This is a genomic window from Mesorhizobium sp. P2_A8, assembly GCF_056404935.1.
In genome coordinates, this window is the sequence record NZ_JBFUDB010000004.1 from 172,524 (window position 1) to 229,265 (window position 56,742).

The following is a 56,742-nucleotide window of genomic DNA, read 5'->3' on the forward strand; positions in this document are numbered from 1 at the left end:
GCGGATCTGCTCCTCCGGCATTCTTCGCGCCGGAGAGCGCAGCGGGAAGGCGAGATTGTCGAACACCGAAAGGTGCGGATAGAGCGAATACTGCTGGAACACGAAGGCCGTGTCGCGCTCGGCCGGCGACAGTGACGTGGCATTGTGGCCGCCGATTTCTATTGTGCCGGCATCCGGGCGTTCCAGCCCGGCGATCAGCCGCAGCGTCGTCGTCTTGCCGGCACCGGTCGGCCCGAGCAGCACGACGAACTCGCCATCGGCGATCGAGAGGTCAAGACCGTTGACGGCGACATGGTCGCCAAAACTCTTGCTCACGTTCTTGATGCGCACGTCAGCCATGCTGCACTCTCCGCTCCGAGGCTGCATCGTGGATCGCGGTTCTCACCGCACGGCCCGACCCTTTCTCGAATAGCGACAGCCGCGCGCTGCTCAGCGTCAGGCCGACATGGTCTCCGGTGGAGAGCCGGATCTCGGCCGGCACCCGCGCCTTGATGATGCCGTCCGCCGTTTCCACCGCGACGATCTGCGTGGTGCCGAGATATTCGGTGCCGTAGATGGCGCCGCGCAGCTTGGAGGCATCGTCGAAGCGGATGTGTTCCGGCCGGATGCCAAGCGCCATGTCGGCCGGTGCGATATCCTCGCGCACCTCCGGCACCGCGACCTTGGCGCCCTGGACGACGATTTCTTTCGCGCCCTTTGCCAGTCCGCCGCCGAAGGCCAAAAAATTCATCGGCGGCGAGCCGATGAAGTCAGCGACGAACATGGTCGCCGGCCGGTCGTAGATTTCACGCGGCGTGCCGAACTGTTCGATGACGCCATGGTTCATCACCGCGATCTTGTCGGCCATCGACATCGCTTCCATCTGGTCGTGCGTGACATAGACGGTGGTGGCGTGGATGCGGTTGTGCAGTTCGCGCAGCTCATGGACCATCAAATCGCGGAATTCAGTATCAAGGGTCCCCAGAGGCTCGTCCATCAGGAAGCACTTTGGCCGTCGCACGATGGCGCGGCCGAGCGCCACGCGCTGGCGGTCGCCGCCGGCCAGGCCGGAGACGGACTTGTTGAGCAGATGGTCGATCCGCAGAAGCTTCGCCGTCTCTTCGACGCGCTCGCGAATCTCGGCCGATGGCATGCCTTGCGCCAGCAGCGGGAAGCCGATGTTCTTGCGCACATTCATGTGCGGATAGAGCGCAAACAGCTGGAAGACGAAAGCGATGTCGCGCTCGCGTGCCCGCAGCATGGTGACGTCGTCGCCGCCGAGCAGGATCTGGCCGCCGGTCGGCAGTTCGAGCCCGGCGATCATGCGCAAGGTCGTCGTCTTGCCGCAGCCCGACGGTCCGAGCATGACGAAGAACTCGCCATCCTCGACGACGAAGTTGGAATCCTGCACGGCGACGAAATCGCCGAAGGCTTTTCTGAGGTGCTGAACACGAATTGCGGCCATGGCTATTCCGGGAACTTCGAGACGATGATGAACATCACGGTGCCGGCGAGCATGGTGATGAAGGAATAGGTGTAAAGCGGCAGCGCGAAGGGCTGGAACAGCATCAGGAAGCCGATGGCGATCAGCACCGTGGCGATGTTTTCCATCAGCCCGCGCCTGGCCCAGACCGGCCAGCGCGATTTGCGTTTCTGAGGGCTGGTCAGGCTCATTTGCGCACCGCGCCGAAGGTGATGCCGCGCAGCAATTGCTTGCGGAGCAGGATGGTGAAAACCAAGATCGGCACAAGGAAGATCGTCGTGCCGGCCGCCACCGCCGGCCAGTCCTGGCCGCCTTCGCCGATAATGGTCGGGATGAAGGGCGGCGCGGTCTGCGCCGTGCCGGAAGTCAGCAAAGCCGCGAACGCATATTCGTTCCAGGCGAAGATCAGGCAGAAGATGGCGGTCGCGGCGATGCCGGTGGTCGCCTGCGGCAGCACGGTGCGCCAGAAGGCCTGGAGCCGCGTGTAGCCGTCGATCATCGCGGCTTCCTCATATTCGCGCGGGATCTCGTCGATGAAGCCCTTCAGGAGCCAGACAGCCAGTGAGACATTGACCGCCGTATAGAGCAGGATCATGCCGAGCGCGGTGTCGGACAGGCCAAGCTCGCGGTACATCAGGTAGATGGGAATGGCGACAGCAATCGGCGGCATCATGCGCGTCGACAGGATGAAGAACAGGAGGTCGTCGGCCAGCGGCACCTTGAAGCGCGAGAAACCATAGGCCGACAGCGTGCCGAGAAACACCGCGCAGAAGGTCGAGCCGAAGGCGATGATCAGCGAGTTGACGAAGCGCGGCAGGAAGTTGGACGGGCCGGCGATCACCATGTTGCGCTTGCGCGTGGTCTCGTCGCAGAAGCCCGTCGCCGGGCCCAGCGAGTTGATGTATTCCGGCGTCTGCCGGGTGCGCGTCGTGAACAGGTTGCAGTAGCCCTCGAGGCTCGGCTGGAACAGCAGCTTTGGCGGATAGGCGATCGAGTCCGGCGGCGTCTTGAAGCTGGTGGCGAAGATCCACAGCAACGGCACGATCGAGATCAGCGCGTAGAGCACGATGATCGTTCCGGCGATGCGCTTCGAGTTTGCCGAGGGTGCGACGACCGAATGGGCAGTGGTCAGGCTCATCTCTGCTTCACCTTGTTGAGCGCCTTGACGTAGATGTTGGCGAGACCAAACACCGCGACGAACAGGATGATGGCGAATGCCGAGGAATAGCCGGTCCGCCAGCTTTCGAAGGCCTGGCGCTTGAGCGTGATCGAGGCGACCTCGGTGGTCGAGCCCGGCCCGCCGCCAGTCAGCAGATTGACCATGTCGAACATCTTGAAGTTCTCGATGCCGCGAAACAGCACCGCCAGCATGATGAAGGGCAGCGCCATCGGCAGAGTGATCGACCAGAACTGCCGCCAGTTGGAGGCGCGGTCGACCTCGGCCGCCTCATAGATGTATTCGGGGATCGAGCGCAGCCCGGCGAGACAGATCAGCATCACGTAGGGCGTCCACATCCAGGTGTCGACGATAATGATCGACCATGGCGCCAGCGACACGTTGGAGAGCATCTGGATGTTCGTCGGCGGGATACCGGTGACGAAGGAGATGGCATAGGCGAACAGGCCGATCTGCGGCTCGTAGAGGAAGCGCCAGAAATTGCCGACCACCGCCGGCGACAGCATCATGGGGACGAGTATGAGCGTCGTCCAGAACGCATGGCCGCGGAACTTCCTGTCGATCAGCCAGGCCAGCGTGAAGCCGATCAGCGTCTGCAGCAGGATGGTCCAGAACACGAAATGCGCCGTCGTCTGCATGGCGATCCAGATATCCTTGTCGCCGAGGATGCGCTGGTAGTTGGCAAAGCCGAGATTCTTCACCACCTCGTTGGGCCGGTTGGCGCGGTAGTTGGTGAACGACAGATAGATCGCCCAGAACAGCGGGAAGATGTTGATGGCGAGCAGCAACAGGATCGTCGGCGAGATGAACAGCCAGGCGAGGCCCTTGTCGCTGATGCCCCGGACCTTGCGGGCCAACGGTTCCGGGGTCGCCCGGGCAACGTTCTCCGCGGTCCGATTGAGCATGGTCAGTCCTGCTTCGGTCACTTGGGTCGTCTCTGTCATGGAATTTATCTGAACTGCGTCCCGTGCCAAGGGTGGCACGGGACGCTTGGGCCTAGCTCGGGAGGAGCAGGTTACATTTTGCCATCGTCCTGGAAGACCTGCGTCCAGTCCTTGACCAGGCCGTCGAGCGCATCCTTGGCCGAACCCTGGCCGGCGACGACATAGTCGTGGAAGCGCTTCTGCGACGCCTGCAGCAGCGGTGCGTAGCTGGGCTCGGCCCAGAAGTCCTTCACGATGGCCATCGAGTCGAGGAAGGTCTGCGCGTAGGGCTGGCTGGCCGGGAATGCCGGATCCTTCACCACTGCGTTCAGGCAGGAATAGCCGCCGAGCGACCACCACTTGGCCTGCACGTCCTTGTTGGCGAACCACTTGATGTATTTCAGCGCCGCTTCCTGCTTGTCGGAATAGGACACCACGGAGATGCCCTGGCCGCCGAGCTGGGCGAACTGGTCGCCGTCAGGCCCCTTGGGGTTGACGAAGTAACCGATCTTGTCGCCGCCGACATTCTCGTCCTTCTGCAGGCCCGGCCATGTGAAGGCGAAGTTCATGTGCATCGCCACCTGGCCGGATTTGAAGGCATCGACGCCTTCACCCATGTAGCTGTTCGAGGCGCCCGGAGGGGTGCAGCAATCATACAGCGCCTTGTAGAACTCCAGCCCCTTCACCGACTTGTCGGAATTGACGAAGCCTTCCATTTCGTAGGGCTTCTTCGGGTTCTCGTACTGGAAGCCGTAGCTGTAGAGCACATCCATGGCGCCCATGGTGATGCCTTCCGAGCCGCGCTCGGTATAGATCGAGGCGCCATAGACCGTCTTGCCGTCGATCTGCCGCTTCTGGAAGAATTCGGCGACCTGCTTCAGCTGGTCGAACGTGGTCGGCGGGCCGAGATCCCAGCCGTATTTCTCCTTGAATTCCTTCTGCAGTTCCGGCTTGGAGAACCAGTCCTTGCGATAGGTCCAGCCGACGACGTCGCCCATGGCCGGCAGCGCCCAGTAGTTCGGCGTGTTCTTCGGCCATTCCGAATAGCCGACGACGGTTGCCGGCACGAAATCGTCCATGCTGATCTTCTCCTTGTCGAAGAAGTCGTTCAGCTTGACGTAGTGGCCGTTCTCGGCGGCGCCGCCGATCCACTGGCTGTCGCCGATGATCAGGTCGCACAGCTTGCCGTGCGAGTTCAGCTCGTTGAGGAAACGGTCGGCATAGTTGGTCCACGGCACGAACTCGAATTTCATGCCGATGCCGGTTTCCTTGGTAAAATCCTTGGACAGTTCGACAAGTGCGTTGGCCGGGTCCCAGGCGGCCCAGCACAGCGTCAGGTCTTCAGCGTGCGCGACGGTCGAGGCGGCTGTCGACGCGGATATCGCCGAGGCCAGTCCCAACGCCAGTTTCAAGCTCGATTTCATGCCTTCCTCCCATTTGCGAAACGCGCCCGAATGACGGTTTCAAGAGCCCTAAACCCCTCTCCTCAGGGGCCCAAACATGGCGGCGCGGCAGCGCTGCAGATGTTTAGTAATTTGTTTAGTGATGCAATTTTTACTAAACAACGCAAGCGAATTCGTTGCTGCGCCGCAGCATGCCGGCGACGGTGTCTGAAAACGTTGGGAAAAGCGTGGATCGCCGGTCGGACTGTCGAAGCCGCGCAAGCAGAGTCCGACCAGACCTGAAGGCCGTCTCGTCTCCTAGTCGACCGTTTTGGTGCTCACCATCACCGGCCGGATCGCCGGTGCCGGCGGCAGCAGCGCGCGGATGTCGGCGAAAGGAAACATAGGTTCGAAGCGGAAGGCCTCAGCCAACGAACCCTGCGCACCATTGCACTGGCCCGAACGAAAAAGGTTCTGCGTTCGCGCGGCATCGACGAAGCGATCGGGATCCTGCGACTGATGCGTGCGGATCGCCTTGGCCTTGATGTCGGCATGGCCGGAAATATCGACATAGTGCGTCGGGGAAAACCCGGTGCCGCCGAGCGTGTCGGCATGCAGAACCGGAACGGAAAACGAAGCCGCGATGCGCACACCGTCCGACAGCGCGCGATGGTCGCCGTGATAGTCGTTCGGCGCATGCGTGATCGCCAGGTCCGGGCCGATCTCGCCGATCAGCGCTTTCAGCGCTGCGATCAGCGTGGCATCGGCCACCAGCGCGCCATCCGGGAAGTCGAGAAAGCGTGGCGTGGCCCCAAGCAGGCCTGCCGCCCGGGTTGCCTCGTCACGGCGCGCCCGGGCAAGTACGCCGGGATCCCCCTTGCCGCCCCTGGCCCCATCGGTGGCTATGGCAAAAGTGAGTTCTGCGCCTTGCGCGGCATAGGCGGCCATCGTACCGAACATGAAGATCTCGATGTCGTCCGGATGCGCACCGAGCGCCAGTATTTTCAAGTCTCTCTCCCGGAAATGGAAAAACGTGACGAACGGAATTCTGCTCGCCCTGATCGCCTATGCAAGCTATTCGGGCAGCGATGCCGTTGTCAAAAGCCTGGGTGGGCAGCTCACGATCTTTGAGATCGGCTTTTTCATAACCTTGTTTGCCGGCTTCTTCCTCTTCTTCACGCGGCCGGCGGGCGAGCGCTGGCGTGATTTCTGGCGCGCCAGGCGGCCCTGGGCGGTGCAGGCGCGTGCCTGGGCGGGCATCGTGTCCGGCGTACTCAGCGTCTACGCTTTCACCACCATTCCGCTGGCGGAGGTCTATGCGCTGGTCTTTCTGGCGCCGCTCTGCGTCACCATCCTGTCGATGGTCATCCTCAAGGAGAAGGTCGGTCCATGGCGATGGCTGGCGGTGGTCGCCGGCTTTGCCGGCGTCATGCTGGTGGTGCGGCCGGGGTTTCGCGAGCTCAATCTCGGCCACCTCGCCGCCTTCGGCGTTGCCTTCCTCGCCGCCGCCAGCGTCGTTCTGATGCGCTCGCTGGCACAGCAGGAAAAGCGCACGACCATGCTGGGCGTGCTTGTCGGCTACGGCCTGGTGTTCAACGGCGTCGGTGCCGCCGCCACGTCATTCACCGTGCCCGACGGCAAGCAGCTGCTGTGGCTGGCGATGGCGGGTGGCTTCACCGCGTGCGGGCAATTTCTGCAGCTGCTGGCAGTCAAGTATGCGCCCGCCAACCGGATCGCGCCGACGCATTATTCGCAGATCGTCTGGGCGGTGATCCTCGGCGCGATGTTCTTCCAGGAATACCCTGACTGGCTGACGCTGGTCGGCCTCGCCGTGGTCGGCGGCTCCGGCCTGCTGACCATGGTGCGCGAGGAAGCGCGGTTGGGCACGGTGCGCTGGAACCCGTTTTCGCGCACCCGGCTTTGAACCGGTCCGGCCCCACAAGTTGCGTGGCCACCGCGACCGCTGATATGCGGACGCAGCGGGCCTGCCGCGATCGGACGAACGCATCCCTGGAACGATGACCACGAAACCCTTGCCGGAGCTTCCCGTATCCGCCGTGCTGCTGGCGCTGAGTGAAACGCTCGGGCGTGGCAACAGCGCCGTGCTGGTGGCGCCGCCCGGCGCCGGCAAGACGACGCTGGTGCCGCTGGTGCTGCTCGATGCGCCCTGGCTCGGTGCCGGCAAGATCGTGCTGCTCGAACCGCGCCGGCTTGCCGCGCGCGCCGCCGCCCGCCGCATGGCAGAATTGCTCGGCGAGGAGGCCGGCGCCACCGTCGGTTTTGCCATGCGCATGGAGAACCGCACCTCGGCAAAGACCCGGATATTGGTTGTCACCGAAGGTGTGCTGGCGCGCATGATCCTCGACAACCCCGAACTGCCCGGAATCTCGGCGGTGATCTTCGATGAATTCCACGAGCGTTCGCTCGATGGCGATTTCGGTCTTGCGCTGGCGCTCGACGTGCAAGGGGCGCTGCGGCCGGATCTGCGGGTGCTGGTGATGTCGGCGACGCTCGACGGCGCACGCGTCGCCAAACTGCTGTCGGGCGCACCGGTGATCGAGAGCGAGGGCCGCGCCTTCCCTGTCGATGTCCGCTACGACGAACGTCCGGCCGGCACCACCATCGAGGACGCCATGGCCAAGGCGATTCGATCTGCTCTCGCTGAAGAAAGCGGCAGCGTGCTCGCTTTCCTGCCCGGCCAGCGCGAGATCGAGCGCACCGCCGAGCGGCTGGCAGGCAAGGTCGGCGCAGACGTTGACCTCGTGCCGCTCTACGGCATGCTCGACGGCAAGGCGCAGGACGCGGCGATCAAGCCGGCGCCTGCAGGCCGCCGCAAGGTGGTGTTGGCGACCTCAATCGCCGAAACCTCGATCACCATCGACGGCGTGCGCGTCGTCATCGATTCCGGCCTGTCGCGGCTGCCGCGCTACGAGCCGGCCAGCGGCCTCACCCGGCTGGAAACCGTGCGCGTCAGCAAGGCTTCTGCCGACCAGCGCGCCGGCCGTGCCGGGCGTACGCAGCCGGGCGTCGCCATGCGGCTTTGGCGCGCCGAACAGACGGCCGCGCTCCCCGCCTTCACGCTACCGGAAATCCTCGAAGCCGACCTGTCCGGCCTGTTGCTCGATTGCGCCGCCTTTGGTGTCGCCGACCCGACGAGCCTCGCCTTTCTCGATCCGCCGCCCGCGCCGGCGCTCAACGAGGCGAGGGTGCTGCTGCGCGCGCTCGATGCCATTGACGAGGCCGGGCGCCTGACGGCGCAAGGCGCTGCGATGCGCAAGCTCGCTCTGCCGGTGCGGCTGGCGCATATGGTCGCCGAGGCAGCCCGGAGCCGTCATGGCGACGAGGCAGCCATGCTTGCCGTGCTGCTCACCGAGCGTGGTCTCGGCGGCGACGGCGCCGATCTGGAACGGCGGCTGATGCGCTTTCGCTCTGAACGATCGCCGCGCGCGACCGCGGCGCGCCAGCTTGCCGAACGGCTGGCGAGAGAGGCCGGCGGCGCGAGGAGCGGCGAAGTCGTTTCCGCCGGCCTCCTCCTCGTCCACGCCTGGCCGGACCGGGTCGCCAAGGCGCGTGGCGAGCGCGGCCGTTTCGTGCTGGCCAACGGTTCCGGCGCCATGCTCGACGCTGCCGACCCGCTGGCGGGTGAGCCGTTTCTGGTCGTCGCCGACCTGCAGGGCAAGGCGCAGAATGCGCGCATAACGGCTGCGGCGGCAATCGGCGAGGACGATGTCCGCACCGCCCTTGCCGACAGGATCGAAACACGCCGGCAAACGAGCTTCGACCGCGACCGCCGCGCCGTGCGTGTGCGCGAGACGGTACGCCTCGGCGCCATCACGCTCGCCGAGCGCATGCTGCCGCCGCCAACCGGCGCCGATGCCGATCGCGCCATCCTCGATGCGGTACGCGAGCATGGGCTGTCGCTGCTGACCTGGGGCAAGGAGGCGCAAACGCTGCGCCAGCGGCTGTCCTGGCTGCATCGCGGCCTGGGAGCGCCGTGGCCTGACATGGCCGATGCCGCCCTCATCGAGCGCCTCGGCGACTGGCTGCTGCCGTTCCTGTCCGGCGCAGCATCCTTTGCCGCCATAGATCCGGGCGTTGTTTCGGCTGGGCTCGCCACACTCGTGCCGCACGACTTGCAGCGCCGGATCGACACGCTGGCGCCAACCCATTTCGACGCCCCGTTGGGCAGCCACGTGCCGATCCGCTATGACGGCGAATGGCCGGTGCTGGCGGTTCGCGTGCAGGAGCTGTTTGGCCTCGACCGCCATCCGGCCATCGCCGGCGGCACGGTGCCGCTGACCCTCGAACTGCTGTCGCCGGCGCACCGGCCGATCCAGACGACGCGCGACCTGCCTGGCTTCTGGCGCGGTTCCTGGGCCGATGTGCGCGCCGACATGCGCGGCCGCTATCCCAAGCATGTCTGGCCGGAAAATCCGCTGCTCGCCGCCGCCACCGCCCGCGCCAAGCCGCGCGGGACATAGCCCCTCGACGCAGCACTTTTGATGAAGCGCGTGCGGCCGCGGACTGCATGCCCTGGCGATTGGCGCAAACGCCCATCGCTTTGTCATCATCGGGTCTCCGCGTCCACTTCGCTCCTGGATGACGACGTTGGGAAGCTTCGGCCAACCCCGAGTTTTTGGTCCACCGAAGCGAACGATGAAATTCGGTCGACAAGAGGCTTCCAACCCGTCAGATCGCCGGTGCAGCGCTACTAGCGTTCGCCGTTCAGCGGCTGTAATCCATCACCATGATCAACGTTTTGCGTTCGCCCGATTTCCAGCAGAGCCAGAGACTGCGCCTCAACACGCTGATCCGGCTGCGCTGGCTGGCCATCGTCGGCCAGAGCGTGACGGTTCTCGTCGTCGCCTACGGCTTGAAATTCCCGCTGCCTGTCAGTCTCTGCTTCGCGCTGATCGCCTGTTCGGCCTGGATGAACCTGTTTCTCGCCTTTCACTTTCCGGCGGCGCACCGGCTCACCCCGCTCGCGGCCTTCGGCATCCTCATCTTCGACAGCCTGCAGCTTGCCGGCTTGCTTTACATGACCGGTGGTCTCACCAACCCGTTCTCGCTGCTGATGACCGTGCCCGTCGTCATTTCGGCGACATCGCTGCCCCTGCGCTTGACCGCGATTCTCGGTGGATTGGTGATGGCGGCGGCGACTCTGCTGGTCTTTGTTCATCTGCCGTTGCCCTGGCATGAAGGCGCGCCGTTGGCGATGCCGTTCATCTATGTCGCCGGTATCTGGATGGCGGTGCTGTCCTCGATCGCCTTCACCGCAATTTACGCCTTCCGGGTGGCCGCCGAGGCGCGGCTTCTGGCCAATGCGCTTGCCGCCACCGAACTGGTGCTGCAGCGCGAGCAGCACCTTTCGGCGCTCGACGGGCTGGCGGCGGCCGCCGCGCACGAGCTTGGCACGCCGCTCGCCACCATCACGCTTGTCGCCAAGGAGATGGAAAAGGCGCTCGGCAATGATGCGAAATACGGCGAAGACGTCAGGCTGCTGCGTTCGCAGAGCGAGCGCTGCCGCGAGATCCTCAAGCGCCTGACCAGCCTGTCGTCCGAGGGCGAGGCGCATCTTTCCCGGCTGCCGCTGACCTCGCTGGTCGAGGAGGTCACCGCCCCGCATCGCGACTTCGGCATCTCGATCAAGCTTCGGCCTGGCGAGCGCATCGGGCCCGAACCCGTCGGACGCCGCAATCCGGGCGTCATCTACGGCCTCGGCAACCTGGTCGAGAACGCCGTCGATTTTGCCCGCAAGAGCGTCACCGTGCGCTGGAGCTGGGACGACACCACTGTGGCCTTCTCGATCATCGATGACGGGCCAGGCTTTCCGGCTGAGATCATCGACCGTATCGGCGAGCCCTATATGTCGACGCGCCAGGGCACGGAAGCCGGCGGCGGCCTGGGGTTGGGGCTGTTTATCGCCAAGACGCTGCTCGAACGCTCGGGCGCGACGCTCGATTTCCGCAATTCGAGCGGCCTGGGCGAGGGCGCCGTGGTACAGATATCGTGGCCGCGTGGTGTGTTCCTCAATCCGGAAATCACCTCGGCCAGTATGTTCGACACCGCCTGAGAGCCTTGCAAGGGCTCGAAGAATTGGACAATCGGGCTCAGGAACTATATCTGCGTAAAATTAAGGCAGCAGGAATTTTGCGACTATGACAGGCGACGAAAATATTGGCGCAATGGTTGAAGGCGAGGACACCTCGCTGCTCATCGTCGATGACGACAAGCCGTTCCTCACGCGTCTGGCCCGCGCCATGGAAACCAGGGGCTTCGTGGTCGAGACGGCCGAGAGCGTCGAGGAGGCGGTCGCCAAGGCGCGCGCCAATCCGCCCGCCTATGCCGTGGTCGACATGCGGCTCGGCGACGGCAACGGCCTCGACGTGGTCGCGGCGATCCGCGAGAAGCGCGACGATTCCCGCACCATCATCCTGACCGGCTACGGCAACATCGCCACCGCGGTGACCGCGGTGAAGCTCGGCGCCATCGATTATCTCTCCAAGCCCGCCGATGCCGACGACATCTTCGCCGCGCTCACCCGCACGGCAGGCGAGCGCGCAGCGCCTCCGGAAAACCCGATGTCGGCCGACCGCGTCCGCTGGGAACATATCCAGCGCGTCTATGAAATGTGCGAGCGCAATGTCTCCGAGACGGCGCGCCGGCTCAACATGCATCGCCGCACCTTGCAGCGGATACTGGCCAAGCGCGCGCCGCGCTGAGAGACTGTTTGGAAATCCGCTCTGGCGGCCTCTGGGGGTGTTTTCTGCGCTTCCGTTGCTCACGGACCGATGTCCGCTGCGCTACGGTTCTCGAAACCACCACCATATGCTCGCCATAACGAATTTCGAAACAGTCTCTGAGACGCCGAAACACGGTCTGGTACTTGCCCGGCTGACGGGGCATCATCGCGAATGACGCCGGCCAACAGGCGGCATGACGGAGGCGACATGCGGGACTTGAAGCAGCAGCCGGTTTCCGTCTTCCGCGAATTTCTCGATGGCGAGGCGGCCGGCGGCATCATCCTGATGGTGGCGGCGGCTCTGGCCCTGATCGTCGCCAACTCGCCGCTCTCCGAAACCTACTTCTCCGCGCTCCACGCCTATCTCGGCCCGCTCAGCGTCTCGCACTGGGTCAATGACGGGCTGATGGCGGTGTTCTTCCTGCTCGTCGGGCTGGAGATCAAGCGCGAGGTGCTGGACGGCCAGCTTTCGACCTGGCCGCGCCGCGTGCTGCCTGGCATCGCCGCCGCCGGCGGCATGGTGGTTCCGGCGCTCGTCTATGTCGCGATCAACCGCGACAATGCGGCGGCACTGTCCGGCTGGGCGATCCCGACCGCCACCGACATCGCCTTCGCGCTCGGCGTGCTGTCGCTACTCGGCAGCCGTGTGCCGGCGTCGCTGAAAGTGTTCCTCACCGCGCTGGCCATCATCGATGATCTCGGCGCCGTCATCATCATCGCCATCTTCTACACCAGCGGCCTGTCATCAGCCTATCTCGGTGCTGCTTTCGCCGTCATTGCCGTGCTCGTCGTGCTCAACCGCATGCGGGTGATGACGCTGCTGCCCTATCTCGTGCTCGGTGCCGTCCTGTGGGTGCTGGTGCTGAAATCGGGCGTCCATGCCACACTTGCCGGCGTAGCGCTGGCGTTGACCATTCCGCTCGAACGCTCCGCCGGGATCAGCCACGATCTCGACCATTCGCCGCTGCACCGGCTCGAGCACGGCCTGCACAAGATCGTTCCCTTCGTCGTCATCCCGATCTTCGGCTTTGCCAATGCCGGCGTTTCGCTCGCCGGCCTGAGCGTCGGCGCGCTTATCGAGCCGTTGACGCTGGGTGTCGCCGCCGGCCTCGTCGTCGGCAAGCTGGTTGGCGTGTTCGGCTCCTCGGCACTTGCCATCCGGTTCGGCCTTGCCGACCTGCCGGCCAATGCCGGTTGGTCGCACTTGGTCGGCATCTCGCTGCTGTGCGGCATTGGCTTCACCATGAGCCTGTTCATCGGCCTGCTCGCCTTCGCCAGCGACGCGGCACTCCAGGACGCGGTCAAGGTCGGCATCCTCGCCGGCTCCTTCATCGCCGCCATCCTCGGCGGCGCCGTGCTTTTGATGGCGCCGGCTGCGGATGGGGTGGAGGAGAGCGAAGAGTAGGCTGGCCGGCAAGCTCCGGGTTCTGTGAACTACTCGCTCTCACCCTCCAGCGCCGGCACCGACACGCCGGCAAGCTCGGCCGCCAGCAGCCGCGAGGCACCGGCCCGCGCGATCCGCAGCATCAGCGCCTTGCGCGTTGCTGCCGCCATGCGGTGCTCCGGCGCGTCGCGCAGGATTTCGGCGCCGTAGCCGTCGGAGAGGATGAAGCCGCACTCCTCCGGAAAGATCTCCGAAGGCACGCCGGGATGCGTGGCGAAGAAGAAGCGGTCGGAGTGCAACCGGTAATCCGGCCATTTGCGGTCGACCCGGAAATCCTCGATCGACGATTTGATCTCGATGATCCAGATGTCGCCCTGGCGCGTCAACGCGACGAGGTCGGCGCGGCGGCCGGTGGCCAGCGACAGTTCGGGCAGCACATGCGCGCCCATCTCCATCAAAAGCCGCTGTACGCCGCGCCGCACCAGCATGGCACGCTCCGACTGACGACCGTCGATGAGGGGGTTGATTGGGATAGGGGAGATGATAGGCATGGCGGCACCATGCCAGATTCTGTTCACGGTTTGAACCCGCCTTATTGGGGCGATTATGTACTTTGCAAACACGGGCCATAAATGGTAGTTTCCCTCGCGCTAGAAAGCGGGAGAGGTTCATGACCACTGGTCTATTCGACAAGGCTGATATCAGCATTCCTTGCCCTAGCTGCGGCAAGGTGAACAAGAAGGCCATCGGATGGCTGAAGACGCACAAGCAGATCAAATGTGCCAAGTGCGGTGACACTTTCGACTTGGACACGTCCCAATTCAACCGGGAGCTCCGTAAGGTCGATCAGGCCACCGCCAAGTTCAAGAAGACCTTCAAGATCAAATAGCGCTTGAGTCAGCGCTCTACCGTCCGCCAGCAACCTCACGGTCTGCATCGCTTCCTTCTCCGTTACGATTTTCGGGCTAGAACGCGGGCTTGCTGTTTTGTCCAGCACGTTCGTTCATTGGTAGTGGGTCAGTTTGAAATTCAGGAGTTCAGATCGGTAACAGGATTCGCGTAAACGACGATTCCAAAACCTTGTTGCAGCGCAGTCTCCGCAGCATTTCGCAAGGCTTCATCGCCGATCGAAGAAATTTCAATTGCAAGTTTTTTTGCGTCTCTCAGCTCGATCTGCTCCCAACCGCATGTGGTAAGAAACCGTGGCGTCGATGAAAGCGCGGCCTCCAAATCGTCGGCATTCGCAAAAACCAAGAGCGCGTGGCGTTCCCCATCGGGATATTCATGATGCCTCTCCGCACAAGCTACAATTTTTAATATATGAACGCTCACTTAGCCTCTCGTACTTTCTTGTAGGGTCCGCGAACCAACGGCTTTTCGGCTTCCTTCGCTTCGATCAGCGCAACGATATCGCCGATCTCCCAAAGCTTGTCAGTCACGCCAGCGGCCATCGCCGGGGTCATGCGCAAGGTCGCATGGATGCGAACAAAATTGTAGTACATGAAGTGGAGCGCGACCGCGTTCGCATGGGCTTCAACTGGCCCACTACCCGTTCATTTGTTATCTTTTGCTATCCCTTTCGGCTTCGGCTTCGGCTTCGGCTTCGGAGCGGGCGGCATGTGCGCCAGCTTGCCCATTAGAGCGTCGGCAGAGGATTTCTTTTCATCGGCCCCAACTTCGCGAGCGGTTTCGATGAACAATCGGCTTTGATCGTCGTTATGCTTTTGCGGTTTCATCGGGAAACAAGGTTCCTTGTGCGGCATCAGATCGACGCTTAGCGCGCTCTTTACGGACGGTTTCTCTAGCAGCCAATTGCCGTTCAATTTTGACGAGCTTCAGATCCTCACTAGGGATTTGCCTTAGCTTTGCTTTTCCCTCGTCCGGCCATGCGTTTGGCACTACGAAGAACCCTGCCTTCGGCGTTTTGGCTCGCTTCACGATGACAGGCCACCAATGCAAAAGCAGCGCTGACTTATGGCAAAATTTCCAACTAGACCAAATGCCCGGAAAGAAGATGACTGTCATACCCTCTTGCACCAAAGCCAATCTTTCGTGCGGCACAATTTGCATCTTCGTGTTGCCGGAGATGATTACCCTTCCGCCTTCGGCTGCAAAGCGGCGCACCCACGGAGCGTCGTTCTTCGGCGAATAATCTTCGTCGGTCGGTTGTGGGTAAAACTCCTGTGCCTTGTGGAGCGTCACCCCAGATACCAAATCCCTTAGCGCTTTCTCCGTGTGGAAAAGCTCGAAGACCCGCACCATTGCGGCTGGCATGTTTTCATCGAAGGCAATCTTCAAGCCGCGAGGCGCAGGTTCTCTTGAAAGCGAACCGCTTCCCGAACCTGGCCTTCCGGAACTTCGAACAAGTGAGCAACCGTCCGTACGCTACCTTCCGCCTTGACTGCATCGGCTAGCGTTTCAGTGGGGATATGGCTCTGCCGCAGAACTGGTCGACCGAAGGAGAAATGCGGGTGCACGATGACGTTCGGCGCAATCTCCTTTCGAGGAAACCACGCGACCATGTTGCCCTTGGGATCGAACAGCACGTCCTCTTTCAGGGAGGGCATGACAATCGTTGGCATTTCGTAGTTGTGGGACTTCAGATCGTAAACCAATTCGACGCCGTGCTTTTTAGCCAGCTCAGCTACGATCCGCTTTCCATCTGTTCGGAAAATAACCCGCGCCGCAAATGGGTGCGGGTGTTCTAGCAAGTCCCTCGCCTCGTCCATAATGCTCCGTATCTCGCGCAGCTTGACCCCGGCTTTTGCAAACCGTGCAACAAAACGAAGCTCCATCAGGTTGGTGAAGCTGACAGCCACCTTCCCGTTCACAAAGCCAAGTTGATTGTCGATGACTGGCTGTTGGCGTCCCTTTTTGCCGGCAACCCAAATGCGTACGGAAGCCGGTTTGGCGCCAACAAGCTCAGCCGTCTCCGGTACAGTGAAAATCCCACCGCCGAGTAGATCGGGGATATGCGGGCGAACGTTCACAGGACGCCTGCGAATGAGTCCCGATATTTCAGCCGCTTTCCAACGATGCCAGCCATAGCCTTAACCGTCCGGTTGTTATCATCGACGCCAAGCGCGATGCGATTGCTGTAGCGAAAGTCAAATTCGGCGAGGTAGCGGTGCAGGTGCTGCTCGCCGCAATGCTGATAGACGCCCTTCATGCCGCGCTTAAAGATACTGTAGTAGCCTTCGACCGTGTTCGTATGAACGTCGCCGCGAACATATTCGTCCTTGGAGTGCGTGACGAAATCGTGAGAGGCGAAGTCCTGACCGGCGCGGCGATAGATGCCGCTCTCGTCGGTCATGAGCGCGCTTTCCTTGGCGATGTTGGCGCGGACTATAGGCATGATGTTGCCCATGCGAGCGGTATCGACATGGAAAGAACGGGCGATGCCGCCGCGCTCGACAAGCGTAACAACTGTGTTCTTGTGAGCGCCGCCGCCGGGCTTCACCGTGGTGCCTTTCAGGCGACCGATATAGGTTTCATCAACTTCGACGTGCTTGCCTTCGCCGCCCATCGGGGAGAAGTCAGTAGAGCGCATTGCCTCACGCAAGCGATGGAACATGAACCACGCGGTCTTGTACTGGACCTGCAAAGTCCGGTGCAGTTGGTGAGCGCTGATACCCTTCTTGCTGGACGCCAGAAGGTGCGCTGCTTGCCACCACTTATGCAGCGGAACGTGGCTGGACTCGAACACGGTTCCGACCTTCACAGTGAACTGCTTCTTGCACTCCAAGCAGCGGCGAAGGCCCGTGCGAGCGGTCGCGCCAGTGACGCGGGTAATGCGCGTCTGTTCGCAGTTGCCGCACTTCGGACAAACCGGACCTTCCGGCCAAACAATCGCTTCCAGCCGCTCAAAAGCAGCTTCTTCGTTGTGGAAATGGGGTTCGGAAAGGATGCTCATTGCCGTGCCTCTAGTGTGGTTTCACACTAGCACCGACACGCCGTGTTTGTAAAGTACATAATCGCCCCAATAAGGGCGATTATATCGTTGACAAACCCAAAGTGAAATATGGAGGTCTGAGTGGGAATTGAACCCACTACGTCGGTTTTGCAGACCGATGCGTCACCGTCCCGCCCTCAGACCTTCGTGCCTCTATGCCCAATCCATGAGCGCTTAGTCAACCTGTCGGCAGGCGCTACCCAGCCGTAGGGGAATGGCTACGGGACCTGTAAAAACAAAGGCGATTATCCGGTTGACAAACCCGGACCGCAAAATGGCCGACGCGTGCTGTCGGATAATGCTCGCGCCGGCCACTCTCGCGGCGGACTTTAGGGAGCGCCGTCGCTAAAATTGGCGCTCCAAAAAGGGGTGGACAACGCACCATGGCGGCTTGCGTTTGCGCTCGACTGGAGCAACCCTCACCCAGGGGAAGTGAGGAAGCATGAGCAGCTTAGGCTTGTGGGTCGTATTCGTGACGGCGACCATGGCGATCCTATACCTGTTGTCGTATGTCTCGATCAGGATGTAGGGGCAGCAGCGCTTGGCGCGTGACTTAACTGCGCGGCGCCACCCAGCCGTAGGGGGATGGCCACCCGCCCTACGATCAGGTCATATTGCTCGGCACCACCCCGTTCTCATTTGGCTGGGAGCGCTAGTCGCCCGGATGCACCCAAAAGAAGTCAGGCATTGGTCCTTGAAGGCCTGACTTGCAGGGCATACCGTCGCTTCAATGGGGATGGGCGACGCGACATTGAACGACAATAAAGGCGAGCAGCTTTGGGCCTTTGACCTTGACGCTCTGCGCAAGGCATTCGGAAAGTCCGTTCAGGAACACAAAATCACGGCAGCCGATTGGGGGGAACACGCCAAGCGGTTCCTCGAAAAACAGAGAGATCGTCAGCGCGAATTGACGCCCAGCCGTACGGGCTCAAAGTAAGCTGCTATCGATCGAATCCAGCTTTTGATCGAATCCTGTTGATGGCCTCCCCGATGACGTCTGCTGTCGTCATATCGAGGGCGACGTCCGAGCAATTGCAGGAAAAGTGTGAAGCGGGTGCCCTTCTTCACGCTCATTCACTCCTCGTTTCACGTTCGCGGACCCGACAGTCGCGCAACCAGGCAGCGATTTCAGCGGACCAGCCGTTTCCCGGCTGCAAAAGAATGGCCGGTGCAGGGATGCTTGGGTTGAAAGCGCGCCACACCGGCCATCGCGGGATTAAGCTTTTGGGATAGTCCCCGCAATGCCCAGATTATAATCATATTAGCGGTGGCTCAACTAAGACTGAAGTCCCTCCCGGCACCCATCGGCAGGAAATGAAATGACCGGGGGCGGCTGGGGCTACCTTGGGGATGCGAAGGCGCACTGGTCATTGCAGGAAGGTTTTGACCTCCTCCGCGCTGCTGGAACTATGAGCATATTATCAATCGCGCAATTAAGCCTATGGCGGTGCCCAGCCGCAGGGGACCACGCTATCGGCCAATTCGAAAAAGCAGGCCTCAATCATCCAGCCAATATGCTCGAAAACAACCGAACTGGGGCGCGATCCCCAGCCGCCGTTTGGCGTCAAATTCCATCTCGGACAGTGCCCAGGGTGAGTTGTTCTCGGTCTCGTCGGGTACAATGGTATACCCTTCGGCGACCAACTGCAGTCGCATTTCCTCGTAGTGCCTTTTGAAGCCATTCTTGATTTTGTTCTGCGGATACCGCCGCCCGTGCATGCATTCCTGGCTCAGGATGTCGGAATACCGCAGGGCGCTGGCCATTCTCACTGCATCTTCGAAGATCGGCTTGTAGGGTAGCTTGTCCTTGGACCAGCATCGTTCTGCCGACGCCACCAGCGTCGCGGCCAACAGGCCTGCCAGGAACTTCCCCACTTTGGTCCCTTCCGACCAGGGAGACGTGAATTAGCCACAGTTAATATTACGGTAAATCCTCCTAGTTTCCAAATGATGCTCCCGCCAGACGCTTGGCGCCTATGCGCCCGACGAAGCATCCCTGCCGCTGAGCGACACCGCGCCCGCCATGTCATCCAGGATCGGGCAGTCCGGCCTTTCGTCACCATGGCAGGCGTGGATCAGCGTCTGCAGGGTCGAGCGCATCGACTGCAGTTCGCGCACCTTTTCCTCGATCGCCCTGACATGGGCGGCGGCGATCTCGCGCACGTCATGGCTGGCGCGGCTCCGATCCTTGTAGAGCGCCATCAACTGGCGGCAATCGTCGATGGAAAAGCCGAGATTGCGTGCACGCCGCAGAAAGGCCAGCCGGTGGATGTCGTCGCTGGAATAGTCGCGGTAGCCGTTGGCGGCGCGCGCAGGGGCGATCAGGCCGATCTCTTCATAGTAGCGGATGGTCTTGGCCGGCAGGCCTGAATGGTGGGCGGCGTCACCGACATTCATGACGATTGTCCTCGATTTTTAATAGGCTTGCGGACGGGGCCATTGAATTTACTTCACAATCCTGCGAGGCCTGTTGCCGAAATGCCATAGTGGTGCGCTTACCAGCACGCAAGCCACAGCATATAGGCATCGCGTGCTTGGCAAGCAAAGCAAATGCCAGCATGAATGCTGGTGAGAAGGCGGCCGACTCGTGCCGCCGAAGTTGGGGCACCGGATCACCTGATGCGCATGAAGTCGCTTGCAATCGTCGCCGCACTGGCGCTTTCCACTGCTATCGCCGGTTGCAGCAGCATCGGCATGCAGATGTTCTCCAACGACTACGGCGCGGTCACCGACGCCGGTTACCAGCTGCCGCGCATTCCGATCGAGAAGGTGCCGATGAGATATCATCGGCAAGAGGTGAATTACGACACCAAGGAAAAGCCGGGCACCATCATCGTCGATACGCAGAACAAGTTCCTCTACTTCGTCGAGGGTGACGGCCGGGCAATTCGCTACGGCATCGGCGTCGGCCGTGAGGGCTTCGAGTGGCACGGCACCGCCCATATCGCGCTGAAGCGCGAATGGCCGACCTGGACGCCACCTTCGCAGATGATCCACCGCCAGCCGGAACTGGCCAAGTTTGCCGGCGGCATGGAGCCGGGCCTGAAGAACCCGCTCGGTGCGCGCGCCATGTACCTGTTCAACAGGGGCGGTGATTCGGGCTATCGCCTGCATGGCAGCCCGGAATGGAATTCGATTGGCAAGGCGATGTCATCAGGCTGTATCCGCTTGATGAATCAGGACATTATCGACCTCTATGACCGCACCTCGGTTGGTGCCAAGGTCATTGTTCTTTAGACCATGATGCCGAAAACCGGTATCGGTTTTCGGCAGATAGAGGCACCTTTCATACGCGGACCGTCTAGGCAACAACGGACGTCCCAAACAGAAAACCGGGCAATTTGGCCCGGTTTTTTGTTTCTGCGTTTGAATCTGTTTGCCGGCAAAGCGGCCAGCAGAACGAGCGATCAGGAGACCTGCTCGACCTGCTGCACTTCCGGCACGAAGTGGCGCAGGAGGTTCTGGATGCCGTGCTTCAGTGTCGCCGTCGATGACGGACAGCCGGCGCAGGCGCCCTTCATGTGCAGAAACACGGTGCCGTTCTCGAAGCCGCGGAAGGTGATATCGCCACCGTCCTGAGCGACCGCAGGGCGCACCCGCGTGTCGAGCAGTTCCTTGATAGTGATGACGAGTTCCTCGTCGGCCTTGTCGTAGAACTCACCCGTCAGGCTGGTCTCGGCGGCGGGGCCGGCCTTGACCATGACAGGCGCGCCGGACATGAAATGCTCCATGATGGCGCCGAGGATCGCCGGCTTCAAATGCTGCCAGTCGGGACCGTCCTTGGTCACGGTGATGAAGTCATAGCCGAAGAAAACACCGGTAACGCCGGGAATCTCGAACAGCCGGCCAGCCAGCGGGGACGCGGTGGCGGCACTGTCGGCATCGCGGAAATCGGCGGTGCCTTCCACAAGCACTTCCTTGCCGGGCAGGAATTTCAGCGTCGCCGGGTTTGGCGTCGATTCGGTCTGGATGAACATGGCCGTCTCCGTGCCCGTTTCGGGCAACCAGTTTGGAATAATTCTAAATAGGCTCTATTGGCTGGACATTCAAGCGAAACGCATCGCCGGAACGGCCGGCTGGCGGAATGTTTTTGCGACCAGTACCACACTTTGAGATGTGTTGAGATTCACGTCAGGCCGAGTCGAAAATGGTTGATACCGAGAACCGGAGCGGAGCGTACTTTTCGTACGTGAGCACCGGAAGCGCAGGTATCAGCCATTTGCAGGCCAGCATCACCTGAATACCAGCACACCTCAGGCGAGGCTGTCGATCTCCTCGTCTGACAGGTTCTGCGGCACCACGGTCACCGGGATCGGGAAGGCGGCGCCCTTGCCGGCCACGGCGCCGACCAGCGGTCCTGGCCCTTCCTTGCCGGCGCCGGCGGCCAGCACCAGGATAGCGATGTCCTGGTCTTCCTCGATCAGCTTGTGGATCTCTTCCGTCGGCTTGCCTTCGCGCACCACCATCTCCGGCTCGATTCCAAGCTTCTGGCGCACCTTGTTGGCATAACCGTCGAGCGCCGCGCGCGCCGTGGCGTTTGCCTCCTCGCGCATGATCTTCTCGACCCCCAGCCAGTGTTGGAAATCGTCCGGCTCGATGACATAGAGCAGCACCAGCATGCCGCTGGTGCTCTGTGCCCGCTTCGAGGCGTAGGCGACGGCGCGCTCACATTCCGGCGTGTCGTCGATGATCGCCAGGAACTTGCGGCGATGGCCGGCTTCACGGCTGAGGCGTTTGGAGACCATGTCTACCTACTCGGTGTCATTGCGGCCGCAATCTGCCACCGCCGCAGACCGGCGGCAAGCCGCCGGCCTTATGCCAGTGTGGTGCAGTGCACCCGAGTTGGGATCAATCCTGCAGCAGCCCGATGATGTCGCGCACCGTCTTCATCGTTGCTTCGGCCAGCACGCCGGCGCGCTCGCCGCCGTCCCTCAGCACCGCGTCGACATAGGGGCGATCGTCGGAAATGCGGCGCATCTCGCTGGCGACCGGCGCCAGCTTTTCCACCGCAAGGTCGGCCAGCGCCGGCTTGAACACCGAAAACTGCTGGCCGGCGAACTCTTTCAGCACGTCTGCCTTCGACATATCGGCGAGACCCGCATAGATGCCGACCAGGTTTTCCGCCTCAGGCCGGCTGGCCAGACCGTCCAGTTCGCTCGGCAACGCTTCCGGGTCGGTCTTGGCCTTGCGGATCTTCTTCGAGATGGCGTCGGCATCGTCGGTCAGGTTGATGCGTGACAGGTCCGACGGATCCGATTTCGACATCTTCTTCGAGCCGTCGCGCAGCGACATGATGCGCGCCGCCGGCCCGCCGATCACCGGCTCGGTCAGCGGGAAATAGCCGTTCACGGTCTCTTCGCCGACCTGCATCTCGACGCCGACGCCAAGGGCGGCGATTCGGTCCGAAAAATCGTTGTTGAATTTTTGCGCGATGTCGCGGGTCAGCTCCAGGTGCTGCTTCTGGTCCTCACCCACCGGGACATGGGTGGCGCGATAGAGGAGAATGTCGGCAGCCATCAGGCTCGGATAGGCAAGCAGGCCGAGCGAAGCATTCTCACGGTCCTTGCCGGCCTTGTCCTTGAACTGCGTCATGCGGTTCATCCAGCCGATGCGCGCCACGCAATTGAAGATCCAGGCGAGCTCTGCATGCTGCATGACCCGCGACTGGTTGAAGACGATGTGCTTCTTCGGGTCGATGCCGGAGGCCAGGAACGCCGCGGTGATCGATCGCGTCTGGTCGGCGAGGTCGTCATAGACGAGCTGTGCCGTCAGCGAATGCAGGTCGACGACGCAGTAGATGCAATCGGAGGTGTCCTGCAGGGCGACGAATTTCTTGATGGCGCCGAGATAGTTGCCGAGATGCAGATTGCCGGTCGGCTGGACGCCGGAAAAGACGAGTGGCTTGAAGGCGGTCATGCTTGTTCCCTTGGCTTGTGGAGGGCCGTTTCGCGCGCGGCGAAAGTCTTGCGACGGCGCGCTTATGAACGAACACGACGATACGATCAAGACCGGTTTTGCCGTCATCTTGTCCGGTCTATTCGTCCGGGTTGGCCTTCGCCACCGGCGGCGCCGCTTTCCCCGTTCCGCGCTTGACGTTGCGCCGGATCATGCCGAAATCGGCGCCGCCGGTGGCGAAGGCGGTGATGAAGTAGAGCAGCGCCCCGCCGGCGACGAGCGCCAGAAGCGTCGTCGCCTTGACAACCAGTGGCGCACCCCGGCCGAGCCTGACGGCGAACCAGTGCTCGGCAAAATAGAGCGCTGCCCCCATCACGATCGCCGACAGCACCAGCCGTGGAATGCGTTTCATCAGCGGCACGTCACGGCCCCAATGGCCACGCCTGATCAGCACGCCGAGCAGCATCAGGGCGTTGACCCAGCCGGCGACGGCGGAGGCGACGGCGATGCCGGGCGCGCCCATTTCCGGAAACAGCGTCAGCGCCGTGGTGACATTCACCGCCACCGAGATGGCGGCGAACATCATCGGTGTGCGCGTGTCCTCGCGCGCGAAATAGCCTGGGGTGAACGCCTTGATCAGCACGAAGGCCGGCAGACCGAGGCCGAAGATTGCCAGGATCGCCGCCACCGTCGGCGTCGAGCCGTTGGCGGCAAACGCGCCGCGCTCGTAGACCAGCCGCACGATCGGCTCCGACATCACCCAGAGCGCGGCGGCTGCCGGCAAGGTGAGGAACAGCGTGAACTCGACCGAGCGGTTCTGCAGATTGGCCGCCTCGATCAGGTTGCCCGACTTCAGCGCTCGCGACAGTTCGGGCAGCAGCACGATCGCGACCGCGACGCCGACCACGCCGAGCGGCAGCTGGTAGATGCGGTCGGCATAGGCGAGCGAGGACACCGCGCTGTTCTGCGCCGAGGCGATCGCCGTGCCGATCAGCTGGTTGATCTGGGTGATGCCGCCGGTGATCGCCGCCGGCAGCGCCAGGATCAGCAGCCGCTTGACCGCGGGCGTCATTTTCGGGCGACGGAAGCCGATCGAGATGCCGGCATGGCGCACCGCCACCCAGACGATCGCCAGTTGCACCAGTCCGGCGGCCAGCACGCCCCAGGACAGCCCGTAACCGACTGTGAGGGCGTCGGAGCCCTTGTACCAGGCATAGGCGAGCACGCCGATCAGGATGATGTTGAGAAACACCGGCGCCACCGCCGCCGCGAAATAGCGGCGCAGTGAATTCAGCATGCCCGCCATCATGGCGCCCAGCGACATGCAGATCAGGTAGGGGAACATGATCGTCGCCAGCGTCACCGTGGTGTCGAATTTCCCCGGCGTGCCGGCAAAGCCCGGCGCCACCAGGTAGCGCACGATCAGCGGCATCGACAGTTCCATGACGATGGTCAGTGCCAGCAGCGCCGTGAACAAGACGCCGAACACCTCCTCGGAGAAGCGCTTGGCGCCATCGGTGCCGTGCGTCTCGATCTCCTTGGCGAACAGCGGCACGAAGGCGGCGTTGAAGGCGCCCTCGGCAAACAGCCTGCGAAAGGTGTTGGGAAACTGGAAGGCGGCGTTGAAGGCGTCGGCGACCGGTCCGGTGCCGAGCGCCGCCGCCATCAGCATCTCGCGGCCGAAGCCGAGCGCGCGGCTCATCAGCGTGCCGGAAGCGACCGTTGCGAATTTCTTGACGAGGCTCATGCTTTTGGGAACTGCCTGCGGAATTGGGACAAAGTGATGGTGGCGATCACTCGGCCGCCGCCTTGGCCTTGCCGCCGCGTTCGGGCACGACGCCTTCAAGCGCCGCCATCAGCCGGTTGCGGATGGTGGCGATGCGGGCCGGGCTGTCGATTTTCTGGCCGGTGAGGTCGGTGACGTAGAAAGTGTCGATGACCTTTTCGCCGAAGGTGGTGATGTGGGCCGATGCGATGTCAAGCGACAGGTCGGAAAGCGTTCCGGTGATCTCCGACAGCAGTCCTGGCCGATCCAGCCCCTCGACCTCGATGACCGAAAAACGGTTCGACAGCGCGTTGCGGATTTCGGCCCGCGGCGGGATTTTGAAAACCTTGGCTCCGCGCCGCGGCTTGGTCCGCTTCTCGATCATCTCCGGCAGCCAGCTCTTGCCCGACAGTACATCCTCGATCAGCCGGCCGACGCGCTCGGCGCGCCGGCGCTCATCCTCGTCGCGGTCGAATTCCCTTGAAATCAGGATCGTGTCCAGGGCGCGGCCGTCGGCTGTGGTGAAAATCTGCGCGTCGACGATGTTGCCGCCGGCTCCGGCGCAGGCCCCGGCGATGACCGAGAGCAGGCGGGGATGGTCCTGCGCCAGCACGGTGATTTCGGTCACTGCCTCGAACTGGTGGGTCTTGACCATGGTGGCGAGCTTGTTGCCCGAAGCGTCCGCCTCGCGGATGAATTCGGCATGGCGCAGCTGATCGGCAAGATCGACGGTCAGCAGGTAATTCTCATAATGCAGGGCGACATAGCGCTTGCGGGCCTTGTCCGGCCAGGAGGCAAGCGCCTCGGCCAGACGCTCGCGCGCCGCCGCCGTGCGCTGCGCGCGCGACACTTCCGAAAAGCCGCCGGTCAAAAGCAGCTCGGTCTCATAGTAGAGCGTGCGCAGCAGCTGGCCCTTCCAGCCATTCCAGACGCCGGGGCCGACGCCCCTGATGTCGCAGACGGTGAGGATCAAAAGCAGCTTCAGCCGCTCGACCGATTGCACGATCGCGGCGAAATCCTCGATGGTCTTGCGGTCGTTGAGGTCGCGGGTCTGCGCCGTCATCGACATCACGAGGTGGTTCTCGACCAGCCAGGCGACGGTTTCCGTATCTGCCGGCGAAAGCCCCATATGCGGGCAGATGCGCCGCGCGATCCTGGCTCCGGCCTCGGAATGATCCTCCGGCCTGCCCTTGGCGATGTCATGCAGAAGCACGGCGACATAGAGCGCCTCGCGGCTCTTCTTCAGGCCTGGCATCAGCGTGTGGGAGAGGGGATGGACCTTCTCGCCGTCGCCGCGCTCGATCTCGGCCAGCACGCCGATGCAGCGGATCAGGTGCTCGTCCACCGTGTAGTGGTGGTACATCGAGAACTGCATCATGGCGACGATCTTGCCGAAATCCGGGATCAGTCGGCCGAGCAGCCCGGCCTCGTTCATGCGCCGCAGATTGAGTTCGGCATTGCGGTCGGAGGTCAGGATGTCGAGGAACAGCCGGTTGGCCTCCTCGTCGCGGCGCAGCGACTTGTTGACCAGGCCGAGCGAGCGGGTCAGCAGCTTCAGCGCATCGGGGTGGAATTCCAGGCCGTGCTTGTCGGCGAACCAGAACAACCGCAACAGGTTGACCGGATCGCGCTCGAACACCTGGTCGTCGGCGATGTTGATGCGGTGGTTGTCGACGATGAAGTCCGAGGTGCCGGCAAGCTTGCGCTTGCGCCGTGAGAAGGTGAGGAAGATGCGGTTGAAGCCCGGCACGTGCTTGGCCTGCTCTTCCTCCAGCGCGGCGCAGAAGATGCGGGTCAGGTCGCCGACATCCTTGGCGACGAGGAAGTAGTGCTTCATGAAGCGCTCGACCGCCGACAGGCCGGGATGGCTGGTGTATCCGAGCCTCTCGGCGATCTCGCGCTGGATGTCGAAATGCAGCCGTTCCTCGGCCTTGCCGGTAAGGAAATGCATCTGGCAGCGCACCGCCCACAGGAAATCCTCGGCCTTCTGGAACTCGCGGTATTCGCCATCGGTGAAGACGCCCTTGTCGACCAGTTCCTCGCCGGTGCGCACACGGTAGAAATACTTGCCGATCCAGAACAGCGTCTGCAGGTCGCGCAGGCCGCCCTTGCCGTCCTTGACGTTGGGCTCGACCAGATAGCGGCTTTCGCCGGCCTTGGCATGGCGATCGTCGCGTTCGGCAAGTTTGGCCTGGACGTATTCGGGGCCGGTCGTGCGCACCACCTCGTGGTCGAAGCGAAGCATCAGTTCGTCATAGAGCTTGAGCTCGCCCCACAGGAAACGCGCCTCGAGGATCGAGGTCCGGATGGTGACGTCGTTGCGCGACAGACGCAGGCATTCGTCGATGTTGCGGGTGGCGTGGCCGACCTTCAGCCCGAGATCCCACAGCATGTAGAGCATGTATTCGACGGTTTGCTCGCCCCACGGCGTCTGCTTGTAGGGCAACAGGAACAACAGGTCGATGTCGGATCCCGGCGCCAACGTACCGCGGCCATAGCCGCCGACCGCGACGACGGCCATGCGCTCCGCCGAAGACGGGTTCTTGACCCGGTAGACATGCGTGACGGCGAAATCGTAAAGCGCCCGGATGATCTCGTCCATGAGATGCGACAGCCGCGCCGCACAGGCACGGCCGCCGCCATCGTCGCGCAGCATGCGTTCGGCAACGGCGCGTCCGTCAGCCAGCCGCCCCTTGAGAAGCTGGAGCACACCGCTGCGCGCGGCCTGTCCGGAGCCGTCCCCGGCCGTGGCCGCGGTCAGCGCCGTCATCTCGCGGCGCAGGGCCTCGCCGTCGATCAGTTCATCGAGCTTCAGGGAGATTTTCGCCATGGGTACCGGTTGGCCTCGCCTTTTCGGCGGCGTCTATAGCGCTTTTTCGCGCTTGTGGGTATGGGCAGGACGGACACGCTTTCCGTGGTGGTTGAACGGGATGGTCTTTCCTCGCCTCAACTGGAAGATGTCGAAAATCTGCCGCCATATCCGCCCGGCTTCGTTCGCGAATTTCGCCAGCGGTGCCATTTTTTGCCTTTTGGACTTGCCGTTTTCGCGCTCGTCGCTGAGCAGGCTCTGCAATCCCATCGATTGTTCGCTCAGGAACCGATCCTGTATGCATAGCGCCGGCAGCATCTGGTAGATCGTCTTGCTCGACGATATCGCGAACCCCGGATCGAACAGGATGTGATCGACGGGACTGTCGATATCCCCTGTCGCTTCGAGCAAGTCGCGTGCCGCCTGTCTTGAAACGATGTAGCCGGCCGCACCGAGATGGGCTCGATGGAGCCTGGCCACTGAAAAGCCATGGCCGATGGAGGCGCGCTTCATGGCGATCACGGTTCTCTTGAAGGTCTCGATCTTGACGATATCGGCATCGGCGGGGATCCATCTGGCATCGGCGAGCAATGGCCCCGCTACCTCGGACAAGACAGTATCGTCCTCGAAGATCGCGCCATAGGCATCGTCGCCATCGGCGATCTTTGCCCAGCAGGCTTTGTGGCTGAGGAAACAGGCGATCTCGGTGTTGGCTAGACGCAACTGCGTCAGCGGATTGAGCCGCATCGGTATTTCCGCCAGGTCGGGCCGACCCTGGGCATCGACCGCCGCGACTCGTTCGAATTCAATGCCGATACGGGCAAACTCCGCCGTCATATGGGCAAGCCGGTCCGGGGACCGGTCGAGGTTGATAAGCAGGCACTTCATTGCAAATGGAATCGATGCCTTTGGAGTGTCGATCGGCGGGTCCATAGCACAAGACGCCATCGCGTATTCGACTTTCTTTGACGTGGCTCGGCGCCCGCAACGGCATAAGGAAAAAGAAATTATGCCCTTGACCTTCCAGTTACTGGAAGCACTACCTCCGCATTGAAACGCGGCATCGAGGCATTTTTGAATGAAGCATTCAGACCATCATCATCACTCGCAGGGCGGCTGCTGCGCGGCGAAAGCTGCAGTTGGAGACACGGCCGTGGTGCGGGATCCGGTCTGCGGGATGGTCGTCGCTCCAGCCGCCGGCAAGCCGACAGCCGCGCATCATGGCCATCTCTATCATTTCTGCAGCGAAGGCTGCCGCGCGAAATTTGTCGCCGAGCCGGAGAAATTCCTGGCGGCCACCGATCCGGTCTGCGGCATGACCGTCGACCGTGCGACAGCGAGGCATTTTGTCCGTTACGAAGGTCAGGGCTTCTACTTCTGCTCGGCCGGCTGCCAGGCGAAGTTCGAGGCCGAGCCGCAAAAATATCTCGGCGGCAGGGCCGCACCGCAGCCAATGCCCAAGGGCACGCAATACACCTGCCCGATGCATCCCGAAATCATCCGCGACAAGCCCGGCTCCTGCCCGAAATGCGGCATGGCGCTGGAGCCGATGGGCGTGCCATCGGGCGATGAGGGGCCAAACCCCGAGCTGGTCGATTTCACCAGACGATTCTGGGTCAGTGCCGCGCTGTCGGTGCCGTTGCTGATCGTCGCCATGGCGCCGATGCTCGGCCTGACCTTCCAGGCCTTTGTCGACGAACGGACGATGGTCTGGCTGGAACTGGCATTGGCCAGTCCCGTCGTCTTGTGGGCGGCGCTGCCTTTCTTCCATCGCGGCTGGGATTCGCTCGTCAACCGTAGCCCCAACATGTGGACGCTGATCTCGCTCGGCGTTGGCGCGGCCTATCTCTACAGCGTCGTCGCGACGCTGTTTCCGGATATTTTTCCGCATCAGTTCCGCGGCCACGGCGGTGCGGTGCCGGTCTATTTCGAGGCTGCCGCAGTCATCGTCGCGTTGGTCTTCCTCGGCCAGGTGCTGGAATTGCGCGCCCGTGAAATGACCGGGTCGGCAATCCGCGCCTTACTCGATCTCGCGCCGAAGACAGCGCGGCTGATTGACGCCGGCGGCTCCGAAACCGACGTGCCGCTCGACGCGGTCAAGGTCGGCGATCGTTTGCGCATCCGTCCCGGTGACGCCGTGCCGGTCGACGGCACCGTGCTGGAGGGCCACTCCTCCCTCGACGAATCGATGATCACAGGCGAATCGTTGCAGGTCGAAAAGACTGAAGGCGATACCCTCACCGCCGGCACGCTCAACAAAAACGGCTCGCTGATCATGCGCGCCGAGCGGATCGGCGCCGAGACGACGCTGGCGCGCATCGTCGAACTCGTCGCCAAGGCGCAGCGCTCGCGCGCCCCGATCCAGGGCCTGGCCGATCGCGTTTCCTTCTACTTTGTCCCGGCCGTGGTGCTGGTCGCGATCGCGGCCTTTGTCGCCTGGGCGATCTTCGGGCCCGAACCCAGCCTGATCTTCGCCATCGTCTCGGCGGTGTCGGTGCTGATCATCGCTTGCCCCTGCGCGCTCGGTCTCGCCACGCCGATGTCGATCATGACCGCCACCGGGCGCGGCGCCCATGCCGGCGTGCTGATCAAGGAAGCCGCCGCGCTCGAACGCTTCGCCTCCGTCGACACGCTGATCGTCGACAAGACGGGAACGCTGACCGAAGGCCGGCCGAAACTGACCGATGTCGTTGCCGCCACAGGCTTTTCCGAGGACGAATTGCTGGCCCTTGCCGCTGGCCTGGAAAAAGGCTCGGAGCATCCGCTGGCCGAAGCCATCGTCGAGGGCGCCTCGACGCGCGGCCTGGAGATCGCCGACGCCAGCGGCTTCGAGGCGATCACCGGCAAGGGCGTTTCCGGTACGGTGTCGGGAAAGAAGGTCGCGCTCGGCAATGCGGCGATGATGGCCGATCTGGGCATCGATGTTGCCTCCTTCTCGGCCAGGACCGAAACGCTGCAGACCGAAGGCAGAACCGTGATGTTTGTTGCCGTCGGCAACAAACTGGCCGGCATTGTCGCTGTCGCCGATCCGGTCAAGGCGACCACCGCCGAGGCGATCCGGGCGCTGCATGACAGCGGCTTGAGGATCGTCATGGCGACCGGCGACAATGAACGCACGGCAAAAGCGATCGCCAGGAGCCTTGGTATCGATGAGGTTCGCGCCGGCCTGTTGCCGGAACACAAGGCCGCCCTCGTCGAGGAACTGCGCGCCACGGGCAAGGGCGTCGCCATGGCCGGCGACGGCGTCAACGATGCACCCGCCCTTGCCGCCGCCGATGTCGGCATCGCCATGGGCACCGGCGCCGACGTCGCGGTCGAAAGCGCCGGCATCACACTGGTCAAGGGCGATCTCAACGGCATCGTGCGAGCGCGCACCCTGGCTCGGGCGACGATCCGCAACATCCGCCAGAACCTGTTCTTCGCCTTCCTCTACAACGTGCTCGGCGTGCCGGTCGCCGCCGGCGTGCTCTATCCGCTCACCGGCACGCTTCTGTCGCCGATGCTGGCGGCGGCTGCGATGAGCCTGTCGTCGGTGTCTGTGATCGCAAACGCATTGCGGCTGAGAACGTTGAAACTCTGAGCAAAGCCCCCAAATACGAAACCCGTTCAACAGGAGACCATGAATGACCTTGGCCAAAAAACTCGTACTTCTGCTGATGGCCGCAGGAATGCTGCTTGCCGTCTTCCTCGAAAGCGTTCCGGCGCAGAGCGAAGAGATGAAACACGACATGGGTGCCATGTCGACGGATGCGACAAGCCCTTCGACCGAAGGCTACAAGGCGGCGATGGACAAGATGCATGCCGACATGATGGCCTCCGAATATAGCGGCAATGCCGATATCGATTTCGTCCGTGGCATGATCCCGCATCATCAGGGCGCCATCGACATGGCCAAGGTCGAGCTTGCCAACGGCAAGGACCCGGAAATCCGCAAGCTGGCGGAGGGGGTCATCGCCGCGCAGGAAGCCGAGATCAAGCAGATGCAGGACTGGCTCGCAGCCCATCCGGCGAAGTAAGCCTTTTTCGCGAAGCAGAATCCGGGGAGAACTCTCTCTGGATTTCTCGCCGAGGGTGTGATGCGATCCGGTCTCAACTGGAGCCCGCCATGCTGTCGATCATCAGAACCACCACGCTGCCGTCCGGTGAAACAATCCCCGTTCTCGGTCAGGGCACATGGAAGATGGGCGAGGATTCGCGACGCCGTGCCAACGAGGTGAGTGCCCTCAAGCTCGGCCTCGACCTTGGCATCACGCTGATCGACACCGCCGAAATGTATGCCAGCGGCGGTGCCGAGGAGGTGGTCGCCGAGGCCATTGCCGGGCGCCGCGACGAGACCTTTCTCGTTTCCAAGGTGCTGCCGTCCAACGCCTCGCGCTCCGGCGTGCAGCGCGCCTGCGAGAACAGCCTGAAGCGGCTGCGCACCGACCGCATCGATCTCTATCTGCTGCACTGGCCCGGCAGCGTGCCGCTGGCGGAAACCGTCGCGGCCTTCGAGGCGCTGAAAGAGGCCGGCAAGATCCGCCACTGGGGCGTCAGCAATTTCGACACCGACGAGATGGAAGAACTGGTCAGCCTTCCCGAAGGCGGCAACGTCCAGATCAACCAGGTGCTCTACAATCTGGTTCGGCGCGGTCTCGAATTCGACCTGGCGCCGTGGAGCCGGCAGCGCGGCATACCCTTGATGGCCTATTCGCCGGTCGAGCAGGGCGCGCTGGCGCGCAATACTGGGCTCGACGCCGTCGCCGCCCGCCATAGCGCGACCCCGGCGCAGATCGCATTGGCCTGGGTGATGCACCAGGAGGGCGTCATCGCCATCCCGAAGGCCAGCAGCCAGGAGCATGTCCGCCAGAATTTTGCAGCGCTCGACATCGAGCTTACGCCGCAGGACATCGCCGATCTCGATCGCGTCTTTCCACCGCCGACCCGCAAGCGGGGGCTGGAGATGGTGTGAACGGGCGGTTCCGGCAGCTCCGATTGCAAAAAGAGCTACTTCCCAGCCAGTCCCTTGAGGCGGTAAAGCGCCTCAAGCGCTTCCCTTGGCGTCATCTCGTCGGGGCTGATCGCACCGAGGGCCTCGCTGAGCGCGTTGCTCTTGGCCGGCTTCGGCGCTTCGCGCTTCACCGCCACTGAAAACAGCGGCAGGTCGTCGACCAGCCGGTTGGTCTTGCCCGAAACTTCGCCTTCTTCCAGCTGGTGCAGCACTTCCTTGGCCCGGTCGACCACTGCTTCCGGCAGGCCGGCCAGCCGTGCCACCTGCACGCCATAGGAACGGTCGGCGGCACCCTTGCCGACCTCGTGCAGGAAGACGACGTCGTTTTCCCACTCCTTGACCCGCATGGTGACGTTGTGGAGCCGGGCCAACTTGCCGGCCAGCGAGGTCATTTCGTGGAAATGGGTGGCGAAGATCGCCCGGCAACGGTTCTTCTCGTGCAGGTACTCCACCGCTGCCCAGGCGATCGACAGGCCGTCGAAGGTGGCGGTGCCGCGGCCGATCTCGTCGAGGATCACCAGCGCCCGTTCGCCGGCCTGGTTGAGGATCGCCGCCGTCTCGACCATTTCGACCATGAAGGTCGAGCGGCCGCGCGCCAGATCGTCCGAGGCGCCGACGCGCGAGAACAGCCGGTCGACGACGCCGATATGGGCCGATGCCGCCGGCACGAACGATCCGGTTTGCGCCAGGATGGCGATCAGCGCGTTCTGCCGCAGGAACGTCGACTTGCCGCCCATGTTGGGGCCGGTCAGAAGCCAGATCGCGCCGTTCCTGGCGCTGCCCTCCGGCGACAGGTCGCAATCATTGGCGACGAACGGGCCCTCGCCGGAGCGTCGCAATGCCTGCTCGACCACCGGATGCCGGCCGCCCGAAATCTCGAACGCGAGGCTGGAGTCCACCACCGGCCGGCACCAGGCTTCGCTTTCCGACAAAAGCGCGAGCGCCGCCGACACGTCGAGCACGGCAAGCGCGTCGGCGCCGGCGCGGATCCTCTGCGCCTCGCTGACCGCTTCCGCCGTCAGCGCATCGAAGGCGGCAAGCTCGATGCTCAGCGCCCGGTCGGCGGCGTTGGCGATCTTCGTCTCGAGTTCGGCGAGTTCGGTCGTCGTGAAGCGCATGGCGTTGGCCATCGTCTGGCGGTGGATGAAGCGCGCCTTGGCGCCATCGCTGCCGGTCATCACGGCATGGTGGTTGGCGGTCACTTCGATGTAATAGCCAAGCACATTGTTGTGCCGGATCTTCAGCGAGCGGATGCCGGTCTCGTCGATCAGCGAGCGCTCCAGCCCGGCGATGACTTTTCGCGATTCGTCGCGCAGCGCCCGCATCTCGTCGAGTTCAGGATGGTAGCCGCCGCGAACGAAGCCGCCGTCGCGCCTGAGCAGCGGCAGCTCGTCGCCGAGCGCCTGCGTCAGGTGCTGGGCAAGCGCCCTGGGCAGCGCCTCGATGGCGCCCAGCGCCGTCGTCAGTTCCTGGGGCAAGGTGGTCTCGCCGAAGATCCCGGCGATCGCGCCGGCCGCTTCGAAACCGGCGCGCAGCGCGCCGAGGTCGCGCGGGCCGCCCCGGTTCAGTGCCAGCCGGGACAAGGCGCGCGGCATGTCGGCGACGCTCTTCAGGCTCGACCGCACCGCCTGGCATAGCCGCGCTTCCGAACGGAAGAACGACACCGAGTCCAGCCTGGCGCCGATCGCTGCCGGGTCGGTCAGCGGCGCCATCAGCCGGTCGGCGAGCAGCCTTGCGCCGCCGCCGGTCGCCGTGCGGTCGATCGCTTTGAACAGCGACCCTTCGCGGCTGCCCGACAGCGTGCGCAGCAGTTCCAGATTGCCGCGTGTCGCCGGATCGATGAACAGGGTCGAGCCTTGCTCCTCGCGCTCCGGCCGCGACAGCGGCGGGCGCTCGGCCTTCTGCGTCTTCTCGACATAGGCGATGGCGCCCGAGATCGCCGACAATTCGGCGCGCGAGAAGGCGCCGAAGCTGTCCGGCGTCGCCACATCGAAGAAGCGGGCGATGCGCCCCGTGGCCGAGGCCGAATCGAATAGCGAGGGCGGTTGCGGGTTGGCGACGCGGCCAAGCACGTCGAACACCGGCTTCAGTTCGGGATCGTAGAACACCGGCTCGGCAACGATCAGCTCGCGCGGATCGACACGGAAGATGTCGGCCAGCAGCCTGTCGGCGGTGGTGTCGGTAACACGGAAGGCGCCGGTCGAGATGTCGATCCAGGCCAATGCGAAGGCGTGTTCCGCGCCACCCTTCACCCGCCCCAGCGCCATCAGGAAACTCGATTCCGACGGCGCCAGCAATTTGTCCTCGGTGATCGTGCCCGGCGTCACTAGCCGCACCACGTCGCGGCGCACCACCGATTTGCCGCCGCGTTTCCGGGCCTCGGCGGGATCCTCGATCTGCTCGCAGACGGCAACGCGGAAACCCTGGCCGATCAGCTTCTGCAGGTAATCGTCGGCCGCATGTACCGGCACGCCGCACATCGGAATGTCGTGGCCCTGGTGCTTGCCGCGCTTGGTCAGCACGATGCCCAGCGCCCGGCTTGCCTTCTCGGCATCGTCGAAGAACAGCTCGTAGAAATCGCCCATGCGATAGAACAGCAGCGAATCCGGGTTCGCCGCCTTGATCTCGATGAACTGCTCCATCATCGGCGTGACGGCGGCAGCGGCTGTCGGCAATGGCGTCATCGCCTCGGGAGCGTCGGGCTCGTTCGGGGTGTGCATGTTCATGCGCGACACGCTAGCAGATGTGATCGCGCGGTTTAATGCCGGCGCTTCGAAAAACGGGGGACGACCGATACGGCCGCTTGCTCGCAATCGCCAGCACCAACCGCGATTCCCGAACGCTGGCGGTTTACACGCGGCGGCGTGTGGTCTTAATTCGGTGCCGACACAAGGCACCCCGCTTCAAGGAGGTGCCGCACCGGCGAGGAAATCAAAAGCATCATGGCCAGGAAAACCGAGAACAGCGGTCCGTCCGTCAGTGCGCAGGAAGCGCTCGAATTCCACGCCATGGGCCGTCCCGGCAAGCTGGAGGTCGTCGCCACCAAGCCGATGGCGACGCAGCGTGACCTCAGCCTAGCCTATTCGCCTGGCGTCGCGGTTCCTGTTCTGGCCATCGCCGAGGACCCCAGCCGCGCCTTCGACTACACGACGCGCGGCAACATGGTCGCCGTCATCTCCAACGGCACTGCCATCCTTGGTCTCGGCAATCTCGGCGCGCTGGCCTCCAAGCCGGTCATGGAAGGCAAGGCGGTGCTGTTCAAGCGCTTCGCTGACGTCGATTCCATCGACCTCGAGGTCGATACCGAGGACGCCGACGAGTTCATCAACTGCGTGCGCTTCCTCGGCCCGTCTTTCGGCGGCATCAACCTGGAGGACATCAAGGCGCCGGAGTGCTTCATCATCGAGCAGCGGCTGCGCGAGCTGATGGACATCCCGGTCTTCCATGACGACCAGCACGGCACCGCCATCATCTCGGCCGCCGGTTTGATCAACGCGCTGGAGATCACGGGCCGCGACATGAAAACCACGAAGATGGTCTGCAACGGCGCCGGCGCGGCCGGCATCGCCTGCATCGAATTGATGAAGGCAATGGGTTTTGCGCCTGACAACATCATCCTGTGCGACACCAAGGGCGTGGTCTTCCAGGGCCGCACCGAAGGCATGAACCAGTGGAAGTCGGCGCATGCGGTCAAGACCGAGGCGCGCAGCCTCGCCGAGGCACTCGACGGCGCCGACGTTTTCCTCGGTCTCTCCGCCAAAGGCGCGCTGACGACCGCCATGGTGCAGTCGATGGCCAAGAACCCGATCATCTTCGCCATGGCCAATCCCGACCCGGAAATCACGCCGGAGGAAGTCGCCGAAATCCGCACAGATGCCATCATGGCCACCGGGCGTTCGGACTATCCGAACCAGGTCAACAACGTGCTCGGCTTCCCCTACATCTTCCGCGGCGCGCTGGATGTGCGGGCCACCACCATCAATGACGACATGAAGATCGCCGCCGCGCGCGCTTTGGCCGACTTGGCGCGCAAGGACGTGCCCGACGACGTCGCCGCCGCCTATCAGGGCAACCGGCCGAAATTCGGCCCCAACTACATCATTCCGGTGCCGTTCGACCCGCGGCTGATCTCGGCCATCCCGATCGCGGTGGCCAAGGCGGCGATGGATTCAGGCGTCGCCCGCAAGCCGATCCTCGATCTCGACCGCTATGCCCAGGAACTCTCCGCCCGCCGCGACCCGATCGCCTCGACCCTGCAACGCATCTATGACCGCGTGCGTCGCCAGCCCAAGCGCATCGTCTTCGCCGAAGGCGAGGAGGAACAGGTGATGCGCGCCGCCGTCTCCTATGTGAACCAGCGGCTCGGCACCGCCATCCTGCTCGGCCGCGACGACGTCATCAAGGAGAACGCCAAGCACGCCGGCATCGACCTCAACAAGCAAGGCATCGAGATCATCAATGCCCGGCTGTCGCGCCGCAACGGCATCTACACCGACTATCTCTACGAGCGCATGCAGCGCAAAGGGTTCCTATTCCGCGACTGCCAGCGGCTGATCAACAACGACCGCAACCACTTCGCGGCCTGCATGGTAGCGCTGGGCGATGCCGACGGCATCGTCACCGGTGTCACCCGCAACTATTCGACCGCGCTCGACGACATCCGCCGCGTCATCGACGCCAAGCCCGGCCACCGCGTCATCGGCGTCTCGATCGTGCTGGCGCGGGGTAAAACTGTCCTCGTCGCCGACACCGCCGTGCACGACATGCCGAACGCCGAGCAGATCGCCGACATCGCCGAGGAGGCGGCAGGCTTTGCCCGCCGCATGGGTTATGAGCCAAGGCTCGCCATGCTCGCCTATTCGACCTTCGGCCATCCGCAGGGCGAGCGTTCCGAACGCGTCCAGGAAGCCGTGCGCATCCTCGACAAGCGCCGTGTCGATTTCGAGTATGATGGCGAAATGGCCGCCGACGTCGCGCTCAACGCCCGCGCCATGGCGCAATATCCGTTCATCCGCCTCACCGGCCCAGCCAACGTGCTGATCATGCCGGCGTTCCACTCGGCCTCGATCTCGACCAAGATGCTGCAGGAACTCGGCGGCTCGACCGTCATCGGCCCGTTGCTGGTTGGCCTCAACAAGCCGGTGCAGATCGTCTCGCTCAACGCCAAGGACAGCGACATCGTCAACATGGCGGCGATCGCGGCGTATACGGCGGGTGCTTGAGGAGCGGTCGCAGCGGACGAAAAGTCCGCGAATGCTTTTCGAGTGAGGCAAGGCCTTGTTCGAGGGCACGTGAACGGGATCACCGGCGCCACGGATGTGTGCAATCGCAGGAATCCTGCGATTCAAGCCGAATTTGCGGGAAAATCAGCGAAATCCATAAGATATTGATAATATTCGGTTGTTATACCAGAGAGCTGTCGTCGATGTGCCAGCGCGGCATTTTGGACAGACTGGGGTGGTGACAATCATGGATTTGCAGCCGTGAAGCACGATACGACTCCCGCATCCGTGGTCGGCCAGGGAGCCTATCACGACGAGCGCCTGGATGCGCTTCTCAGCATCACCGGCCGCATGGATGGCTACCTCTACCGCTGCCGTAACGATGCGTCCTACACCATGCTCTATATCAGCGACGGTATTCTCACCGTCAGCGGCTATCCGCCCATGGATTTCGTGCACAACGCCGTGCGCGACTACGTCTCGGCCATCCACCCGGACGACCTCGCCTCGGTCTATGCCGCCGTCGACGCCGCGCTCGAAGCGCGCCGTAACTGGAACGTCGACTACCGCATCGTACCGAGGGCCGGCGAACCGCTTTGGGTCCGCGAGATCGGCGGCGGTGTCTGGGACGACGCCGGCGAACTCGAATTCCTGGAAGGCTTCGTGGTCGACATCAGCGACCGCAAGGTTGTCGAGGACCTCAATTCCCAGCTGCTGCTGGATCTGAAGACCGCCAACGAGGAGCTATCCGTGCAGAAGCGCGAGATCGAATTGGCGAAGCAGCAGAGCGACCATTCGGCCAACCACGATCTGTTGACGGACCTGCCCAACCGGCGCGCCTTCCACAACGAACTCAAATCGGTGGTCGCCCGCTGCGGCGCCACGGGCGAGGCGGCCGGTCTTCTGTTCATCGACCTCGACCGCTTCAAGGAAGTCAATGATACGCTCGGGCACGAGGCCGGCGATGCGCTGCTGCAGCGCGTATCGAGCCAGCTTCGCTCGATCCTGCGCAGCGCCGATTTCGTGGCCCGGCTTGGCGGTGACGAGTTCGCTTTCCTGTTCTCGGGCGACGCCGATCTGGCACAGCAGAAGGCCGTGCGCGTTGCCGAACGCATCCTGGAAAGGTTGCGGATCAAGGTTCCCACGCCGAATGGCGCCATCCAGGTCGGCTGCACCGTTGGCGTGGCCATGTATCCGGCGGAAGCCGCCGATTCCGAAGCGTTGATCGCACTCGCCGACCGGCTGATGTACATCGGAAAAAAGAGTGGCCGCAACCGCTTGGTCACCGCCAAGGAAATGGCGCCGCAACAGCCATCGTCCGGGCCTCGCCACTCAATTCGCAAGACCGCCTAGGCGCGTCTATCGGGAGTGTGAACCAAAGCACTCAGCCTGGCGCGAACACGCGTGCGGCCTCGACGACCTCATCGACCTGATCCTGGCGGAGCAGATCGATCGGAGTGCGGCCTTCGAGCTGCGCCGAGGGACGCGTCAGCCACAGCCAGGCCAGCCTGGGATTGCTGATCAGGGCCTGCACGTCGCGGATGCCGGCGACCGGCCTGCCGTCGACGAACTGCGCTAGCGGGAAGACGTGCTTGCGGCCGCCCTTGCGCAGGGCGATGACCTCACTCCGCCTTTGCCAGCGATGCAGGGTCGAGCGGGCGATGCGCAAGTTCTCTTCCAGATAGGTCGATCCGGCGACGCGGCCGGCCCAGTCCTCGATCAGCATCGATTCGAGGTCGTCGGCTCGCTGCGGCGAGGAAGCAGGTCCATCGATATCCACCAGGGATGCCGGCGGCAGCCCCGTTGCGCCGCTTGTGCCGGCCTCGCTGCGGCGCGCGGCTTCCGCCGCTAGCGCGCGCACGAATTTCGATGCAAGGCCGGGAAGGTCGGCATGGATGGCATCGATGGCGCGCTGATGCTTCGGCGACAGCAAGGTGACGGCGGACGCTATGCTGCCGGCGATCTTGCCGACCGAGACCATGGTGGGTTTGTTGATGGCCTCGTCATAGTGGGCAAGGGCACGTTCGACCTTTTCCGCGACCATCTCCGCGAAGTCATTGGGCTTGATGCCGGTGCTCTGGAACTGAAATCTGTTCATGCATCTGTCTTCTGGCCGCGCGCTCCCCTCCCACAGCTGCGGCCGGTTGTTGAACGGCTACAGCGGAAAGCGGAAATCGCGGCGGCAACAGATGCTACGGCCCGACAGCATGCTGTCTTGCATTTTTTAACACCCCAACTGGCTGCGGGCACCCTGAAATGTCAGTCCGAGGTCGCCTCGATTGCGTGTAGGTTGGATGTATGACAGCTGCGCGACGGTGAGAAGCGATCCTCGTAGCGGACGAAAAGCCAACTGCTTGGCTTTTCGAGCTTCGAACGGTGAAGACCCGGTCCGCCTTCGGGCGGATCAAAAGGTCCAGTGGACCTTTTGAAGGGCTGGGAGCCTGCGACGGGCTGGAGCGCGGCCCGGCTACGGTACAGGTGCGGGACTTTCGGCCTACAGCAACCCCGCCTGTTCCGCCTCGCGGCGCAGGTTCTGGCGCGGGCGCGGGCCGATCTGCTGGATCACCAATCCGGCCGCCAGTGAGCCAAGGTCGCCGCAGACCTTGAGGTCGCGGCCTTGGGTGTAGCCATGCAGGAAACCGGCGGCATAGAGATCGCCGGCGCCTGTCGTGTCGACCAGTTCCTTGATCGCCGTCGCCTGGATGACCACGGTCTCGTCGCCGCACACGATGACCGAACCTTTTTCCGAGCGGGTGACGGCGGCGATCCGGCAATCCTTGCGGATCTGTGCCAGCGCCTCGTCGAACGACGATGTCTGGTAGAGCGACTTGATCTCGTGGCTGTTGGCAAAGACGATGTCGACCGTGCCCGAGCGCATCAGGTCGAGGAACTCGTCGCGGTAGCGGTCGACGCAGAACGAATCCGAGAGGGTCATCGACACTTCGCGGCCCGCCGCGTGCGCCAGCTTGGCCGTCTGCCGGATCGCCTCCTTGGCGCGCGGCGGGTCCCACAGATAACCTTCGAAATAGGTGACCTTGGCGCCGGACGCCTTGTCGGCCTCGACATCCTCCGGTCCGAGCTCGACGCAGGCGCCGAGATAGGTGTTCATCGAGCGTTCGCCGTCGGGGGTGACGAAGATCATCGAGCGCGCCGTCGGCGGCAGGCCTGACAGCGGCCTGGTGTCGAAGGCGACGCCCTGCGCATGGATGTCGTGCGCATAGATTTCGCCGAGCGCATCGTTGGAGACCTTGCCGAAGAAGGCGGCGCGGCCGCCGAAGCTGGCGACGCCGGCCGCCGTGTTGCCGGCGCTGCCGCCGGACGCTTCGATCGCCGGGCCCATGCGGCTGTAGAGGAGTTCGGCGCGCTGGGTGTCGATGAGGTTCATCGCACCCTTGATGATGCCGTTGGTCTCGAGGAATTCCTCGTCGCACTGGGCGATGATGTCGACAATGGCATTGCCGATGCAAAGCACGTCATAATCCGGCATCAATGTCTCCGCCAAAAACCCCAGCCGGCTTCTTGCCACGCTGGCCGGGCGCGGGTCTAGCGATTTGAAACCGGTTTGCCTAGGGTGTGTTGATATTCAGGTGATGCCGGCCTGCAAACGGTGGTACCTGGCTTCCGGTGCTCACGTACAGAAAGTACGGTCCGCCCCGGTTCTCGGACCCCACCGTTTTCGACTCGGCCTGACCTGAACCTCACCCCATCCTTCGAGCGCGCAACTTCAACGGATCAGGCCGGAACAAAGACGCATCTGCAACGAGGCGCTATGACAATTCGACCGTGGCCGAAGCATTTCATCGCGGCGCCGCCTACAAGCCTGATCAGCCGATCATTTTTCGAAGGCGAGCCAGTCCATGCCGACAAAAAACGGGCCGACAAAGAACGATATGACGACCGACCTGGCGCTGCTCGCCGTGCTGGCGGTGCTTTGGGGCGCCTCCTATACCTTCATCAAGATCGGTGTCGAAACGATCCCGCCGGTCACGTTCATTGCCGCGCGCACCCTGATTGCCGGCGGTATCCTGTTCGTCATCATCCGCTGGCGTGGGCTCACCATGCCGGGCGGCACGGCAAGCTGGCGCCGCTTCGCCTTCCAGGCATGCCTCAACAGCGTCGTGCCGTTCACGCTGATCGCTGCGGCCGAACGCTCGGTTGACGCAGGCCTCGCCACCATCCTCAACGCGACCTCGCCGATCTTCACCTTCCTGCTGACCGCGCTCATCACCCGCCATGAACCGGTCACGTTGCGCAAACTGATTGGCGTCGGCGCCGGCATCGCCGGCATCTGTCTCATCATCGGCACCGAGGCGCTGGATGGTCTCGGTCACGAGCTCTGGGCGCAACTGGCAATCGTCGCGGCGACGATCTGCTATGCCGGTGCGGCGATTTTCGGCCGTGGCTTCAAGGGCCTCGATCCGATGCTGCCCGCCGCCGGTTCGATGCTCTGCGGCGCCATCATGTTGGTGCCGCTCAGCCTGATGGTCGACCAGCCCTGGACGCTGACACCGTCGACGGCCTCGATCCTGGCCTTGCTCGGCCTGTCGGTGTTTTCTACCGCGCTGGCCTTCGTCATCTATTTCCGCCTCATCCACACACTGGGCTCGGTCGGCACCACCTCGCAAGCCTATCTGCGCGTGCCGATCGGCGTCGGCATCGGCGCCGTCTTTCTCGGCGAAAGCCTTGGGTCGACGGCGTGGCTTGGCATGGGTTTTGTTGTCGCCGGCGTCGCGGCGATGACCATCCCGGTTCGAAAGCCGGCACTCGCTCGATAACGCAATTCCAGGAAAAGTGTGAAGCGGTTTTCCGTCCGGAATTGCGTCAAGACAAAGAGCCATCGGCGCTTGTGACGGCCGGGCGCCTCGCCTATCTCCGAGGCGACCCGTTCGACAAGAGGTTGGAAGCACCGTGATCTCAAGCGCCGCCCGCGCCGCCGCCGGCCAGTTGTTCTCGCCCGAGTTCCGTTCGGTGTTCATCAAGACGCTGGGCTTGACCTTGCTGGCGCTGGTGGCCTTGTGGTTCGGGCTCACCAGCTTCGTCGAGTGGCTGGCCCTGCCATGGCTCCACGCGCTGCTGCCCGGCATGCCGTCCTGGGCCGGCGCGCTGGGCGGCATCATCGCCGCCATCGCGCTGGCCTTCGGCATGGCGTTGCTCATCGCACCGGTGACGGCGATCGTTGCCGGCTTGTTTCTCGACGACATCGCCGAGGTGGTCGAACGCACCGACTATCCCCGCGATCCGACCGGACGCGCCATGCCCGCGCTGCGCTCGCTGGTCTTGTCAGCCAGGTTCCTGGGCGTCGTCATCCTCGGCAACATCGTCGCCCTGCTGCTTCTCTTGGTGCCGGGTGTCAACATTGCCGCCTTCTTCATCGTCAATGGTTATCTGCTCGGCCGCGAGTTCTTCGAATTCGCGGCCATGCGCTTTCGCCCGGAAGAAGAGGCCAGGGCCTTGCGCAGGCACTATGCCGGCACAGTGTTTCTCGCCGGGCTAGTCATATCAGCCTTCCTCGCCGTGCCGCTGCTCAATCTGGTGACGCCGCTGTTCGCCGCCGCCATGATGGTGCATCTGCACAAGGCGATTTCGGCACGGGAAGCTGGCTAGACCTGAATATCGGCGAATTTGGCGAAGGAGAAATCCGCGTCCGAACTCGTCACGGTTCTCAGCGGCCCGCCGCCCGTCGACGACGGCAAGCGTCATGCGACAGGCCTCTTTCAAGTTGAAGATTTGGCAAACAGCGCCTGCAATTTGCCGAACGGCATGGCGGCGCGGGTAAAGCCGAACGTTCCGTCCTGCTGGATCTCGCGTGCTGCCGTTTCCAGCATGCCATAGGCAAAATTGGTCAGCCACGGCCCGAGCGAAATGCGTTTGACGCCGGCCGTGGCGAGATCGGTAATGGTGAAATCGGGCCTCGCCATGACGTTGACCGGCTTGCTTACCGCCGAGCAGATCGTGCGGACCATCTCGACATCGCCGATGCCTGGCGCATAAAGCACGTCGGCGCCGGCCTTCTCGAAGGCCTGCAGCCGCTTGATCGTGTCGTCAAGGTCGGACTTGCCCCACAGGAAATTCTCGGCGCGAGCCGTGAAGACGAAATCGCGCTTCAACGCACGCGCCGCCTCAACGGCCGCCGCGACGCGCTCGACGGCGTGCGAGAAATCATAGATCGGCTTGTCCGGATCGCCGGTGTGGTCCTCGATCGAGCAGCCGGCAAGGCCGGCCGCTTCGGCCGCGAAGATGGTTTCGGCGGCACGCTCGGCGCTGTCGCCCTTGCCTTTCTCGAGGTCGGCCGAGACCGGCAGGCTGGTCGCCGCCGTCACTTCGCGGCAATGATGGATCATCGCCTCGAAGGTCACCGACCCGTCCGGCAGGCCGCGCGAAAAGGCAAAGCCGGCGCTGGTCGTCGCCAGCGCCTTGAAGCCGAACGAATCCAGCAGCTTCGTCGTGCCGACGTCCCAGGGATTGGGCATGACGAAAGTCGAGGCATGCAGGTCACGAAAGATCTTGCCCTTGTCCATGGTAGTTCCCCCATCATGTGCGGCGTGGCGGAGAGGATTCTAGCTTGCCCTCCTTGCCCGGGCAAACGAATGCGCTTGGTTCAGAAGCGTTTCTCGTTCTCTGCTGCCAATCTGTCCAGCGCGTCGGAATCCTTGACGTAGCGCGACGTTTTTGTGTCCCAGCGATAGGTGACCGAAATGTCCTGCGATGCCGCTTCGGGCGGGGCATCGTCGCAGCTTTCTTCGCCGGGCACGGTGCTGTCTGTCACCGTCACCTTGATGGCGGCATAGGGTTGCCCGTCGGCGATGGTCTCGAACGCCACATCCTGCTTGCGGCTGTAGGCGCACAGCTTTTCATCGAACGTATAGATCATGTCGATCAGTTCGAACTTGTCGTCGCGGACCATGATCAGCGGCGTGATCACATAGTTCTGGTTCGAATTGAAATGCATGCTCATGGTGATGAGGACGTCATCGTTGGCGCTGACCGAAAGCTTGCCGGGTTCGCGGAAATAGGTGCCACGGTCGACGGCGACATTGACGGCGTCGAGAAGCGTCGGCTTGCCGGCAATGTCGTACAGCGCCAGCACCGCATAACCTTCGGCGCTGTCGGGAGAATCGCCGAGGTCGAACAGCATCGTCAGCCGGTCCTTGCCGCCGGCCTTGATGGCAAGCACTGCGGCATTGGAAAAGCCCGATGTCTCTGGCGGCGAACCGCCACTATCCGGCCCCTCGACATGCCGTATCTTGATCGGCAACCCGCCTTTGTAGAAGCCGTCCTTGTCTGCGGCGAGATCTGGAATGACCATCCTCGCCAGGTCGAGATAGGTGACGTCCTTGTGGCCCGGCAACGCGCTGGCGGGGTCCGGGAAGCTGACGGCTTGCGCATCCGCCGCGGTCCACAAGAACGGCAGCAGCATCAGGGCGAGGATGAAGCGAAGCAGGTTCGTTGGCATGGGCGCCTCGGGCTGTCGGGCGCGCGGAAGGTAGCATAGCGGTCCGGGGCGTCCAGTCCGTCCGTCAACCCAGCGGGCAGTGGCCAGCGGATCAGTGGATCGGCACCAGCCCGGCCAGTTCGCGCATGTCGTCGAACAGGATGCCGCCGGCCTGGATCAGGCCGTCGCGGTCGGAATAGGGGTCGCCATGATAGGAGAACACCCGCATGCCGGCGGCGATGCCGGCTTGCGTGCCGGCGACGCTGTCCTCGATGACGATGCAGTCGGCAGGCGTAAAGCCCATGGTCTTCGCCGCATGCAGGAACAGGTCGGGGAACGGCTTGCCGCGGCCGACCATGGTCGAGCTGAACATCGCATGTTCGAACAGCGGCAGCAGCCCGGTCTGGCCAAGCGTGATGTGCATCTTCGACACCCGGGCAGAGGTGGCGACGCAATAGGCGATACCGGCCGAACGCACCTTTTCGACGAACTCGCGGACGTAAGGGATCGCCTCGACCCCGTGGGCGAACAGGTCCGGCAGTCCGGCATTCCAGCGATCGACGAAATCGGCGCCGAGCCTGACGCTGGTTTCCTCTTCGATCTGCTTCTGCACCGACGCCATGCTGCGGCCGGAGAAATTCTTGCGGCAATATTCGAAGCTTGTCGGATAGCCAGCAGCGCTCAGCCATTCAGCGAGGCGTCGATTGGCGAGATTCTCGGTATCGACCAGAATCCCGTCGCAGTCGAAGATAACAAGTTTCGGAATTTGCATCAGGCGGTGCCGGTCGATCCGAACCCGCCCGAGCCACGCGCCGTGCCGCCGGCCAATGTCCGCTCTTCCACCGCCGCCTGCGTCACCGTCGCAAAAACGATCTGGGCGATGCGCATGCCGCGCGTCACCGCGAAATCCTCGTCGCCGAGATTGATCAGGAGCACCTTCACCTCGCCGCGATAGTCGCTGTCGATGGTGCCGGGTGTGTTGAGGACGGTAAGGCCGTGTTTGAAGGCGAGGCCAGAGCGCGGCCGGACCTGGCCTTCCATGCCTTCGGGAATTTCCAGGATCAGCCCGGTCGGCACCAGGGCGCGCTTTCCCGGCAGGATCAGCAGCGGCCGGTCGTCGGGCACCGCGGCGCGCAGATCCATGCCGGCTGCACCGGTGCTTTCATAGGCGGGGAGGGGAAGTCCTTCACCGTGCGGCAACCTGACGAAGCCGACGGTCGGACCGATGACGGAGGGAGTTTGAAGGGCTGCGCGCATAAAATCGATCCTATCGGCGCGAACGGCGATTCGGTCAACTCGGCTCTGGCGCTATCAACGGCTTTCTTTCGGGCATCACTATGGCATGACCATCGGAACAACCGTCGTCTCCTTGATCTCCTCCATCACGAAGGAGGCGGAAACATCCGAAAGCGCCACCTTGGCGATGAGCCGCTGATACAGCCGGTCATAGGCCTTCACGTCGGCGACGCGGGCGCGCAGCACATAGTCGAGGTCACCGGACATGCGATAGACGCCGGTGATCTCGGGAAAGCCGGTCACCGCGGCCCGGAATTTCTGCAGCCAGTCCGGGTCGTGGTTGGACGTACGGATCAGGATGAATACCGAAAGGCCAAGCCCGAGCTTTTCGGCATCGACCAACGCCACGCGGCCGGTGATGACGCCATCCTCCTCAAGCCGCTTCACCCGGCGCCAGCAGGCATTGCGCGACAAGGTCACCCGTTCCGACAACTGGTCGACCGACAGCGTGCCGTCGCGCTGCAATTCAGTCAGCAATTTTCGGTCGATTTCATCGATTTCCAGCGCCATGTGGGATGTTTGTCCCATCGAATGGCCAAATACAAGGACATTTTGAGACCGATGAACCGGCAAAGCGTGTCAGGATACTCATATCAGGAACTCAAGCACTGAAGGGGAACCAGCATGTCGGCACGGCTCGCAAAGATCTTCACCTCGCATCCGGCCAAGGTCGGCGAAACCTATTTCGGCCATATGGCCTTTGCCGCCTGGTTCTCGTCGCGGTTGATGATGGCGGCGGGTGCCGCACTCGTTCACGCTTTCTTGCCATTTCTGTTTGAGACTACCGCCAGCCGAATCGTCCGCGAGCTTTACGAGCGGACGCACAACAGAGGCACACGCACGATCGAACGCCCCTCGGCGCTTCCGGATCGTGCCTAGAGGACGACAGAGCGATGTGCCGGTGGGCGGCCTATTTCGGTGAAGCGGTCTTTCTCGAAGACATCCTCACGGCGCCCTGTCACTCGCTGATCGCCCAGAGCCATTGCGCCCAGGAAGCGAAATCGCCGACCAATGGCGACGGTTTCGGCCTTGCCTGGTATGGCGACCGTCAGGAACCGGGTCTGTACCGCGACATCCTGCCGGCCTGGTCCGATCCCAATCTGAAGAGCCTGTGCCGGCAGATCAAATCCGGCCTGTTCCTGGCCCATGTACGGGCCTCGACCGGCGGCGCCACCAGCCGCATGAACTGCCATCCCTTCATTTCGGGCCGCTGGTCGTTCATGCACAACGGCCAGATCGGCGGCTTCGAAAAGATCCGCCGCGCGCTGGAGAATTCGCTGTCCGACGCCGTCTTTGACCAGCGCGAAGGCACCACCGATTCCGAACTGTTTTTTCTCCTGATGATTGACGAGGGATTGGCCGCCGATCCTCAAGGCGCCGTCTCACGCGCCACCAGCCGGGTGCTCGACGCATCGCGCCGCGCCGGCCTCGAGCCGGCGTTGAAACTCACCGCCGCCTTTTCGGACGGGCAGGCGCTGCATGCGGTGCGCTATGCCACTGACGCCCACGCCCCGACGCTCTACACCTCCGTCTTGCGCAAGGGCGGCGGCCGCTGCATCGTTTCCGAACCCTTCGACCGCGAGGGCGGCGACTGGCAGGCCATCCCGCCATCGAGCTTCGTCACCATGACCAGGGACGGCATCACCATCCGTCCCTTTGCTCCGGCATCGGCCAGGCTGGCACTGGCCGTCTAGTTGCAAATTGCAACAAAGTCGCGGGACAGCTCCGACCTCTATCGACCGCAGCGCAATTCCGATCAAACGCGGCGGACCCTGCAGTGCTCCACTCCGCTTGAAGTCTTGAACTCGCGCCGCCTTCCGCCATCTTGACGGGACGAGCGCGGCCAAGCCGGAGCATTCGTCATGGACCTCGTCTTTTCCTCGACCGTCGAACTGGCCGCCGCGATCGCCACACGGAAAATCTCGGCCGTCGAAGCGCTCGACGCGCATCTGGCGCAGATCGACAAGCACAATGAGGCGGTCAACGCCGTCATTTCGCTCGACCGGGAGGGCGCCCGCGAGCGCGCCAAAAAGGCCGACGCAGCCCAAGCGCGCGGCGCCGCACTCGGGCCACTGCACGGCGTGCCGTTCACGCTGAAGGACATGCACGAGACGGCAGGCATGAAGACCACGGTCGGCTTCCCGCCCTTCGCCGACTATGTCGCCAGACGGGACAGCCCGGTCGCTGCCCGGCTGAAGGCAGCCGGCGGCCTGCTGATGGCCAAGACCAATGTCGCGGTCATGCTGTCGGACTGGCAGTCGAACAATCCACTGTTCGGCCGCACCTGCAATCCCTGGAACCTCCAGCGCACGGCGGGTGGCTCCAGCGGTGGTGCGGCGGCGGCGCTTTGCGCAGGGATGACACCCTTCGATGTCGGCACCGACATGCAGGATTCGATCCGCCTGCCTGCCGCCTTCTGCGGTGTCTATGGCCTCAAACCGACCGAGCATCGCGTCTCGCTGGCCGGCGCCTTCCCCGATCCGGGCGCTGCCGCGCGCAGCGTGCGGTTGATGTCCTGCCTCGGCCCGCTGGCGCGCAGTACCGAGGACCTGGCACTTATCTACGGGATCATAGCCGGGCCCGACGGAAGCGACACCGATCTTGCGCCGGTGCCGGTCGAGGACATGCCGAAGCTCAGCCTCAAGACACTGCGCGTCGCCTTCGCGCCGTCCTTTCCCGGGTTTCCGGTGGCTGGCGCGATCAGCGCGGCAGTCGAAAACCTCGCCAGGCAGCTGCAATCGGCAGGAGCGATCGTCGAGGAAGCGAAACTCCCAAAGCTCGATTTGCATGATGATTTGGAGCAGGGCGGGGCGCTGATCGGCATGATGATGGAGGCCGCGCAACCCGAGCCACCGGAGGCTCCGACGCCGGTGTCTCGCTGGTTCGAGGCGCTCGCACGCCGTGACAGATCCATTCTCGCCTGGGACCAGTTCTTCGAAAGCTGGGATGCGCTGCTCTGTCCGGTCGCCATGACCACAGCCTTCCCGCATTGCGAGCCCGGCACGCCGATCCAGGTCGATGGAAACGGGCAGAGCTACTGGATGCTGCCGGCCTATGGAGCGGTGTTCAACTACAGCGGTCATCCGGCACTTTCGATGCCGTGCGGACAGGATAGCGACGGCTTGCCGATCGGCCTGCAACTGGTCGGCAAACGCTGGTCGGAATCGCGACTGCTCGGCATCGCCAGGGCAATCGAACCGTTGACCGGTGGCTCTCGCCGTCCGCCTGGCTATTGAGCGAAGCGCGACAATCCGTAAGCGCCCAGTAGCGGGTCGCGGTCGCCGTCGAGGATTTCCCGTGCGGCGAACAGGCCGACAGCCGGCGCCAGCGTGATGCCGGAATGCATGACGGCGACGTAGACACCGTCCATGCCTTCAGCGCGGCCGATGATCGGAAAGCCATCTATCGGGGTTGGCCGGTAGCCGACCGTGTGGAAGTCCAGCTCCAGTTCGTCGCCGCCGCGCAAACTGCCTTGCAGGGTCGCAAACAGCTCGCTGGCCGTGATTTCAGCATCCATGCCCGGATCGGCGCCGCCGAAATCCGAGCCGGCGATGATGCGACCCTCCGCCGTCTGGCGCATGTGCAGCCGCTCGGCCAGCACCAGGCCATTGAGCAGTTTCTTGCAAGGCCGCGAATGGACGATCAGCCCGGGCGGCGTCTCGATCGGCAGGTTGATACCAGCCGTCGCGGCAATATCCGGCGAGCCGACGCCGGCCGCGATCACCACCTCGTCGGCGGCCATCAGGCCATGCGAGGTGTCCACCCCGGCAATCCTGCCGCCGGTCTGGACCAGCGCCGTGACCGTGCTGGAGATGATCCGCGCTCCGCGCCGTTCGGCATCGGCCAGCAGCGCCTTGGTGGCGGCCACCGGTTCGGCGACACCCTCTTCGGCGACATGCAAGGCGGCGTCGGGAAGCTCGGCGAGATTGGGCTCGATGCGCGCAACGCCGGCCCGGTCGACTTGGCTGATGCCGTAGCCCCAGGATGAATGCTCGGTGGCGTAGGTTTCCATCGCCGCCGCCGACAAATCCCAGCACAAGCCGCCGCACCAGCTGAGCGGAGTTTCGGGCAGGTCTCGCGCCAGCCGCGACCATTCGGCCATCGCGCGGATGCGCAGACGGAAATAGGGCTCCGGATTGCCCCGGCTGGCGTTGATCCAGGCGAACGAGTTCGGCGTCGCAACCCCGCCGGCGGCGCTGTCGGCGATGACCGTCACCTGGGCACCCGCCTTGGTCAGATGCCAGGCGATGGAGGCACCGATGATCCCGGCGCCGATGACGATCACTTGCTTGACTGCACTCATGCTGAACCTCTGCCGAACGGATCTTTTGATGCCATCGCGGCGGGCCTATCTCAAGTGCCAGCAGGCTGATCCGGTCAAATCTGTTCGACAGGCTGGAAATGCACTGCTAGAAGCCCGCGCCACAGACAGGATTCCAGACATTGGCTGAAGACATCGAACAAGCGGTATCCCGCCGCCGCACATTCGCGATCATCGCGCACCCGGACGCCGGCAAGACGACGCTCACCGAAAAGCTGCTGCTGTTCGGCGGCGCCATCCAGCTTGCCGGCGAGGTCAAGGCCAAGAAAGACAAGATCCAGACCCGGTCCGACTGGATGAAGATCGAGCGCGAGCGCGGCATTTCGGTCGTTACCTCAGTGATGACGTTCGAATACGAGGACAATGTCTTCAACCTGCTCGACACGCCCGGCCACGAGGATTTTGCCGACGACACCTATCGCACGCTGTCGGCGGTCGACAGCGCGGTCATGGTCATCGATGCCGCCAAGGGCATCGAGCCGCGCACGCTGAAACTGTTCGAGGTCTGCCGGCTGCGCGACATCCCGATCATCACCTTCGTCAACAAGATGGACCGCGAAAGCCGCGATCCGTTCGAGATTTTGGACGAGATCGAGCAGAAGCTGGCGCTGGACACAGCACCCATCACCTGGCCGATCGGCCGCGGCAAGACGTTTTCAGGCACCTATCATCTGGCGCTGAACGCCGTGCGCAGGGGCGACGACGAGAAGGAACGCACGCCGGTCAACGGTCCCGATTCCAATCGCGTCGCCGGGCTGCTGCCGGAGAACGAGCGCGAAGCCTTCATCGAGGAACTGGAACTGGCGCGCGAAGCCTGCCGTCCGCTCGACATCGACGCTTTTCGCGAAGGCCATCTGACGCCGGTCTATTTCGGCTCGGCGTTGCGCAATTATGGCGTCCGCGACCTGATCGAGGCGCTCGGCGCCTACGGCCCGCCGCCGCGTGCGCAGGAAGCCGACACCCGCAAGGTCGAGGCGACCGAGGACAAGATGACGTCGTTCGTCTTCAAGATCCAGGCCAACATGGATCCCAACCACCGCGACCGCATCGCCTTCGTCCGCGTCTGTTCGGGCAAGCTCGAACGCGGCATGAAGGCCAAGCTCGTGCGCACCGGCAAGCCGATGTCCTTGTCGGCGCCACAATTCTTCTTTGCCCGCACCCGCGTCACCGCCGACGAGGCGTTTGCCGGCGATGTCGTCGGCATCCCCAACCACGGCACGCTGCGCATCGGCGACACGCTGACCGAAGGTGAGGAGATCCTGTTCCGCGGCGTGCCGAACTTCGCCCCGGAAATCCTGCGCCGTGTCCGCCTCGGCGACGCGATGAAGGCCAAGAAGCTGAAGGAAGCGCTGCACCAGATGGCCGAAGAGGGCGTCGTGCAGCTGTTTTCGCCCGAGGACGGCTCGCCGGCCATCGTCGGCGTCGTCGGCGCGCTGCAGCTCGACGTCTTGAAAGAGCGGCTGAACTTCGAATACACGCTGCCGGTCGAGTTCGAAATGTCGCGCTTTTCGGTCTGCCGGTGGATCTCGGCCGACGACAAGGCGGAGGTTCTGCGTTTCATCGAGGCGCATCGTGGCGACATCGCCCGCGACCTCGACAACGATCCGGTGTTCCTCGCCCAGCACGCCTTCTCGCTCAATTACGAAGCGGAACGCTGGAAAGCGATCCGCTTCGCCACGATCAAGGACTATCAGGTCCGCGACAAGGCGGCTTGAACCTGCCGGCGCGCCGGCAATCTCTGGCCCGACCTACTCAGCCTTTCGCTGCCTCTTCGATCTTGGCGATGTCGATCTTGCCCATCTGCATCATAGCAGACATGACCCGGCCAGCCTTGGCCCCGTCCGGATCCTGAAGCAGCCTGGGCAGTTGCTCCGGCACGACCTGCCAGGAGACGCCGAACCTGTCCTTCAACCAGCCGCATGGGCCGGGCTCGCCGCCGCCCTCCGTGAGCCTGGTCCAGAAATGGTCGACCTCTTCCTGCGTCTTGCAGTCGATCGACTGCGACATTGCCTCGGTAAACTTGTATTGCGGTCCACCATTGAGCGCCTGGAACGGCACGCCGTCGAGCTCGAACGAGGCGACCAGCACTTTGCCTTCATCGGCGTGGCCCTTGGGCCAACGCATCACGCTCAGCACCTTCGAATTCTTGAAGATGGAGGTGTAAAGGTTCATGGCCTCCTCGGCCTGGCCATCGAACCACAGGCAGGTGGTGATCTTTTTCATGTCGTGCTCCTCACGCTGTTTCGGTTGCTGCTATGGTGAAACGGCTCACTCCGAGAATGGGGTGCCATTCCCTTGCCGTTTGTCCAAGGACGGGCGTGCGGCGCGCAATCCGACAGCGGTCTGCAATTTTTTCGCAGAAACCGGGTTTTCGAAGAATCTGGCGCATCGCAAAATTGTGGCCAGACCAGGCTTGCGCGTCTATAACGCCTGCGGTCCGAATTCAGCGCCGCCACGCTCCGCATCGAGCGCAGCCAGCCAGCCAAGGAAAATTCATGCCTGCCTATCGCTCCCGCACCACCACCCATGGCCGCAACATGGCCGGCGCACGCGGCCTCTGGCGCGCCACCGGTATGAAGGATTCCGATTTCGGCAAGCCGATCATCGCGGTGGTCAATTCCTTCACGCAGTTCGTGCCGGGCCATGTGCACCTGAAGGACCTTGGCCAGCTGGTCGCGCGCGAGATCGAGAAGGCCGGCGGCGTTGCCAAGGAGTTCAACACCATCGCCGTCGATGACGGCATCGCCATGGGCCATGACGGCATGCTCTATTCGCTGCCGTCGCGCGAGCTGATCGCCGACTCGGTCGAATACATGGTCAACGCCCACTGCGCCGACGCCATGGTCTGCATCTCCAATTGCGACAAGATCACACCCGGCATGCTGATGGCGTCGCTGCGTCTCAACATCCCGACCGTCTTCGTTTCCGGCGGCCCGATGGAAGCCGGCAAGGTGGTGCTCGCCGGCAAGGCGCAGGCGCTCGACCTCGTCGACGCCATGGTGGCGGCCGCCGACGACAAGATTTCCGATGAGGACGTCAAGGTCATCGAACGCTCGGCCTGTCCGACCTGCGGCTCCTGCTCCGGCATGTTCACCGCCAATTCGATGAATTGTTTGACCGAGGCCCTGGGTCTCTCGCTGCCCGGCAACGGCTCGACCTTGGCCACACATGCCGACCGCAAGCGGCTGTTCGTCGAGGCCGGCCACCTGATCGTCGATCTCGCCCAGCGTTATTACGAGCAGGATGACGAGACGGCCCTGCCGCGCAACATCGCCTCGAAAGGCGCCTTCGAGAACGCCATGACGCTCGACATCGCCATGGGCGGCTCGACCAACACCGTGCTGCACATCCTCGCCGCCGCGCATGAGGGCGAGATCGACTTCGATCAGGATGACATCGACGCGCTCTCACGCAAGGTGCCGGTGCTGTGCAAGGTGGCTCCCGCCAAGTCCGATGTCCACATGGAAGACGTCCACCGCGCCGGCGGCATTTTTGCCATCCTCGGCCAGCTCGACAATGCCGGCTTGATCAACCGCGACCTGCCGACCGTGCACACGCGGACGCTGGGTGACGCACTCGACCATTGGGATATATCCCGCTCGACCAGCCAGAGCGTGCGTGATTTCTTCCTCGCCGCACCTGGTGGTGTGCCGACGCAGGTCGCCTTTAGCCAGGACCGCCGCTGGGACGAGCTCGACCTCGACCGCGAAAAGGGTGTCATCCGCTCAGCCCAGCATCCCTTCTCAAAGGATGGCGGCCTTGCCGTGCTGAAAGGCAATCTGGCGCTCGACGGCTGCATCGTGAAGACCGCCGGCGTCGACGAGTCGATCCTGAAGTTCACCGGCCCGGCGCGGGTGTTTGAAAGCCAGGACGCCAGCGTCAAGGCGATCCTGTCCAACGAGATCAAGGCCGGCGATGTCGTTGTCATCCGCTATGAGGGACCACGCGGCGGCCCCGGCATGCAGGAGATGCTCTACCCGACCAGCTATCTGAAGTCGAAGGGGCTAGGCAAAGCCTGCGCACTGGTCACCGACGGTCGCTTTTCCGGCGGCACCTCGGGTCTGTCGATCGGCCATGTCTCGCCTGAGGCGGCCGAGGGCGGTTTGATCGGCCTGGTGCAGGAGGGCGATACGGTCGAGATCGACATCCCGAACCGGACCATCCGTCTCGCCGTCGGCGATGCTGAACTCGCCAGCCGCCGGGCGGCCATGGATGCCAAGGGCACGGCTGCCTGGAAGCCCGAGGAAAAGCGCAAGCGCAAGGTGACGACAGCCTTGCGCGCCTATGCCGCGATGGCGACCAGCGCGGCCAAGGGCGCGGTCAGGTTCGTGCCTGAATAGGCCCCGCCTTTTCCTTCTCCCCTTGTGGGAGAAGGGGAAGCCGCGCCGGACGGCGCCGGATGGTTCTTTTAAGCGGGATGACGACAGATGGATTTCGACCTTATCGTTCGCGGCGGCACGCTGCCTGATGGCAGGGTCGCCGACATCGGCATCAACGGCGAGACGATCGCGGCGATTGAGCCGAAGCTCGACGTCGCTGCCGGCACGACGATCGATGCCAGTGGCAATCTGGTCTCGCCGCCCTTCGTCGACCCGCATTTCCACATGGACGCAACGCTCTCCTACGGCATTCCGCGCATTAACGCCTCTGGCACGCTGCTCGAAGGCATTTCGCTGTGGGGCGAACTGAAGCCGCTTTTGACGCATGAGGCGGTGCGCGACCGCGCGCTTGCCTATTGCGACTGGGCGGTGTCGATGGGCCTGCTCGCCATCCGCACCCATGTCGATGTCTGCGATGACAGGCTGCTGGCGGTCGAAGCCCTGCTCGACGTCAAGAAGACGATCGCCCCGTATATCGATCTGCAATTGGTCGCCTTTCCGCAGGACGGGTTCTATCGTTCGCCGACGGCACGCGACAACACCATCCGCGCGCTCGACATGGGCGTCGACATCGTCGGTGGCATTCCGCACTTCGAGCGCACCATGGCCGATGGTACGCGCTCGGTGACGGAGCTGTGCGAGATCGCGGCAGGGCGCGGTCTGATGGTCGACCTGCATTGCGACGAGACCGACGACCCGCTGTCGCGCCATATCGAGCAGCTTGCCTATGAGACGCAGCGCCTCGGCCTGCAGGGCAAGGTCGCCGGCTCGCACCTCACCTCGATGCATTCGATGGACAATTACTATGTCTCGAAGCTTTTGCCGATGATCGCCGAGGCGGGCGTTTCGGCGATCCCCAACCCGCTGATCAACATCATGCTGCAGGGCCGCCACGACACCTTCCCCAAGCGACGGGGCATGACCCGGGTCAAGGAGATGCAAGCGCTGGGCATCCGCGTCGGCTGGGGCCAGGATTGCGTGCTCGATCCCTGGTATTCGCTCGGCACCGCCGACATGCTCGACGTCGCCTTCATGGGCTTGCATGTTGCCCAGATGTCGAGCCCGGCCGACATGGCGCGCTGTTTCGACATGGTCACCAATGTCAACGCGTCGATCATGGGGCTCGATCATCTCGGCCTGGCGGTCGGCAAGCGCGCTAGCCTTGTCATCCTCGATGCCGGCAATCCGATCGAGGCTTTGCGCCTGCGCGCCGAGCGCCTGTGCGTCATCGCCAGGGGCAAGGTGGTGGCGGAGCGAATGAGGCAGGATACCAGGCTTTCCATTCCGGGCAGGCCAGGCCAAGTGAATCGCAGGCACCTCACGCCGCATCAGGCCCAATAGAACAGGCCAGACCCAGCCGATTCCCCGGTTCTGGCCTTGCCGATTCCCGGATTTCTCCTCGTCAAAGCAGCCGCTTCCGTCTACGACGCGGCTACGTAGGGAGGAATCGGGATCGGCATGACGCAGCCCGTGGCGCAGAATTCGACCATCAGGAACGTGCTTCTGGCCGGCATTCTGCTGATGCTGGCCGGCGACTTCCTGTTTGCCCTGAACGACGCGATGGGCAAGTGGCTGGTCGCCAGCTTCTCCGTTGGCCAGGTGGTGCTGATC

At 63.3% G+C, this 56,742-nt stretch carries 53 protein-coding genes, 1 tRNA gene and 1 pseudogene (2 of these 55 running past the window's edge); 21 read left to right on the forward strand and 34 right to left on the reverse strand.

Annotated elements, in window-relative coordinates:
* From AC1D10_RS13315 to AC1D10_RS13345, 7 genes are all read right to left on the reverse strand, one after another.
* Positions 1-339 carry the 5' portion of an ABC transporter ATP-binding protein gene (locus tag AC1D10_RS13315; RefSeq protein ID WP_477272363.1) on the reverse strand. 675 nt of this gene lie to the left of the window's left edge, so 339 of the gene's 1,014 nt are visible here — the first part of the coding sequence; its start codon is at positions 337-339; its stop codon lies beyond the left edge, outside the window.
* The gene (locus AC1D10_RS13320; RefSeq protein ID WP_477272365.1) at positions 332-1,444 is read right to left on the reverse strand and encodes an ABC transporter ATP-binding protein; all 1,113 of its coding nucleotides are present in this window, start codon (positions 1,442-1,444) and stop codon (positions 332-334) included. Before AC1D10_RS13320 ends, AC1D10_RS13315 begins: the two co-directional genes overlap by 8 nt.
* A gap of 2 nt (positions 1,445-1,446) precedes the next feature.
* Positions 1,447-1,653: a hypothetical protein gene (locus AC1D10_RS13325; RefSeq protein ID WP_477272367.1), complete on the reverse strand. Its 207-nt coding sequence runs from the start codon at positions 1,651-1,653 to the stop codon at positions 1,447-1,449.
* Positions 1,650-2,600 carry a carbohydrate ABC transporter permease gene (locus AC1D10_RS13330; protein ID WP_477272369.1) on the reverse strand — a complete coding sequence of 317 codons (951 nt, stop codon included), beginning with the start codon at positions 2,598-2,600 and terminating at the stop codon, positions 1,650-1,652. Before AC1D10_RS13330 ends, AC1D10_RS13325 begins: the two co-directional genes overlap by 4 nt.
* Entirely contained in the window at positions 2,597-3,544 is a 948-nt protein-coding gene (locus AC1D10_RS13335; protein ID WP_095084297.1) for a carbohydrate ABC transporter permease, read from the reverse strand. Before AC1D10_RS13335 ends, AC1D10_RS13330 begins: the two co-directional genes overlap by 4 nt.
* A 110-nt stretch (positions 3,545-3,654) precedes the next feature.
* Positions 3,655-4,986 carry an ABC transporter substrate-binding protein gene (locus AC1D10_RS13340; protein WP_477272371.1) on the reverse strand — a complete coding sequence of 444 codons (1,332 nt, stop codon included), beginning with the start codon at positions 4,984-4,986 and terminating at the stop codon, positions 3,655-3,657.
* Between the two features lie 276 nt (positions 4,987-5,262).
* Positions 5,263-5,952, reverse strand: a complete 690-nt coding sequence (locus AC1D10_RS13345) for a PIG-L deacetylase family protein (RefSeq protein ID WP_477272373.1) — start codon at positions 5,950-5,952, stop codon at positions 5,263-5,265.
* 25 nt (positions 5,953-5,977) lie between these two features.
* Between AC1D10_RS13345 and AC1D10_RS13350 the strand changes: the two genes are divergently transcribed.
* The 5 genes from AC1D10_RS13350 to nhaA all read left to right on the forward strand — a co-directional run bounded on the left by AC1D10_RS13350 (position 5,978) and on the right by nhaA (position 13,091).
* A complete protein-coding gene (locus tag AC1D10_RS13350) occupies positions 5,978-6,868 on the forward strand; it encodes a DMT family transporter (protein WP_477272375.1) in 891 nt (296 codons plus the stop codon).
* 94 nt (positions 6,869-6,962) lie between these two features.
* Positions 6,963-9,425 carry an ATP-dependent helicase HrpB gene (gene hrpB / locus AC1D10_RS13355; RefSeq protein ID WP_477272377.1) on the forward strand — a complete coding sequence of 821 codons (2,463 nt, stop codon included), beginning with the start codon at positions 6,963-6,965 and terminating at the stop codon, positions 9,423-9,425.
* Between the two features lie 266 nt (positions 9,426-9,691).
* Positions 9,692-11,017: an ActS/PrrB/RegB family redox-sensitive histidine kinase gene (locus AC1D10_RS13360; RefSeq protein WP_477272379.1), complete on the forward strand. Its 1,326-nt coding sequence runs from the start codon at positions 9,692-9,694 to the stop codon at positions 11,015-11,017.
* Positions 11,018-11,102: 85 nt separating this feature from the next.
* Positions 11,103-11,666, forward strand: coding sequence for an ActR/PrrA/RegA family redox response regulator transcription factor (locus AC1D10_RS13365; RefSeq protein WP_477272381.1), 564 nt, complete (start codon positions 11,103-11,105; stop codon positions 11,664-11,666).
* Between the two features lie 228 nt (positions 11,667-11,894).
* Complete coding sequence (gene nhaA, locus AC1D10_RS13370) at positions 11,895-13,091, forward strand: Na+/H+ antiporter NhaA (RefSeq protein ID WP_477272383.1); 1,197 nt, start codon at positions 11,895-11,897, stop codon at positions 13,089-13,091.
* Between the two features lie 29 nt (positions 13,092-13,120).
* Here the strand turns inward: nhaA and AC1D10_RS13375 are convergent, their stop codons facing one another.
* The 9 genes and pseudogenes from AC1D10_RS13375 to AC1D10_RS13415 form a co-directional block, all read right to left on the reverse strand.
* Positions 13,121-13,621 (reverse strand): MmcB family DNA repair protein, encoded by a 501-nt coding sequence (locus AC1D10_RS13375; protein ID WP_477273100.1) that lies wholly within the window; start codon positions 13,619-13,621, stop codon positions 13,121-13,123.
* Between the two features lie 131 nt (positions 13,622-13,752).
* Positions 13,753-14,067 (reverse strand): hypothetical protein, encoded by a 315-nt coding sequence (locus AC1D10_RS13380; protein WP_477272386.1) that lies wholly within the window; start codon positions 14,065-14,067, stop codon positions 13,753-13,755.
* 32 nt (positions 14,068-14,099) lie between these two features.
* Positions 14,100-14,402, reverse strand: coding sequence for a hypothetical protein (locus tag AC1D10_RS13385; protein ID WP_477272388.1), 303 nt, complete (start codon positions 14,400-14,402; stop codon positions 14,100-14,102).
* A pseudogene (locus AC1D10_RS13390) lies at positions 14,399-14,617 on the reverse strand (IS1 family transposase); the annotation flags it as partial. The pseudogene AC1D10_RS13390 and the gene AC1D10_RS13385, both read right to left, overlap by 4 nt.
* 6 nt (positions 14,618-14,623) lie before the next feature.
* Positions 14,624-14,806, reverse strand: a complete 183-nt coding sequence (locus AC1D10_RS13395) for a hypothetical protein (protein ID WP_477272390.1) — start codon at positions 14,804-14,806, stop codon at positions 14,624-14,626.
* The gene (locus AC1D10_RS13400) at positions 14,787-15,368 is read right to left on the reverse strand and encodes a PIN-like domain-containing protein (RefSeq protein WP_477272392.1); all 582 of its coding nucleotides are present in this window, start codon (positions 15,366-15,368) and stop codon (positions 14,787-14,789) included. Before AC1D10_RS13400 ends, AC1D10_RS13395 begins: the two co-directional genes overlap by 20 nt.
* Positions 15,365-16,060 (reverse strand): hypothetical protein, encoded by a 696-nt coding sequence (locus tag AC1D10_RS13405; RefSeq protein ID WP_477272394.1) that lies wholly within the window; start codon positions 16,058-16,060, stop codon positions 15,365-15,367. The genes AC1D10_RS13400 and AC1D10_RS13405 overlap by 4 nt, the downstream gene beginning before the upstream one ends.
* A complete protein-coding gene (locus AC1D10_RS13410) occupies positions 16,057-16,983 on the reverse strand; it encodes an IS1595 family transposase (RefSeq protein WP_477272396.1) in 927 nt (308 codons plus the stop codon). The genes AC1D10_RS13405 and AC1D10_RS13410 overlap by 4 nt, the downstream gene beginning before the upstream one ends.
* Positions 16,984-17,092: 109 nt before the next feature.
* Positions 17,093-17,166: transfer RNA gene (locus AC1D10_RS13415), tRNA-Cys, on the reverse strand.
* 607 nt (positions 17,167-17,773) lie between these two features.
* Here AC1D10_RS13415 and AC1D10_RS13420 point away from each other — a divergent pair.
* Positions 17,774-17,959, forward strand: a complete 186-nt coding sequence (locus AC1D10_RS13420; protein WP_477272398.1) for a hypothetical protein — start codon at positions 17,774-17,776, stop codon at positions 17,957-17,959.
* Positions 17,960-18,519: 560 nt separating this feature from the next.
* Here AC1D10_RS13420 and AC1D10_RS13425 read toward each other — a convergent pair.
* Positions 18,520-18,897, reverse strand: a complete 378-nt coding sequence (locus AC1D10_RS13425) for a hypothetical protein (protein WP_477272400.1) — start codon at positions 18,895-18,897, stop codon at positions 18,520-18,522.
* Between the two features lie 99 nt (positions 18,898-18,996).
* Positions 18,997-19,419 (reverse strand): Cu(I)-responsive transcriptional regulator, encoded by a 423-nt coding sequence (gene cueR / locus AC1D10_RS13430; protein ID WP_477272402.1) that lies wholly within the window; start codon positions 19,417-19,419, stop codon positions 18,997-18,999.
* Between the two features lie 222 nt (positions 19,420-19,641).
* On the opposite strand from cueR, the gene AC1D10_RS13435 reads away from it, so the two are divergent.
* On the forward strand, positions 19,642-20,259 hold the full coding sequence (locus AC1D10_RS13435) for a L,D-transpeptidase (RefSeq protein ID WP_477272404.1): 618 nt from the start codon (positions 19,642-19,644) through the stop codon (positions 20,257-20,259).
* 170 nt (positions 20,260-20,429) lie between these two features.
* Here the strand turns inward: AC1D10_RS13435 and AC1D10_RS13440 are convergent, their stop codons facing one another.
* The 6 genes from AC1D10_RS13440 to AC1D10_RS13465 form a co-directional block, all read right to left on the reverse strand.
* Positions 20,430-20,999: a NifU family protein gene (locus AC1D10_RS13440; RefSeq protein ID WP_477272406.1), complete on the reverse strand. Its 570-nt coding sequence runs from the start codon at positions 20,997-20,999 to the stop codon at positions 20,430-20,432.
* A 276-nt stretch (positions 21,000-21,275) separates the two neighbouring features.
* Positions 21,276-21,767 (reverse strand): universal stress protein, encoded by a 492-nt coding sequence (locus tag AC1D10_RS13445; RefSeq protein WP_477272408.1) that lies wholly within the window; start codon positions 21,765-21,767, stop codon positions 21,276-21,278.
* A gap of 103 nt (positions 21,768-21,870) precedes the next feature.
* The gene (gene trpS, locus AC1D10_RS13450) at positions 21,871-22,938 is read right to left on the reverse strand and encodes a tryptophan--tRNA ligase (RefSeq protein ID WP_477272410.1); all 1,068 of its coding nucleotides are present in this window, start codon (positions 22,936-22,938) and stop codon (positions 21,871-21,873) included.
* Positions 22,939-23,056: 118 nt separating this feature from the next.
* Complete coding sequence (gene murJ, locus AC1D10_RS13455) at positions 23,057-24,664, reverse strand: murein biosynthesis integral membrane protein MurJ (RefSeq protein ID WP_477272412.1); 1,608 nt, start codon at positions 24,662-24,664, stop codon at positions 23,057-23,059.
* A gap of 46 nt (positions 24,665-24,710) precedes the next feature.
* The gene (locus AC1D10_RS13460; RefSeq protein WP_477272414.1) at positions 24,711-27,512 is read right to left on the reverse strand and encodes a [protein-PII] uridylyltransferase; all 2,802 of its coding nucleotides are present in this window, start codon (positions 27,510-27,512) and stop codon (positions 24,711-24,713) included.
* 33 nt (positions 27,513-27,545) lie between these two features.
* Entirely contained in the window at positions 27,546-28,379 is an 834-nt protein-coding gene (locus tag AC1D10_RS13465; RefSeq protein ID WP_477272416.1) for a glycosyltransferase family 25 protein, read from the reverse strand.
* A 190-nt stretch (positions 28,380-28,569) separates the two neighbouring features.
* Between AC1D10_RS13465 and AC1D10_RS13470 the strand changes: the two genes are divergently transcribed.
* From AC1D10_RS13470 to AC1D10_RS13480, 3 genes are all read left to right on the forward strand, one after another.
* On the forward strand, positions 28,570-31,071 hold the full coding sequence (locus tag AC1D10_RS13470; protein ID WP_477272418.1) for a heavy metal translocating P-type ATPase: 2,502 nt from the start codon (positions 28,570-28,572) through the stop codon (positions 31,069-31,071).
* Between the two features lie 43 nt (positions 31,072-31,114).
* Positions 31,115-31,507, forward strand: a complete 393-nt coding sequence (gene copM / locus AC1D10_RS13475) for a CopM family metallochaperone (protein ID WP_477272420.1) — start codon at positions 31,115-31,117, stop codon at positions 31,505-31,507.
* Positions 31,508-31,596: 89 nt separating this feature from the next.
* On the forward strand, positions 31,597-32,442 hold the full coding sequence (locus AC1D10_RS13480) for an aldo/keto reductase (protein WP_477272422.1): 846 nt from the start codon (positions 31,597-31,599) through the stop codon (positions 32,440-32,442).
* Positions 32,443-32,477: 35 nt separating this feature from the next.
* Here AC1D10_RS13480 and mutS read toward each other — a convergent pair whose 3' ends face one another.
* Positions 32,478-35,207: a DNA mismatch repair protein MutS gene (gene mutS, locus AC1D10_RS13485; RefSeq protein ID WP_477272424.1), complete on the reverse strand. Its 2,730-nt coding sequence runs from the start codon at positions 35,205-35,207 to the stop codon at positions 32,478-32,480.
* Positions 35,208-35,423: 216 nt separating this feature from the next.
* On the opposite strand from mutS, the gene AC1D10_RS13490 reads away from it, so the two are divergent.
* Together AC1D10_RS13490 and AC1D10_RS13495 are read left to right on the forward strand one after the other, a co-directional pair.
* Positions 35,424-37,703 (forward strand): NADP-dependent malic enzyme, encoded by a 2,280-nt coding sequence (locus AC1D10_RS13490; protein WP_477272426.1) that lies wholly within the window; start codon positions 35,424-35,426, stop codon positions 37,701-37,703.
* Positions 37,704-37,964: 261 nt separating this feature from the next.
* Positions 37,965-39,056 carry a sensor domain-containing diguanylate cyclase gene (locus tag AC1D10_RS13495; RefSeq protein WP_477272428.1) on the forward strand — a complete coding sequence of 364 codons (1,092 nt, stop codon included), beginning with the start codon at positions 37,965-37,967 and terminating at the stop codon, positions 39,054-39,056.
* A gap of 31 nt (positions 39,057-39,087) precedes the next feature.
* Here AC1D10_RS13495 and AC1D10_RS13500 read toward each other — a convergent pair whose 3' ends face one another.
* Together AC1D10_RS13500 and AC1D10_RS13505 are read right to left on the reverse strand one after the other, a co-directional pair.
* Positions 39,088-39,801 carry an antitoxin Xre/MbcA/ParS-like domain-containing protein gene (locus AC1D10_RS13500; RefSeq protein WP_477272430.1) on the reverse strand — a complete coding sequence of 238 codons (714 nt, stop codon included), beginning with the start codon at positions 39,799-39,801 and terminating at the stop codon, positions 39,088-39,090.
* Positions 39,802-40,197: 396 nt separating this feature from the next.
* Positions 40,198-41,190 carry an adenosine kinase gene (locus AC1D10_RS13505; RefSeq protein ID WP_477272432.1) on the reverse strand — a complete coding sequence of 331 codons (993 nt, stop codon included), beginning with the start codon at positions 41,188-41,190 and terminating at the stop codon, positions 40,198-40,200.
* A 370-nt stretch (positions 41,191-41,560) separates the two neighbouring features.
* Between AC1D10_RS13505 and AC1D10_RS13510 the strand changes: the two genes are divergently transcribed.
* Positions 41,561-42,478 (forward strand): DMT family transporter, encoded by a 918-nt coding sequence (locus AC1D10_RS13510; protein WP_477272434.1) that lies wholly within the window; start codon positions 41,561-41,563, stop codon positions 42,476-42,478.
* Between the two features lie 133 nt (positions 42,479-42,611).
* Positions 42,612-43,307, forward strand: coding sequence for a sulfate transporter family protein (locus AC1D10_RS13515; protein ID WP_477272436.1), 696 nt, complete (start codon positions 42,612-42,614; stop codon positions 43,305-43,307).
* Positions 43,308-43,417: 110 nt separating this feature from the next.
* Here AC1D10_RS13515 and AC1D10_RS13520 read toward each other — a convergent pair whose 3' ends face one another.
* From AC1D10_RS13520 to AC1D10_RS13540, 5 genes are all read right to left on the reverse strand, one after another.
* Positions 43,418-44,221 (reverse strand): isocitrate lyase/PEP mutase family protein, encoded by an 804-nt coding sequence (locus tag AC1D10_RS13520; RefSeq protein ID WP_477272438.1) that lies wholly within the window; start codon positions 44,219-44,221, stop codon positions 43,418-43,420.
* Positions 44,222-44,301: 80 nt separating this feature from the next.
* A complete protein-coding gene (locus tag AC1D10_RS13525; protein WP_477272440.1) occupies positions 44,302-45,156 on the reverse strand; it encodes a hypothetical protein in 855 nt (284 codons plus the stop codon).
* Between the two features lie 91 nt (positions 45,157-45,247).
* Positions 45,248-45,907 (reverse strand): HAD family hydrolase, encoded by a 660-nt coding sequence (locus AC1D10_RS13530; protein ID WP_477272442.1) that lies wholly within the window; start codon positions 45,905-45,907, stop codon positions 45,248-45,250.
* Positions 45,907-46,392 carry a dUTP diphosphatase gene (dut, locus tag AC1D10_RS13535; RefSeq protein ID WP_477272444.1) on the reverse strand — a complete coding sequence of 162 codons (486 nt, stop codon included), beginning with the start codon at positions 46,390-46,392 and terminating at the stop codon, positions 45,907-45,909. Before dut ends, AC1D10_RS13530 begins: the two co-directional genes overlap by 1 nt.
* Before the next feature lie 78 nt (positions 46,393-46,470).
* Positions 46,471-46,941, reverse strand: coding sequence for an Lrp/AsnC family transcriptional regulator (locus AC1D10_RS13540; protein ID WP_477272446.1), 471 nt, complete (start codon positions 46,939-46,941; stop codon positions 46,471-46,473).
* Between the two features lie 114 nt (positions 46,942-47,055).
* Here AC1D10_RS13540 and AC1D10_RS13545 point away from each other — a divergent pair, with 114 nt between their 5' ends.
* The 3 genes from AC1D10_RS13545 (at position 47,056) to AC1D10_RS13555 (ending at position 49,667) form a co-directional block, all read left to right on the forward strand.
* A complete protein-coding gene (locus AC1D10_RS13545) occupies positions 47,056-47,310 on the forward strand; it encodes a DUF6356 family protein (protein ID WP_477272448.1) in 255 nt (84 codons plus the stop codon).
* A 14-nt stretch (positions 47,311-47,324) separates the two neighbouring features.
* Entirely contained in the window at positions 47,325-48,125 is an 801-nt protein-coding gene (locus AC1D10_RS13550) for a class II glutamine amidotransferase (RefSeq protein WP_477272449.1), read from the forward strand.
* A gap of 168 nt (positions 48,126-48,293) precedes the next feature.
* A complete protein-coding gene (locus tag AC1D10_RS13555) occupies positions 48,294-49,667 on the forward strand; it encodes an amidase (RefSeq protein WP_477272450.1) in 1,374 nt (457 codons plus the stop codon).
* Here AC1D10_RS13555 and AC1D10_RS13560 read toward each other — a convergent pair.
* Positions 49,661-50,734, reverse strand: coding sequence for an NAD(P)/FAD-dependent oxidoreductase (locus AC1D10_RS13560; RefSeq protein WP_477272452.1), 1,074 nt, complete (start codon positions 50,732-50,734; stop codon positions 49,661-49,663). The genes AC1D10_RS13555 and AC1D10_RS13560 overlap by 7 nt on opposite strands.
* Before the next feature lie 140 nt (positions 50,735-50,874).
* Between AC1D10_RS13560 and AC1D10_RS13565 the strand changes: the two genes are divergently transcribed.
* Positions 50,875-52,467 (forward strand): peptide chain release factor 3, encoded by a 1,593-nt coding sequence (locus tag AC1D10_RS13565; protein WP_477272454.1) that lies wholly within the window; start codon positions 50,875-50,877, stop codon positions 52,465-52,467.
* Between the two features lie 37 nt (positions 52,468-52,504).
* Here AC1D10_RS13565 and AC1D10_RS13570 read toward each other — a convergent pair whose 3' ends face one another.
* A complete protein-coding gene (locus AC1D10_RS13570) occupies positions 52,505-52,975 on the reverse strand; it encodes a VOC family protein (RefSeq protein WP_477272456.1) in 471 nt (156 codons plus the stop codon).
* A 272-nt stretch (positions 52,976-53,247) separates the two neighbouring features.
* Here AC1D10_RS13570 and ilvD point away from each other — a divergent pair, with 272 nt between their 5' ends.
* The 3 genes from ilvD to AC1D10_RS13585 all read left to right on the forward strand — a co-directional run.
* Positions 53,248-55,092: a dihydroxy-acid dehydratase gene (ilvD, locus tag AC1D10_RS13575; RefSeq protein ID WP_477272458.1), complete on the forward strand. Its 1,845-nt coding sequence runs from the start codon at positions 53,248-53,250 to the stop codon at positions 55,090-55,092.
* A gap of 87 nt (positions 55,093-55,179) precedes the next feature.
* Positions 55,180-56,472: an amidohydrolase family protein gene (locus AC1D10_RS13580; protein WP_477272460.1), complete on the forward strand. Its 1,293-nt coding sequence runs from the start codon at positions 55,180-55,182 to the stop codon at positions 56,470-56,472.
* Positions 56,473-56,589: 117 nt separating this feature from the next.
* Positions 56,590-56,742, forward strand: partial view of a DMT family transporter gene (locus AC1D10_RS13585; protein ID WP_379101577.1) — the start only. It continues 771 nt past the right edge of the window; only the first 153 of its 924 coding nucleotides appear in the window; the start codon lies at positions 56,590-56,592; its stop codon lies off the right edge, out of view.

Coding starts and splice junctions, on each gene's coding strand:
- AC1D10_RS13320 (WP_477272365.1), bottom strand. CDS start 1,444: ATGGCCGCAATTCGTGTTCAGCACCTCAGAAAAGCCTTCGGCGATTTC.
- AC1D10_RS13325 (WP_477272367.1), bottom strand. CDS start 1,653: ATGAGCCTGACCAGCCCTCAGAAACGCAAATCGCGCTGGCCGGTCTGG.
- AC1D10_RS13330 (WP_477272369.1), bottom strand. CDS start 2,600: ATGAGCCTGACCACTGCCCATTCGGTCGTCGCACCCTCGGCAAACTCG.
- AC1D10_RS13335 (WP_095084297.1), bottom strand. CDS start 3,544: ATGCTCAATCGGACCGCGGAGAACGTTGCCCGGGCGACCCCGGAACCG.
- AC1D10_RS13340 (WP_477272371.1), bottom strand. CDS start 4,986: ATGAAATCGAGCTTGAAACTGGCGTTGGGACTGGCCTCGGCGATATCC.
- hrpB (WP_477272377.1), top strand. CDS start 6,963: ATGACCACGAAACCCTTGCCGGAGCTTCCCGTATCCGCCGTGCTGCTG.
- AC1D10_RS13360 (WP_477272379.1), top strand. CDS start 9,692: ATGATCAACGTTTTGCGTTCGCCCGATTTCCAGCAGAGCCAGAGACTG.
- AC1D10_RS13365 (WP_477272381.1), top strand. CDS start 11,103: ATGACAGGCGACGAAAATATTGGCGCAATGGTTGAAGGCGAGGACACC.
- nhaA (WP_477272383.1), top strand. CDS start 11,895: ATGCGGGACTTGAAGCAGCAGCCGGTTTCCGTCTTCCGCGAATTTCTC.
- AC1D10_RS13375 (WP_477273100.1), bottom strand. CDS start 13,621: ATGCCTATCATCTCCCCTATCCCAATCAACCCCCTCATCGACGGTCGT.
- AC1D10_RS13395 (WP_477272390.1), bottom strand. CDS start 14,806: ATGAAACCGCAAAAGCATAACGACGATCAAAGCCGATTGTTCATCGAA.
- AC1D10_RS13410 (WP_477272396.1), bottom strand. CDS start 16,983: ATGAGCATCCTTTCCGAACCCCATTTCCACAACGAAGAAGCTGCTTTT.
- cueR (WP_477272402.1), bottom strand. CDS start 19,419: ATGAATGTCGGTGACGCCGCCCACCATTCAGGCCTGCCGGCCAAGACC.
- AC1D10_RS13435 (WP_477272404.1), top strand. CDS start 19,642: ATGCGCATGAAGTCGCTTGCAATCGTCGCCGCACTGGCGCTTTCCACT.
- AC1D10_RS13440 (WP_477272406.1), bottom strand. CDS start 20,999: ATGTTCATCCAGACCGAATCGACGCCAAACCCGGCGACGCTGAAATTC.
- AC1D10_RS13445 (WP_477272408.1), bottom strand. CDS start 21,767: ATGGTCTCCAAACGCCTCAGCCGTGAAGCCGGCCATCGCCGCAAGTTC.
- trpS (WP_477272410.1), bottom strand. CDS start 22,938: ATGACCGCCTTCAAGCCACTCGTCTTTTCCGGCGTCCAGCCGACCGGC.
- murJ (WP_477272412.1), bottom strand. CDS start 24,664: ATGAGCCTCGTCAAGAAATTCGCAACGGTCGCTTCCGGCACGCTGATG.
- AC1D10_RS13460 (WP_477272414.1), bottom strand. CDS start 27,512: ATGGCGAAAATCTCCCTGAAGCTCGATGAACTGATCGACGGCGAGGCC.
- AC1D10_RS13465 (WP_477272416.1), bottom strand. CDS start 28,379: ATGAAGTGCCTGCTTATCAACCTCGACCGGTCCCCGGACCGGCTTGCC.
- AC1D10_RS13470 (WP_477272418.1), top strand. CDS start 28,570: ATGAAGCATTCAGACCATCATCATCACTCGCAGGGCGGCTGCTGCGCG.
- copM (WP_477272420.1), top strand. CDS start 31,115: ATGACCTTGGCCAAAAAACTCGTACTTCTGCTGATGGCCGCAGGAATG.
- AC1D10_RS13480 (WP_477272422.1), top strand. CDS start 31,597: ATGCTGTCGATCATCAGAACCACCACGCTGCCGTCCGGTGAAACAATC.
- mutS (WP_477272424.1), bottom strand. CDS start 35,207: ATGAACATGCACACCCCGAACGAGCCCGACGCTCCCGAGGCGATGACG.
- AC1D10_RS13490 (WP_477272426.1), top strand. CDS start 35,424: ATGGCCAGGAAAACCGAGAACAGCGGTCCGTCCGTCAGTGCGCAGGAA.
- AC1D10_RS13500 (WP_477272430.1), bottom strand. CDS start 39,801: ATGAACAGATTTCAGTTCCAGAGCACCGGCATCAAGCCCAATGACTTC.
- AC1D10_RS13505 (WP_477272432.1), bottom strand. CDS start 41,190: ATGCCGGATTATGACGTGCTTTGCATCGGCAATGCCATTGTCGACATC.
- AC1D10_RS13510 (WP_477272434.1), top strand. CDS start 41,561: ATGCCGACAAAAAACGGGCCGACAAAGAACGATATGACGACCGACCTG.
- AC1D10_RS13520 (WP_477272438.1), bottom strand. CDS start 44,221: ATGGACAAGGGCAAGATCTTTCGTGACCTGCATGCCTCGACTTTCGTC.
- AC1D10_RS13525 (WP_477272440.1), bottom strand. CDS start 45,156: ATGCCAACGAACCTGCTTCGCTTCATCCTCGCCCTGATGCTGCTGCCG.
- AC1D10_RS13530 (WP_477272442.1), bottom strand. CDS start 45,907: ATGCAAATTCCGAAACTTGTTATCTTCGACTGCGACGGGATTCTGGTC.
- dut (WP_477272444.1), bottom strand. CDS start 46,392: ATGCGCGCAGCCCTTCAAACTCCCTCCGTCATCGGTCCGACCGTCGGC.
- AC1D10_RS13540 (WP_477272446.1), bottom strand. CDS start 46,941: ATGGCGCTGGAAATCGATGAAATCGACCGAAAATTGCTGACTGAATTG.
- AC1D10_RS13545 (WP_477272448.1), top strand. CDS start 47,056: ATGTCGGCACGGCTCGCAAAGATCTTCACCTCGCATCCGGCCAAGGTC.
- AC1D10_RS13550 (WP_477272449.1), top strand. CDS start 47,325: ATGTGCCGGTGGGCGGCCTATTTCGGTGAAGCGGTCTTTCTCGAAGAC.
- AC1D10_RS13555 (WP_477272450.1), top strand. CDS start 48,294: ATGGACCTCGTCTTTTCCTCGACCGTCGAACTGGCCGCCGCGATCGCC.
- AC1D10_RS13560 (WP_477272452.1), bottom strand. CDS start 50,734: ATGAGTGCAGTCAAGCAAGTGATCGTCATCGGCGCCGGGATCATCGGT.
- AC1D10_RS13570 (WP_477272456.1), bottom strand. CDS start 52,975: ATGAAAAAGATCACCACCTGCCTGTGGTTCGATGGCCAGGCCGAGGAG.
- ilvD (WP_477272458.1), top strand. CDS start 53,248: ATGCCTGCCTATCGCTCCCGCACCACCACCCATGGCCGCAACATGGCC.
- AC1D10_RS13580 (WP_477272460.1), top strand. CDS start 55,180: ATGGATTTCGACCTTATCGTTCGCGGCGGCACGCTGCCTGATGGCAGG.